Origin of the sequence: Wolbachia endosymbiont of Onchocerca gibsoni (assembly GCF_029169405.1) — a bacterium.
Classification (GTDB): domain Bacteria; phylum Pseudomonadota; class Alphaproteobacteria; order Rickettsiales; family Anaplasmataceae; genus Wolbachia.
On the sequence record NZ_JABUMP010000001.1, the window covers coordinates 919,596 to 977,266 of the forward strand.

Sequence of the window (57,671 nt, forward strand, 5' to 3'; positions counted from 1 at the left end):
CGATGCACCCGGCCTTCGTTGCAACTGGTACGTACTTTTCAGAAACATAATATCCAGCGCAAAAAATAGCTATATTAACCCCAGCAAAGTCATAGCCTTCAAGGCATGAAACAGTCAATTCTTCATCACAAAAACTTACCTTTTTTCCTTCTGATTTCTTAGACGCAAATGCAATAACAAAATCTATTGAAAATTTTTTTTTGTCCTGAAACTCAGCTAGTATACTTAGTACCTCACGTCCTACTCTTCCGGTTGCTCCAACAACAGCAATCTTATGTTTCATACAGATAAACCTCTAACTTTAAATGCATATTACATTCTTACTAATAAAGTTTACAATCATTTTAATACCTTTACCTTGAAACTAATTGTAACTTAGTTATTATTACACAATAAAGCAAGAGATGAGTAAAGGATATAATGAAACTAAGGTAAAATCTGTATCAGCTATATCTCAAAAAACTAAAAAAATTAATGAATCAACAATCCAAAACGCTCTTTAAAAATTATTAAAACACAGCTTGCAAAAATAGAACAACAACCTTCAAAAACCAAGAGGCTTCTCAAAATCAATACCAGCAATAAGAAAGTTTTTAGCAAAAATTTCTACACCTAAAAGAAAAACATATAAACTAAGATTACAAACAGATCACTTCAGTAAAGCAAAAAATGAGACTCACATAAATAATAAATATATAGAAGAAGCAGGCAGAACAAGCTTAAGAAGAGTAATGCCAAACAAGTGGACAAAGAAGAAAAAAACATGAATATCGATCATTTAAAGTTCTAGCTATCAAATTGTGCAGAAACTTTGCGATACCAAAATAAGTAAAGAGGTATACCACTTACAGTAAATAAGCTTGAGATTAGCAAAGTGTTCACAGGAATCTCATGTATCACCCAACAACAAAAAGTTGTTGCTACAATGCCGATTAAAAGTTTGTAATAATTTCTTTTCTCTATAATAATCTTTAGAAAAGCAAGGCTGCATGTAAGGTAAACAAGTAAAAACAAAACTACAAAAAAATCAATAATTGATGTAATTTGCTTAGCAAAATCGTTGCTTAAAGTAAGAATTAGCAAAATTGCAGTTCCAACTGAACTAATTATTACTGCCAAAAAAGGAGAACCATGCTTATTCTTTTTAGCAAAAAACTGTGGCATAAGTTTATCTTCTGCAAGACCAAAAGCAACTTGTCCACTGGATAAAACCCATGCGTTTAAACTGCCGACACAGAAAATAAATGCAATTACAGAAATAATCAAATGCCAATTACCAGAAAACATAATTTTTATTGCATCAGCATACGGTACTTTTGAATTTGCTAAATCATTGCCATTAATTAATCCCATAATTGTAAAACAATTAATAAAATATATAATAGCAACACAGATTATACCAAGTACTACAGCTTTTGGTATGGTTTTAGCTGGATTATCTACTGATCCTGCAGTGCTGTTGCCAATTCAACTCCAATAAAACACCATAAAGTCAGGAGTGTAGAACGTATAAGAATTCGTGATATCGTAAGATTTGAGATTTTTTCACTTATTATAAAGTTGTTTCTATCGAAAAAAAACAACGCTACCACAGGTATTGCAAGCAACACAGAAACTTTTATAACTGTAATCAGGAGCTCAACACATCCAGCAGTAGTTATTTCCCTTAAGTTCACTAACGTAATAATTGCAAGTAATAGTAACTCTAAAAGCAAACGTATATTTTGAATATCCTCATAAAAAAGTGGTATAAGATAACCGACACCTACAATTACTAGAGCTGTTATACTAACCCAGGAGATTAACCAATAAGTCCAACCAACAAAAAATGCTACTGTGGGACTAAAAACATGTTTTGCATAAACGTGAGGACCTCCAGTCTCTGGAAACTTTGTACATAGTGTAGTAAAAATACTAAAGCGAGAGAGACAGCACCAGCTCATGATATTAGCCAACTTATGAGGCTATAAATACCGTATGGTGGAATGCTAATCGGAAGAATAAAAACTCCAGAACCAATCTGGCTACTAATAACTAAAGCAAAAACAGTTAAGAAACCTATTTTATTTGACACAATACTTCTTCGTTCCATTAGAAAAAATGGTCACCTTATAGACTTGCGGTACCAAAATAAATAAATAAGTGTGCCACTTAAGGGGAATAAATTTGACATTAACAATGTACTGATAGGAATTTCATATATTATCCAACAACAAAAAAGTATAGTCACGCCTCCAATCAGTAACTTGTAATATATTTTCTCTTGCATAGCAACCTTAAGAAAGGCAAAACTAGATATCAAGTAGATAAATAAGAACGAAACCATAGAGATATCAATTATTGAAGTTACTTGCTCAGCAAAATTTTTGTTTGATGTTAGAACAAGCAAAACTAGTACTCCTAAAGTACTGAGTATTATTCCATAAAAAGGAGCATTGTGCTTGTTTCTTTTAGCAAAGAGCTTTGGCATTAACTTATCTTTTGCAAGACCTAAGACAACTTGTCCATCAGTCAAGAACGAAGCATTTAAGTTACTTACAGAAACAATAAAAGCAACAACAGAAGCTATTACATGCCAATTACCTGGAAACATAATTTTTACTGCATCAACGTATGGTGCCCTTGAATCAGCTAGTTCACTACCACTTATTAGTCCCATAATTGCAAAATTATTAATAAAATATATAATAGCAACACAGATTGTACCAAGTACTATGGCTCTTGGTATCGTCTTAGCTGGATTATCAACAGATCCTGCAGATGCTGTTGCTGATTCAAGTCCAATGAAACACCAGAGAGCAAGAAGTGTAGAATGAGCAAGAATCTGCGATGTTGTAAAATTTGATATCTCCTCACTTATTATAAAGTTATTTCTATCAAAAAAAAACAACGCTACCACAGGTATTACAAGCAGCGCAACAATTTTAATGACGGTTAATAAAAGTTCAACACGTCTAGCAGTATTTACCCCTCTCAAGTTTATTAGCATAATAGCTAAAACTAATGCCATCTCTAAAAGCAAACGTATATTTTGTATATTATTATGAAAAAGAGGAGCTAGATAACCGACACTTGCAATTGTTACAGCTGTTGAACTCATCCATAAGCTTATCCAATACGTCCAACCAACAAAAAAAGCCACTGTAGAACCAAAGGCATGTTTTACATAAACGTGAGGACCACCAGTTCTTGGAAATTTTGCACAGAGCAAAGCAAAAACCAAAGCAAGAGATATAGCGCCAAATCCTGATATCATCAAGCTTATAGGACTATACATGCCATATGGAGCTAGGCTAATTGGAAGCATGAAAATTCCCGAGCCAATTTGACTACTGACGACTAAGGCAAAAACAGCCAAAAAACCCATTTTATCTGACACAATGTTTTCTGATTTTAGTAAATAGATTAACAATTTCTGCCATTCGTGCAAGTCATTCTGTTGCTCAGTAGCTGGTTCATGTTTAGGCTTTTTTATCAAAAAATCAAACTCAGCAAAAAATTTATTTGCAAGCAGCGCAAAAGTGCACACTTAATTTCATCTTCATACAGGAAATCTTATTGTTTAGGATTCTAGATACTTAACTTTTGCTCTTCAACTAAGAACACCTGACTATCAATAACTTTTACACTTATCACAATAATCAGAGTTTAGTAAGCAAGATGTACTTTATATTAAATCTAATATTTTAAACTAAACACTTTCAGTAATACCACCTGACATAATTGAAACCTTCAAACAAACTCTCCTCCCTCTCGCAGTACACAGATCTAACAAGAGGTTTGTGTGACGTAAGATAAATTATCTAGATCATTAACCTTTAAATCGGGTACATCTTCTATGGTTTGCACTAAAGCAATAGGATTTTTACTCTTCCTCTAATTTCCTTAGCCTTTGGGTAAGTTTCATGCCTAATCAGAATTAATTCTTTACATTATCCTCATACCTTTTTGCCTCTTTGTGCATTTTATTAACTAGGAGACATGTTGCATCAATCACTTAAATACCCTTTTTTTTCGCCTCCTCTTCTACATTTTTTGCACTCAGTATGCACTGAAAATCAATATTCTACTATATTTATCAATATCCTCAACACTATTTACAAAAACTACTGTCTCTTAAAAAGTTCTTCACTATATATTTGTTTAAACAATTTAATGTAGAACATAAACTCGGCGCTCATTTTTATTTTTTTTAAAAACAATAGCCTAATATAGCTACAGCTCTTTTAACTTCTGCATAAAACCCGCGCGGTTCAGATAAAATAATTTTCACTTTTTCCAAATTAGATTGGTATGCAAGCAAACATTGCTTAAAAATAAGCTTCGCTCATCATATCTTATAGTACCATTATTTATATTTTATATAATAGTCATTTTTCACATATTTTCTTTGACGTTTAATCAGTTTGACACTACAGAAGATTTAAGAAAGAGCACTCCCCAAAACGAACAGATAGACCAACATTCTGGATAGAAATAGAGTAGTAATAACAACAACCATATCAACAACGTCATTCATTATATATACCANAGTAAAAAAGAAAACCAGAGATTATAATAATACAACTGTATTCTATTTTAAATGGCCTTGAATATGAAAGTTTGTACAAAATACTTACTTCGAAAAAAAATTTACCTAGATAAAAAGGTACTTAATCTCAAAGAAGGTATTGATAACAAAAAATACCGGTGTGCACTGAATAAATTTTTATGAGAACGTAAAACGTATATACCCTCATAGTAAATTTGTTTTCACACGTGCTTGACTATACTAAACATAGATGATAAAAACATTGCCAGAATTAAAGCATATGTAAATAAAGCTAGATCGCAGTGCCTACCAGAGTTATAAAATAGCTGTAACCCCTACGCATATTGTATAAACTGTAGCTACAGTAGAGATAACAATGGGATATTTCACAACGTAATTTTAATATTGAATAAAGGAAAAGTATTAGAGAACAGACTATTACGAGAAGCTACTTCTAGTAGTAAGATAAGAAAATTACTAAGTACAACAGTAACAGATTAGAACAGACAGAAAAGCAAACATAAAAGTATATTTGATAAAAGGTAAGATTGATCAGCAGAAAAACAAAGTAAACATAACAAAGATGCAAATATAGCATCATCTATAAAAGAGTTAACTATACTTGACTCAAGGTACACAGTACCAATTTTCATTAATGAGCTTCATAATATACACACATCGGAGTAATGACCGCTTGCACATGTAGCTAAAAATACTATAAATAAAATAGCACCTATATTTAAATGTCACACCTGAGATGTAAACTGTATTTTCTTTATCAAAAAATTAAGTCTATAATCTTGTTTATCCTTATCGATACAAAGAAATCCATCCTCTGTTATTTTGCAGTTTTCAGGAGCAATATCTAAATTGATTTTTTTACCACTTTCGTCCATACTAAAACGAACTCTTGGCTCAGAAAAGTTAATTACATCAACTCCAACTTTCCTTGTTGCCTTTCCATCTAGAGAAATCAAATCAAACTCCCAAATATTATTTGGGTCTATATTTCCCGTATAATAATTACACTTACCGCTCGTACAGTATGAACTTTCAACTACATAACCTTCACTAGGAACATCCACAAGAAAATCCCACAAATCACCTGACATATAGACCACCTTTACACTTACTATTTAAAAAAACTATGCATATTTTAATTACATTTAGCTATAATACACCCCAAAGCACAAAATTCAACAACTAGTTGTTGCGTAAGAAATCTAAGCAGCTACTTAATTCCTTTTGTTAACTTTTTTACCATACCATCAATCATGTGCTTTATTCCTTGATATACAGAATACGTACCTTCGTCACTACGTATATAAGCAGAGCAGGAAAATACATTATGCTCTTCATCTTCTATTGATAATTCTGTATCACACTTTATATGCTCCCCACCTAGCTTTTCTATCAATTTCTCCCTGTCATCTCCTATTGTTACCTTAATTCTATTCTTTTCCTTACCAATCCTACTACTTAAAATAAAAACAATTATTGCTGGAGATATACATATTGCTCCTATTGGTTTTTTTGCAATAAAAAACTCAGAAACTAATCTTTCAAATTCAGGTAGTACTGTTACCGCATCTCTGTTTTCACCCAAATTAGACAAATTCCTCGCAACCCCATATCCACCAGGTACAACTAACATGTCAAAATCTTCAGCTTTTGCTTCTTTTAGGTCATATATTTCACCTCTCGTGATTCTTGCTGCTTCTACAAGTACATTCCTTTTTTCTTTCACTGCTTCTTTTGCTTTATGGTCCATGACCTGTGTAACATCAATATCAGGCGCAAAACATTTAACCTCAACTTCCTGTTGATCAAGAACCAGCAGACTTAAGACACCTTCCCTTATTTCAGTGCCGTCAAGGTGACCACACCCTGACAAAATTACAGCAGCTTTTAATTTTTTCTCACTCATAGAATACCTTATCTCTATATAATCTATGGTATTGTAATACAAATTCTATATTTGGAAAGAGGTAATTATTTTATATTAACTCAAATATAATTGATAATCATTATGTATAATTAGTTATATTTATAACTAACAGAAACTAAATACGGTACAAGGTGGCATAACAGATACTGGCAACAATAAGTACTTTACCCAAGATTTAATTAAACTTATTTAAGAAAATAACAATTTAAAAGAAGCAACAAAAAAACTTCTGAATAGAATACAGACCTAAAAGATTTAGCTTTAACTAAAGCGAAAGATATAATTAATTTATTAAGCAATAATAAAAGTGATGGGTTCTTAAAAACTATATTAGAAGAACCATCAGAAAAAGAAAAACTCAAAAAACTAGCTAAATAAGTTGATAAAGATTGGACAATGATAGAAAAATTCAAAATTTTAAAGTATAACCGATGATTGTTAATTCAAAAAAACTATGGAGAAAGCAGCATGAAGCAGCATTTATAACACTAATAAGTACATTAATAGTTTATTAGCAATAAGAAAAAAATAACTGATGTATTACTTAGATAGTGAAGCATACAGTATTTAGCAAGATTGTTTTAACAATAGCACTATAGAACTGTATTGGGTTAGTTACATATAAACATAAAGACGAAATAAAAGAAGAAGCAATTAACAGAGGAAAAGAAACTAAACATTTTATAGAGAAAATATACTTGATAAAATCCCTAAAGCTGAAACTTAAAAAAGAAAGAATTATTTTGATCAATTATATAAAAATGCGTAATCAGAATGGTAAGAATAATAGACATGTTTCAAATAAAAAGCAACAGTTAATTATAAAATGGGCTAACAAAGGATGAAACTATTCAAAGTTCTTCAGAAAAGCTCATGAAAAAGAACACTAGTACTCACAGAAAAGATATAGAAATACTCAAGAAGTCTATGAACAAATTTTAATCTGCAATTATGCCACTGATAAAAATAAACCAAAAAAGTAGAAGAAAAGGCTAACGAAAAAGTGAAATAAAGTGCATCGAAATTTTCTTAAGTAGGTATCCAAGTTCCGAGAAAGTATAGAGATATAGCGAAAAGCATCAGCCTTAAATAACCTTGTTACGTAAGCTATTAAAATGCAATTTTTTTGAAAAAAGTTGCTCTATTTCCTACCTAGCATGTCTATTAAATCAGATTCTTTGAGTTTACTGTGATCAATTTTACCAAATTTATTAACTATTGCGTTTATTTGATCATATTGCTTAATCAAAAGATTGATGTCCATTACATTCGTTCCAGAACCTTTGGCAATTCTAAGTCTTCTCTTACCATTTAAAATATCTGGATCTCGCTTTTCTTTTTTAGTCATCGAATTTATAATAGCTATGTATTTTTTCACTCTGCCATCATCTGGTATTCCACTGCCTAATTTTTTTGTGAACGAGCTTGGGATGAATCTCATTATATTGCTGATACCATCCATTTTTTTTAGGGTTTTTAGCATCCTTATTAAGTCATTTAAGTCAAATCTACCTTTTTTTATTTTCTCTTGCAGTTTATTAATTTCTTCTTGACCAACTATCTCAGCAGCTCTTTCAACCAACGAAACAACGTCACCCATGTCAAGTATTCTTCTTGCTATTCTATCGGGATAAAAGTCGTCAAGGTCGCTTAATTTTTCACCACAAGCAATAAACTTAATTGGGCAATTAGTTATCATTCTCATAGAAAGGGCGGCACCACCACGAGCATCACCATCAACACGTGTAAGAACAATACCAGTTACACCTATTTTTTCATTGAATGATTTGACAATATTCACTGCATCTTGGCCAATCATTGCGTCAGCTACTAAAATAACTTCTGTAGGTGAAGTTATTTCCTTTATAGCTTTCAACTCATTCATCATACTGTTGTCGATATGAAGCCTACCTGCAGTGTCTAGTATCAACACATCATAATTATCGTTTTTTGCCGCCGCCAGTGCTCTTTTTGTAATTGCAATAGGCCCCTCACCCACTACTATAGGTAAAGTTTGTACGTCTATTTGTTTTCCAAGCACTTCAAGCTGTTTCTGAGCAGCAGGCCTGTAAACATCTAAAGAAACAAGCATTATTTTTTTCTTCTGTCTTTTTAGCTTTAAAGCGAGCTTTCCTGAAGTAGTTGTCTTACCTGCACCCTGTAAACCTACTATCATGATCACAGCAGGAGGCTTAACTGCTAGATTTAATTCGCTTTTCTTTGATCCAAGAATTGCAACCAAATTATCTTTCACAATTTTAATTATCATTTGCACTGGAGAAATACTTTTTATGACTTGCTCCCCTACTACTTTATCTTTAATATCACTAATAAATCTTTTGACAACTTCAAGAGAAACATCAGCTTCAATTAGGGCTATGCGTACCTCACGCATAGCAAGATTAAAATCATCCTCAGAAATGATTGATTTCCCTTTAAGCTTGTTAAATACAGAATTCAAATTTTCAGTTAATGATTTAAACATAATAGCATTAGTAGAACACTCATTAAAAAAAGAGAAAAAGCAGAAACAAAACTCACTGAGTTATAATTTAGCACTTCTTCGAGTTTAGTAGCACTATTAAAGCATAAACCAATAAGTGAATCAGTCAAGTTTTGCAGCATGCTAGCAGATGTTTTCTTTACTTTAAAAACTAATTTATTAAGCAATAGAACAATATAGGGCATAAGAGCTCTGAAAGTCCAATCAACATCCATTTTAAAATTCATTCTTGGCAAAAAGAACTTATGCAAAGGAATAAACAACAAGGTGGTATATAATAGCAAATTAAATTGCGACCAAATATTCTCTGTGTTATATACAAAGTTAAAGATCAAAGATTTATTGTAAATAGGTAAGTAAGGATTACCAGTGATTACACACATAANCGCTAAAACAGTCATTGCTATTTTACTATCCCTTTTCCCCGAAAGTTTCAACTTGCTTTTAGCAATAAATGTATAATAGAGAAACTTGAGTCCTACACTTAAATAAAGTGATAAATTTAGAGCTTTGTACAAATTTTTGTACAACTCTAAACCAGTACCATTCATTTCAATTTCAGCTACAATACATGACTTACTAATAAACCCAGCAGTTCCAGGAAATCCAGCCATTGTAAGTACCGCAATTAAAGAACACATACTTTCGGCTGATATAAGTCTGCTCAACCCACTGAAACTAACCATTTTTGTTTGTGAAATAACTGAATTAGCAACTACAAATAGTAATGACTGGTAACCAAGAGAGAAGATTATGTGCAGCGTTAAAATTGGTACTGCTTTTTCCGAAGAGCTAAGCAAGCTTCCTGCAATAATAAGCAAACCCATCTGCCCTATAACACCGTAACATAAAAATCTACGGATATTTTGTTCGAGAGAGGCAAATATAATGCTATAAATTACAGTTATAGAACCCAAAAACGCTAAAGTTTCAGTATGCATGATACAAGTGTGTAAAAGCATAGTTAAAAAAGAAACTTTAGTGGTAAATAAAGAAAGATATGCAGTACCATGTAACGATGCAGCAGGGTATGCATCAACAACCCAAAACGAGAAAGGGAAACAAGCACAATTTATTAGTAAACCTATTATTACTAGATTAGAATTTTGAATTGCCAATCCTGCTGTTAACATAACTCCAGCAAAAAAGTGTATACAAGCATATCTTACCGCAGGCCCATTATCTTTACTACCAGCAATAATAAAAGATCCACTAATGGCCATTAATTCACAAAATATGATAACCAATATTACCTGCTTAGATAATATTACACACAATGAACTAACAGTGTAAGCAAATGAAGATAGCATCTCTGAAAAGCTCAAGTTATTTGCTGGTAGAACAACTAGAAATGCAGTTAACAAAAAAGATATTAATATGACGCGAAAAGATAAATTAAAATTCAGAACTGGATGAGACCAGTTTAATGTTGCACCCAACCTTTCAGGTAGCATTAATACTATACTTATTAATATAGCTAGAAGAAGTAACAGTGAAAGTTTATAAAACTGCACAATGATCTAAGCTAACATGGTTTATTATATCTAAATGAATAGACAAAAATCAATCTTTATGCAATCGCCTTTTAACTATTAATTAAACTAACTATCATATAATCATATTAGAGTTATGGAAAAACCGGTCAGATTAGATCTAATCTGACCGGCAGTTTTAACAGTGAGGTAAGCTTCACTATAACATGTTCACTCTATAGTACTATACTCATGCGTAATTCATTTTAAATTTATGCACGAGAATTAGTAAATTATTTACTTTTTAAAACAAAGTTTAGTATTACCCTTTTATCACTAGCGTAAAGTCAACTATTTTCTTAATTTTACGTTATCTATATTAAAATGGTTATTGCAACATAAAGTTGCTAATAATACACGTATGCTAGAATAATAGGTGAAGAAGTACTGAGTAATAGCAGTCTGATAATTGTGCATTCTAACTAGCACTAGAATGAAGAAAACTGCACAGCAATGTTGATATTCTTCTATGTCATGTTCTAAGGGACCATACAGAATACTGACGGTTTCCTTACATTTTCACCGTCAACCCAAACAGATAATCACATTACACTCATCTAGCACACTTAATACCCTACTATGAAAAAATAGCCTTACTATAAGTCTTCCACATAACAACGTTTACGCAGTCAACATTTATCAACGCCAGAAAGAAAATTTCCTTTTTTGCACTACTCTCAGCTATGAGATCTATTCTATTACCTTCTTTATCTTTTGCTAAAAACGCACTATTACCCTTGCTTAGTAATATTGTTACTTTAGAAAGATAAGTACTAAGTAATATGCCACAATATTATCTTAATAAAAAGATTATCATAACATAAATTTATTAATAAATAACACACATCACAGTACAATTAATGTTAGATAGATCTAATAAATTTCAGTAGGACACCCAGTTGGACCCATAAGAACTATTTGTTCACCTTCTTTGAGATATTTACATAAACTAGTGGAACCACCGATTTCATGAACAATCGTAGAAATAATTCCCTTTTTCTTATCTACTTCAGTGCCAGTTACAGCTATGCCTTCCATAGCAAGGTTAGTTTTCCTACTATTGGTTTCAAAGTTCTGCAACCTAAAGAACTGTCCAGGTTGAAAATTTTTTGCAGCAAGAGGTGCTTTGATCACTATTTCCAGCACTTTATTAGTTAAATATTGAACTTTTATAACCCTTGCAGTAAATTGCTCTTTGATCTTGTTGAAAAATTCTTCGTGAGCTTGGTCTCCAAATTTTTTCTGAATCTCAGTACCTGTCATTTGGATGATACCTTTTTTTGTAAGAGTTACTCTTACATTACAACATTCATACAATCGTGTACACGAAGCTGAAACCTGAGTTAAAGGAGCATCAACTCCACTCAAAAGATGAGAAATAATAGGATAACCGTTCTTAACACTTGCCATAGCTTTTACAACACTACCTCTATACGAAGGGTGAAGATCACCAAAGAAACTAATCGTTTTACCACCTTGATTATATACTAATATTCTATCTTTATCTTGCATCTTAGGAGAAAATATTTGATCTACTTCTTTCCCTGATGAATTTAGATGAGTAAAATACCCATTGCTCAATTTAAAGTTTTTTTTATCTTCTTCTGCAAGAACTATATTTGGTTCAGTACCTGCTGCTATAAAGATAGAGCGCGCTTTTATATGCTTAATTTCTCCAGATTTTATATCTCTCAGTCTTATCGACTCTGCATGATTATATTTATCTGTTACAATTTCAACCGGCTCTAGATTCTCAACAAAGTAAACCCCTTCTAATAATGCATTTTGCACTTCCTTACTATTTAGTCGATAACTTGGCGAATCTTTCAGATGTTTTCTATATATAATTTTTACTCCCCCAAAGTTCTGCATTAACTCTAATATTTTTGCTTCCCTATTTTCTTTTTTTGCTAATTTTTGCTCTTTTCGAATCAATTGTGCATGCGATATAAACTCATCTGCGATTTCATATTCCTCTTCTGTCCAGTCCCTTTCAATGTAGTTTTTTCCGTATTTATCAACCAATGTTTCATAGCGAAGAAGAAACTTTTCTATTTGAACTGGATAATATGATAAAGCTTCAGTGGCAGTATCAATTGCAGTGAGTCCTGCACCTATAACAACTATCGGCATACGAACTTGCAGGTTCGCTATAGAATCAAATTTAAGGGCACCAGTAAGCTGTAATGACATTAGAAAATCTGATGCCATGCGTACTCCACGAGCTAATACATTTTTTACTTTAATCATTCTTGGCTTACCAGAGCCAAGCGCTAGTGCAATGTGATCAAACCCTAAATTGAATGCGTCATCAACAGTTACTGTACCACCAAAGCGAATACCTCCATAAATGGCAAAATTCTTATGTCTTTCCAACAATAGTCTGATAACCTTTAAGTAATTCTTATTCCACCGAGAAGTAATACCATATTCTGCTACTCCACCAAACCCACCGGCAGAACGCTTACTTAATTTTTCATGTTTAAAATCTTTAATCAGCTCAAAACTATCCATCAAAGGTTCAATCTTTAATCCATCAATAGCAATAACGTTATGCCCATCGTTTAACAAATGATGAGCTAAACTAAATCCTGCAGGACCAAGACCCACAACTAGAATGTTTTTGCTAGTGTTTTCTTTTGGTAGTGGCCGCTGAAAATTTAAAGGATTCCAACGACTAAATAAAGAATATATTTCAAAACCAAATGTTAAACTAAGCACGTCATCCAAAATTTTCGTCTCGATCATCGGTACGTCTACAGGTTCTTGCTTTTCTTGATATATGCATGAATTTGTACAGTCATTGCATATTCTATATCCAGTAGCCGCACATAGTGGATTATCTATCATTACAATTGCAAGGCTAGCTATACTGTACCCCTTGCTTTTTACCAGATTCATTTCTGATATTTTCTGCTCCAGTGGACAACCGTGTAGTTCGACTTTAAGTGGAGAAGCTTTGAATGTCTTATCATCATTAGTTAACCCCTTAGAGCAGCTATCTTTATTCTGCTTATGACAAAATATGCAATAGTGAGCATTATCTAATCCCTTGCTCAAGTCTACCTTTTCACTTGTTAGGTCAAAACCATATCGTCTTTTTATTTTTTTTGAATACAGCACCTCAACTTCTTCTACTTTCTTTTTAGAAAATGATACAAGATTTTCGTAGTCAGTTTTTCTATGAATACTAAAAAGTATACTCTGTTTATTTTTCACTCTCCACGCTGCATATTGTGCCGCAAGTTCTATTTCTTTTTCATGATTTTCTCTATCTTTTAACCAGAATATCACCTGTTCGGCAAAGTTTTTCTCTGTTATCGGTAAAGTGAAAAAGCGATTTAGTTCACTAGTAACATAATCAATGTCAATACTCGCTATATCAGCATATCTATTCAATGCATAACGCTGAACAAATGATCTTTTACATTTATATATTACATTAAAGTCATCATGCTTTTTTCTCAGCTCTTCTATTTCTTTCTCGATGTTAAAAAGCTTTGTGATAAATTCATCAAGTAAATATGAAAGGTCTATAATTAGTTGACTATCAGTCATTTGTATAGTTGATACTAGTTGTCTCTTAGCTTCTAGTGTCAAGGAACACTGGGATGACACTGGAGAGTTAGCTGAAATCAATCTGAGTGACTTCGAAGAAGAAGCTATTTTTTTTCTCGCTTCAATCAATGAAAAAAATAAATTTTCATTGCATGATTTGATGTAATCTAAAAATGTTTTATCTAATTTTATTAATCCATCGCGGGTATATAAATTTGAAAACGAAATGTTAAAATTTAGCTGCATTGCTATATTATGCAGTGTATACACTGTTTTTTACAGACGAAAATTTTATATACTCTGCAACATAGCTAAAATTATTGCTTCTGCAACCTTTTTTTCACTAACATATGCAGCACACTCAAATTTACACGCATTTAAACGTGCATTTTTAATAGTAGCCTGAAGAATCAATATATCTCCTGGAGTAACTGGCTTCCTAAATTTTGCATTTTCAATGGACATAAAGTAAACAACTTTATTTTTCACTGTGCTTCGACTTTCTTTACTCAAAACACATATTGCAGATGCTTGAGCTAGAGATTCAACTATCAAGACTCCTGGCATTATTGGATAACCAGGAAAGTGACCAACAAAAAATGGCTCATTGAAAGTTACATTTTTGATCGCTTTTATACTTTTACCAGGATTACACTCTATCACCTTATCTACTAAGAGAAATGGATAAGAATGTGGCAGTATTTTTATAATATCACTAATATTAAACTGCATGGTACCTGAAAGCAAGCTTAGTTAACGCCTTTCAAAGTAAACTCGCGCATTTCCTTGTTTATGTTTTTTAATAATACATCTGATAAATCAACTCTATCCATAGAGTATAAAATTTGGTTTTTCTTTGGGAGAAAGAATACCAAATCTATGCTGTTTTTTTCTGCAGTTTTTCTAGCAACTTCTTTCATCTTATTAAAAATATCCTCTACTGCATCTCTATAGCTCTCTTCTAAATGTGACATTTTTTTAGCGTAATTATCTCTAGCGCTTACAGCATGCTTGTTAAATTGATCGGCTTTTTCCTTTCTTGCTTCCTCTGATAGAAGTTCAAATTCTTCTTTTGAGGATTTAAATTTTTCTAGCTCACTCTCAAACTCTTGCTGCAGTTTAGAGCTTTGCTTTTTTATTTGTTGTTGTATATTTTGTAGAGCAAGAGATTCATTGATAACTTTATCACTATCAACAATCACAATTTTTGCATTGAATGCATTCTGAGGTTGCTGTTTCACAGCTTTATAACTTGCAAACAATGAAATAACTAAGGCAATAACTGATATAAGCAATTGTGTGTACTTCACTTAAACTCCCGCTTCAATAGAAAACTTAATATTTGACGATGGTATTATATCATATGGCTCTTTAACTAGAGGAAAACCAAAATCTAATCTAAATCTACCACCAAAAGGAGAAGGCATTGAAAAACCAAAACCAGGTGATATCCTCACAAGCTTGCTGTCATAATAGTCCTTCTCATACCCAGATTCCTTACTTTTATCATCTAGGCCAAAAAGCGTTGCGTAGTCAACAAATAATGACCCTTTAATAGCAATATAATTATATAATTTTAGTAGTGGAAAATCCACTTGCTGTGTTAAATTGAAATAAGTTTTACCTCCTAAGCTTTCATTTTTATCTTTTGTCCTTGGTCCAATACCAGAAAGGTCAAATCCTCTAATTTCATTACCACCTTTAAAAAAGTGCTGGCCAATACTTAGCTTTTTAGCAGCATAAGAAAAAACATGACCTGCAGCCATTTTAAAGCGTAGTATTGTATCATCATCAATATTCCTTAATATAGGATGTATATAAAAAGACAAAAACTCAGATTTGAGGAAATTTACATTCCCTCCTAGCCCTGAAATATCCTGGCTTAAGCTTAATAAATACCCATCTCTTGGAGAGTAGAGGTTATCCAGCTTACTATAAGCTAATGTGTACCCCAATGATGAAATGTGATGCTCGCCTTCTCGGTCCAGTATTATTTTAGAAATACCGCTATTATCTTTTCCACCCTTATTATTCATCCGTATATGGTTATATTTATAATAATAGCGGAGGAAATTAGTTAAGTTTTCTGTGACTTTATATGATAACTTTGCAAAAAAACCCATATCACAACTATTGAAAGTAGTGTTTGGTTTATCTTGCTTTTCATAAAATATACCTACACCCAGTGATGTATCAGAGTCGTTAAAGTTGCTTTCGATAACTTCTAAATCAGTTGAAAATAAATATTGGCCTTTCTCAAGGGCAAAAGAGAGTTCTTTTCCACCACCAAACAAATTACGGTCTTTAAAATCAGTTTTTAAAAATGCTCCGCCAGGGAAAGACATTCCTCCTCCTAAGTATAACAAAGTAGTATTTTTTTCTTTAACATTTAAGTCGAGATTCACCGCATTATCGTTAATCGCGTAGCTATCTATTTTTACTGTCTCAAAAAAATCACTACTAACCAGTTTTCTATATGACTTTTGAATTTCAGATGTATTATATGCATCACCTTCCGCTATACTAAGCTTACTTCTGATTACTTGATCTAAAGTGCGGTCATTACCACTAATTATGATTCGATTCACATAAATCTTTTTACCTGGCAGCACTTTGTAAGTTACATCTATAACATTACCACGCTGTGTATATTCTGGATTAACCTCTGCAAATATGTACCCTCTCTCACTTAAGTATTTGTTTATCTTCTCTACTACACTATTAACTTTAATCTTATCAAAGACTTTGTTATCTTCTTTAGTTATCAGCCCTAATAGTTCCTCTTTTATGATCGAGTCTTGGATTCTAGCTTTAATATTAATTTTGTTGCTTCCAAACAAGTACTGCTCTCCTTCATCGATCAAAAAAGTTAAAACAACTTGATCATTGTTATCGATCTCAATAATTGGCTGTATATTATTTTTAATATAGCCTTTAGAGGAATAAAAACTATTGAGCAACTCTTCATTGATCAGCAAATATTGTGGTGAATAATGATTTTTACCTTTAAAAAAGACCATAAATAACTTACTAAATACATCATCACTTTGCATTTTAACAGCTTGCTTCAATTCATTCTCAGAGAAGTTTTTATTACCTATAAATCTTATATCCCTAATTCTAGATGTTTTACCCTCTTTTATTTTAAAAACTAAACTCACTCTATTACCATCAAGCTTGTTTAGTTCATACTCAATTTTAGCACCAATCTTACCACTATTTCTATAAGTTGTGGCTAAGTTCAATAGATCATTTTGTAGCTTTGTTTCAGCAAAAATGGTCAAAGGTTTTGACTGAATTACATTATTTAGCAGTTCTTTGCTTTTAAATAGCTTATTACCCTTTAATGTTATCCTATTGATCAGTGGATTTTCTTGGACTTTTATTACTAAATTCTTTTCATCATCAATGTAAGCGTTAACACCAGCGAACAACTTTGTTCTATATAAATCTTTTATAATTGAGTCTAAGCTATTATCATTCACATAACTACCAGGCTCTAATTTTGTATAAAACCTTATTGTTTGATTACCAACTCGCTTATTACCAATACATTTGATATCATTTATTTTAGTTTTGTTATCGTTTTCTAAAGCAACGAGCAGAACAGGAACAAAAATAAAAATTACTATTAGCATGCAAAACAGCCTTTTCATGTTTATCTTAAAAAAGATGCCTTATATCATTCGATATTGCAATTACCATCAGCAAAAATAATATGGTAGCACCAAAAGTAGCTGCATATTTGTGATACCTCGGACTTAAATCTCTACGTATAATTGCCTCTATAATATAATTAAATAAGTGTCCACCATCCAGTAGTGGAATTGGTAGCAAATTAACTGCAGCTAAAGTAGCTGAAAGGACCGCCATAAAATATAAAACCATAACAAACCCCTTTTTAGTTGATTGTACTGAGTACTTCGCAATTTTTATTGGTCCACCTATTTCATTTATACTTCTCTTACCAATAACAATTTGAAAAAGAGCTTTAATTGTCAAGTACATAACGTGGTAAGTTTCACTTACTGATAGACTCACAGCTCCAAGAAAAGATGACCGTTTTAGCCCAGCTATGTTAACTGAAGTAATTCCTATAGTCTTTCTTTTTATTTCATCACCAAAAACATCTTTATCCTCAGTTATTAATGGAGTTAGGGTAGTTTTATGTCCCTTGTTGTTTCGACTATATCTAATTTCCACTTTGGCTTCTGGGCTTAACATCATCACACGTGAAATATCCTCAAAATACTTTATTCCATATTCATTAATCTGTGTAATAATATCACCTGGCAATAAACCAGCTTGATCTGCTACGCTACCCTCGATTATACTCCCAATCACTGGTGGAGTGCGATAATAGCCTGTTACACTAAAAAATATCGTAAAAGCTATAACAGCTAGTATCATGTTTGCAAGTGGCCCTGCAAAAACTATTGCTGTTTTCTTATATCGTGGTTTTGTATGAAGCGAATATAACCTTTCTTCCTCAGTTAGCTCTTGTTGACTAACTGGAACGCTTGCTGTATTATTATCTCCTAGCATTTTAACATACCCACCCAGTGGGATGGCACTTAATTTCCATCTAGTTCCAAACTTATTATAAAAACCAAAAACTTCAGGGCCAAAGCCTATGGAAAAAGATTCAACCTTAACTTTACACGCTTTAGCGATAATATAGTGCCCATACTCATGCACAAATATTATAACAGAGATAATTAAAGAAAATGACACAAAATAATATATTACATCACTAAATTGATGAATAAGATTAGAAACTAACTCCACTTGTATCTCAAATCTTGAACAAAACATTAAGTATATTAAAACGTGCTCGCTTGACAAGCATTTAATTTTACCTTTAAATCAAGGAAAGTTTAATACCAATGACGGATATCTCTTTATTAAGAAGAAAATTGATGTATAGAAGCTGGCACAGAGGGTGCAAAGAAACTGATATACTCTTGGGGTATTTTGCACTGAAGCATCTTGATAAATTTTCCCTAAACGAACTCATTGAATATGAGAAGATAGTTGATCTTGATGACTATGAATTATATTATTGTATGACTCGTAAAGTAGACTTCCCTTCTAATGTAAGCAGTAAGATAATGAATTTAATTATTTATTTTATTGAAGCTAATCCCCTATGCGTTTAATGATCTTATCTAACCTATTTAATACTTCAGTATATCCTGTTTTTTTTTCATTTTTGTGCTTTTCACGCTATCGATTCTTCTCTTCACTTCATAAGATCATAAGATATTTTGTATGTACTATTCGTATAACTACTCCTAATACTTACATATAATACTAAAAATCTCTAGCAATAACTTAATCATCATTTTTATTCTATTAACAATAGAAACTCTTCTCACTTATCAAGTTAAACAACTTTTTACTGCTAAGAAAATATATTTTGAGATATTGATTTTTTGTAAACTTCTATGCACCAAATGGTTTACCTTTTTTGACTTATAACTCCTAATTAAAAAAATAAATACCATAATTTCAATTCTACTATGGAACTTAAAAGTACCTCAAAAATCTATTAACTGTGTAAGCCTTGATGACTATCTCATCCAGGAAAGAATATATCTTTGCCATCTTTATTATTAGATTAGATTTCGTTACCATTTATATAAAGCTAAAACTCTAATTACTTAGCAGATAGTATTATATTATAGGCTTCAACGCCCAACACTTCCACTTCTATTTCTTCTGACATAGAAAATTTTTTATTTTCTGGTAGATGCTCTTGATTTATTAAGAGAGTTACATCATTCTCAACTTTAACAACTAGCCCGCTATCTTCCCTCTTACTCACAATAGCCTGCATTTTGCCACCTACCTTTACTTTTTTTATTAATTCTATAAGAGGATCATGCTCTATTTGCTTTATACCAAGGTAAATTCTTGCTCGATTTACATTAGCCCTTATTACTTTTGCTTCTATTATATCACCAACACTATACTTTTTTATTTGATCTAAACCATTCTTAGACCAACTTATATCCTGTGCATAAATTGTCCCTTCCACATTTTCATCTATTTCATAATCATCAAAGGTAATAGATATATACAATCCAGTATTATTCTTAATCTTACCAGAAACAATAGAGCCAGGAGGGTATTTGTCAATAAATACTTGCCAAGGGTTACTTACACACCTTTTAATACTCAAACTCATTCTATTTTTAACAGTGTCAATACTGAGAATCTTAACAAACACTTCCTGTCCTCTGGCTACAAGATTACTAACTGGTAAATTATTCTTAACCCAAGTTATTTCTGACGAGTGTACTAAACCTTCAATTCCAGGCTTAAGTTCAACAAATATTCCATAATCTTCTATACTTGTTATATGACCTTTATACACACTACCAACTGGATATCTTAACTCTATATCATGCCAAGGGTTATCCTCTAATTGCTTTATACCTAGAGAAACTTTCGCATTTTCTTTATCTATTTTTATAACTTTGACTTTTATAGTCTGACCACAGGTAAAAACTGCAGATGGATGGCTCACTCTGCTCCAAGAAATATCTGTAATATGTAATAACCCATCCACAACCCCAACTACGTCTGACTCATGAATACCAACAAATACACCGTAATGAGTAATGCTTTTTATTTTTCCTTCTATTATATCACCTTCGTTTAAGGATTCTAAAAATTTAATTTTTTCACCAGCATGCAATTTTTCTAATACCAGCTTTCTTGACACTACAATGTTACCCTGTTTCTTATCAACTTTAAGCACAATAAATTTTTGTTCAGTATCAATAAGATGCTTAACATCTTTCGTTTGCTTTAAGTCCACATGGCTCATCGGTAAAAAAGCACTTATTCCATCGCCAAGATCAACAATAAAGCCGCATTTAATTGAACGTTTAATAATTCCACTTACCTCAGTTTGTGTAGCTGCATCTTCTTCCAATTTATGCCATTTTTCATCTCTAATTGCTTTCTCACGACTAAGAGCTACGTTACCATAATAATCTTCGATTCTTTCTACATACACCCTAATTTTAGAACCAACACCAACCTCATCCCTACAACCGAGTTCTTTAATTGAAATTCTCCCATCAGACTTTAAGCCAACGTCAACTACAACGTCGTTAGGATTTATTTGTGTAACTACACCTTCTACTACATCTCCTTCTTTAACTTTCTTGACAAAAAAATCTTCAAATAAAATATTACCTTGATCTTCAAACTGACTTTGACACACCTCTTCTACGAACCTGTTTGACGATAGTTTTTTAATACTAGTTAATAGATTTATAGCTGGATCATTATTATTCATACCTTTTCATTTAAATTTAATTAGAAATAATATACTATATAATATTAATAATTAGTTACAAGCAGTTTTTTATTAACTCATTAATGTATTGTAAAGGATTACCTGAGCTATACAAGATACAACTAGTTAAATAAGATACTACAGTAGCTTGCGATACACCCAAATAATATTTTGATGTGGAGGCAAGCGGGATTGAACCGCTGACCTTCTGCGTGCAAAACAGACGCTCTACCCAGCTGAGCTATGCCCCCAGTTGTCTATGAGAATAAACTAACCTATACTCTAGAGTACAAGAAGTGCTAAGCTATTGTCAAGAAGCTACATTATAGTACATGTATTATGTATGAAAATTTTAGTTTGATTAAAATAGACAAAAGATGTATTGATGTTTGGTATAGCTAAAAAATGAAGCGATCCCGTAGCTCAGACGGTAGAGCAACTGACTTTTAATCAGTAGGTCGCGCGTTCAATCCGCGCCGGGATCATCAGATATATCTTATAGGCTTTCTTCTATGGAAGTTTTAGTATAACTAGCATATATAAATTACTTATAATCATTAGCTTTGCTTTTAATTATTTATCTTAAAATTTTCACTTTCTTCTTAGGAATCTGTTAATTTTGAGTATTTTTCTCAAAAAGGTGAATATTTTTTTATAATTTTGAAAAAGTAAATAAGTTAATAAAATGAATTTTTGTAGCGCCAAAGAGGACCTATTTCCTGCATGATATAATTGACTTAACTAAGTTAGTAACGCAACAATATGTTATTTTCTTATAGAACTAATATTTTTATTACAGTATGACAAAAATCACCGAATATAAACAGTTATCAGAAACTTTACATACAACAAGCACTAAAAATTATCTAAACAAAAGCAACATGATTGAAAAATTAGAAGTTAAAAATAGAATGCTAAAACATATATGAGAAATTAGAGAAGAGCAAATTTGATAATCAATACATATGGTCTTCCGATATATCTGACTTAACAGATGATCAAAAGGAGTTGAGTAAGGAATTACTAGGGATTTTTAGAAATCTAAAGATCTTGCCTACAGAGATCATGAAGGCCACATTTTAAAAATTGAATAATTCTTTATGTGAGAACAAAAATAATTAAGATCTGTAAAATCCTTAAATTTCAAAGAGAAGAATCTAAGTTAATAATACTATATGTAATACCAGGTATAGATTAGTTTATGAAGTAAGAGAATGTACAAGTTCACCTATGGAAACATGTGCTAATCCTAACATAGAGGAAGAGATTGATACAGGAAAAACACCTTTGCGTCATGCTGTTCGTTCCGGTTGTGATAATATTATAGATTACTCTTCTAAGTAAAGAGTTTTTAATACATCTGACAGAAACAGGAAAATTTACTAGATGTTATAAATTCACCAACCATAACTACTACACGTTGAAGTGCACTTTTCAAGTAAGGAGCAAGAGAATTTAATGGAAGAATTATGTAATACATTAACAGATTCTAATAAATTGAAAGAGTTGTTGAACAAAAATAAGAATAATCAGGATCCTAAAAAAGGGTTTAGCTTTTTAGAGCATAAAGAAAAATCAAAGGTTCGTTAACATTCTATAGAAGTTTTGTGCAATAATCGAACCATTTGCAAAAGAACAGAGAGCTTATTATTAGATGTTGGATCAACATAATAAAAAGGATTAGATAAAAGAGATTATTCACCAAATTTGAAGTTCTGTAGACTAATTTAGTACTAAACCAAGAAAAAATACTGAAGAAAAGTATTTAGGTAAAATTAATAAAGTTAAAATATAAATAAAGTTAGAATAGATTATAAATAAAATTATAGAATATAGAACAAGATTTAATTTTTCTAACTTACGACCATTTACATGGAGTAGTATATAGAAGTAGATATAGCTTCATGGATTATGTAGTAAAAAACAAAAAAAATTAGCAAATTCAAATCAGAAAAAATCCTAAAATTATTAGTAAAATAATATATAAATTAGTACTAAGAGGAGTAATCTTTTATAGATTAAATAGTATAAATGTAATCAATGAACTAGAATTAAAGTTTAAGGGCAACAAAGACAATATGAAGAAAGTTCATTCAGAAGAGTATATTAATTATATTAAAGAGTTTGCAAAAGCTATAAAAAATGTAGTTACTGCAGGGATAAAAAATGCAGAATATGATATTTTACTATCTACTCAGAAATACTCATGAGGTAGTACAATACATATTATAAAGATAATTAATGGAGTAAAAGAGATCAACTCAAGAAGAAACATAACCATAGTAGAAGCATAATAAAGATAGACAAGAGTAAAATGGAAATTACAATAGCAGTGGCATAAGCCACTATACTGACCTTATACAAATGGTAGTGATATAACATTAACTTCCTCCTCCACCCTAATTTAAGAAATGAAAGACAAAATTATATCCCAGCAGATTAAATAAAGACCAAATAATAGTAGAAGTAAAAAATCAAGAAAAGTTAAAAAATTAGAAAATAGGAAAAATTACATTAACCTTCTGAAAAAATTATCCTACCTAAACAAGATTCAAAAAAGTCAAAACAATAGTGAAAGTTTAAATTTTACTAATATAGTGAGCCTTGTGTAAAGCAATACATCCACTACAGAAAAGGTAAGCCAGNATAGGAGGCTAAAGTACTGTTAAGGTAAATCCAAAGTTACTCAAAGTAAAGCTTCTAGTAAGTCTTTAAAGACATAACATTATATTCCATTTAAAGCAAAACATACACCTAATGTTCTATCAAGCAGTCTTCTTACTCATTTGAAAACTTTTATTTGTGAGTGTACTAACACAATTTTTTTTGTGCCACAGTAAAAATATTACTTGATTTCAGGTTTTTTAAGGTGTTGTACTAAGTAGTAGAGCAACAAAACCTAATAATATATTAGCTACATCAGTAGGCAAAGTATCAAAACGTTAGAAAATATAAAAGCTATATTATCAACATAGCCAAAACTAGTAAATACAATAATAACATCAAAAAAAGTAAGTAGAAGTAGAACTAATAACGTTACTACCATTCAGAAAAGTGATATAAAAAGCAACAACAAGGTAAAAGAAAAAAGTAGCAAAATTTATTAATTGAGTAGAAAAGTTGTCACAAGAAAAAGATAAAGAAATTCAATAGTTATATAAGGAAGTAAAACTAAATATCGTATACCAGAAAAATTAAAAAATTCTAAAACAAAACAAAAAGACAAAATTAATAAGTAAAGTTGCAAGGCAATATTAAACAACCATCAGTAAAGTAATTTAAATCCGATAAATAAGCATACAAAATCGATAAGAAAATAAATCTTATAGATTAATGCACGAAAATGCTAATCTTACAAAAGTAAAAAAAAACAAAAAATTTACTGAAAAGATGATCCACTAAAAGAACATTAACACTGTACACTGCTATTATTTGTGCTGGTCTTGCTAGTAAGTTGACACAACTAGTACTTGTGTTCAATTTCACAACTAGGTTAGCTATCTTAGAGAATAATTAGTATAACGATAACATCTCTGCATTGACAGTTATAGTATAATATAATAACATTAAAACCTAGTACTTAATTGTAATAAAGCAAAAAAGGATAAGTACAAACAGAAACTTAGATCAGTTAAAAATAGAAAAAAAGGAGTTTTTTCAGATAAAGTCATTTACCCATTTTATATTTATCTCCCTTTATCTTCGCGCTTTTTTGTTGCTTTTGTAAACCCACTTACTTCTGTAAATAGGTAAAACTAGAATACTAATTTTCTAAAATTTGCTCGCTTTACTCTTTTACCATAACAGAGTCACCCTAAATTTCTAAATAAATCCCTAATTTTGATTTCTATTTCATTTACAACTCCTTTATTCATTTTAAGGTAATTTTTTATATTTCCCTTCCTTTGCCAAGGCATGTATTATTGTATGAATAATAAGTATCAGTTTTTTGAGCACACCAAGGTTTCACTCCTACATCTAGTATTTCCCTAAGTCTTAATATGCTATCATCATATATTATGTAAAACTTTGCTTCTCTAAATAGAGGAGCAACTTTATCTTTATAATTTTAACTCTCGTTTCCTACCTGTAACACTTTCCTTATCCTTTATTACACCAACCTTTCTGATATCAAGCATTACAGAAANATAAAACTTCAATACATTTCCGCCTATGTAGTTTCATGATTCCCATATACTACTCCTATTTTCATACAAATTTGATTAATAAATATTAATATGCGGTTTACTTTTGAAACTGTAGAGGTAAGTTTTTGCAGACCATGACTTTAAAACTCTTGTTTGTAGCCCTATACGTTAATCACCAATATCTCTTTTAATTTCACTTCTTAAAGTAAATGCTGCAACAGAACACACCAAACATTCAACAACATATAGAGCTTGTTCTCCAGTTTTTAGTTGTAAAATCACTAAACTACCAGTGTTTACTCCAAGTTTACAAGCACATATGACATTCAATACATGCTCCGCATCAACAAACTTACATAACCACCCTTTCTTCTTGAATCCAGCAATTACATGCAAAGCAAGAGTGGTCTTACCGGAACTCTTAGGACAAAGTATCTAAATCATACTTCCCTTTAGTAAACCTAATACCAAAGAGCTAAATCAAGTGAAATTGATCCTATATAACACTGATCTATTTCCCCTACAGGGGTTTTGCTTCAGTTTCATTATTACACCCCTACTAAATACTTTTTCAATTTGACTTATAGCATTGTCTAATACTCTTTGCTTATCATTATTTCTTTCTCATGAGTTGCTTATCATAGAGTATTTATTAATTTATATAATTCTTATATTAATTAAATAATAATGATCTACCAAGTGTTTTTTAATAACGAAAAACATTATCATAGAAAAATTAGCTACCTTAAATTATATTAAAATAGAAAATCAGATAGACTTTATAGTGCGATACAAAATAACAACAGAATACAACGGTAGCAGTTTCTCTGGCTGGCAGAAACAACAGCACTCTTCTAACTCAATTCAAGAAACCATAGAAAACGCAATATTTAATTTCAGTGGCGAAAAAATCACCTTACATTGCGGTGGAAGAACTGATGCAGGAGTTCATGCTTTAGAGCAAGTTGCTCATTTTGATATGGAAAGAGAATTCAAGCTCCATAGAATAAGGACTGCAATAAATTATCATCTAAAATCGGTTCCTGTAGTTGTTCTTAATGTAGAAACTGTAGATGATGCATTTCATTCACGATTTTCAGCAAAAAAAAGACATTATGAGTACAGAATAATTAATCGCTATGCCCCTGCAGCTTTAGAAGCTGGTTATGTGTGGCAAGTGTTTAATCCACTCGACGTAGACATTATGCGTAAGGCCGCTAAACACCTGCTCGGAAAGCATAACCTTTCAAGTTTTCGCTCAAAAGATTGTCAAGCCAAAAATCCGATAAGAACAATTGATGATATCGAGATAATCCAAAATGGAAGTCATATATACGTTAAAATATCTGCTATTTCGTTCTTACATAAACAAGTGAGGATCATTGTCGGCACTTTAGTCGAATTTGGAAAAAATAAAACTAATCCACAAGAAATGTTAAATATATTAAACCAACACAAAAGAAAAGCTGCTGGCGTTACTGCACCGCCTTGCGGTTTATACTTGGTGAAGATAGATTACTAGCTTAAGTCCTTATTGGCATTACTATATATAATGCATTTGGATCATTTTCATCAGTAATAATTGCAGCATTGTTACCATCAGCTAAGCTAAATTTACATTTATTTTTTATACAAGATAAAGCATCAAGCAAATAACGCGAATTAAATCCTATTTCTACAGGAGTTCCATTATAATCCACCTCTATAGATTCAGTTGCATCATTACATTCTTGAGAATTTGAGTGCAACGTTAATAGTTTTTCTTGTAACAAGAATTTAATAAACTTTATTTTATCAGATACTACAACAGAAATTCGATCTATGACACTAGCTAACCTACTGCTTTCAACGATCATTTGTTTATCTTGAGATACCGGAATAACAGCCTTATAATCTGGAAAAGTTCCATCTATCAATTTTGATATTAGAATATACTCACCACACGTAAATTTAATTTTTCTGTCTGAAAGCTTTATGTTAACTTCATTGCAATCATCTAATACTTTCAGCAGCTCCATAACAGCCTTACGTGGAATGATTACACCAAGTTCGCTATTAATATTTTCAGGTTTTGGTTTTCTCACACATGACAATCGATGCCCATCAGTTCCAACACAGTATAAAAATTGCTTATCTGTATGCAGATATACTCCATTTAAATTGTACCTTGTATCATCTAGTGATACTGCAAACTTTGTTTTAGTTAATAGATCTACTAGATCCGTATTTAGTAGAGTAAAATCATGTTTATGACTGCCTTCCTCAAGGATAGGAAAGTCGTTTGAAATTATATTCGGTAAGGAAAAGTTTGCATTTCCACAAGATATCAATAATTTCTCCTGATCATTCATTTCAAAATGAACATCTAAATTAGATGGTAGCTTTTTTACTATATTATGTAAAGTATGCGCTGAGATTTTTACTTCTCCTTCCGTTAACACATCTGCAGCAAGTGAGGCAAATATTGAAATATCAAGATCAGTGGCCTTTAATTTTATGCTGCTATGTTGCGCTTTGATATTTATACACGCCAAAACATCTATTGCATTGCGCTTTTCAACCACTCCACTCATTCTGGATAACGTATTTAAAAGGTCTGTGCGACCCACGCTAAAACGTATTTGCCCACAGACAAAACTCTGCTCTTTGATTTCTACATTTATACCTGCAACCTCTGACATACTAATTCCCAAAAATATGTTCTAAATGATATTCACATTCTACTTAAAGTAAAGTTCTATTTATCAAGACTTACGGCAAGATGGTAAACTAGAACTCTGCTACTCATTAGTGAAAAAACCTACTTTAAATACTATATACAACTGTATGAACGTTTTTAAGTATAAAACTATGGCGAATTTGTTATATAACAGATTATAATATACCAAAGATAAAAGCAACGAAAACAAAATTTTGAGTTTAGAAAGGGGATTGATTTAGAATCCATAAATATTTATCTTCATATGTAATTCTTGTGTGATAGGCGGTGTATGCATCCAATTATATATTTACTTAACTTGCTACTTGATCTTTACAGTCTTACTCTGATATGCTGGGTTATCTTGAACTGGTTGATTAAGTTTAATATAGTCAACATGTATAATGAGACCATAAGCAGCATGATGCAAACTTTAAACCGATTCACCCACACACCATTAAAGATTATTAGAAGATACATACGGCCGTTTAACGGATTAGATTTATCTGTAATGATATTGCTGTTAACAATTCACTTTGTAAAATATACAATAAATTACTACTTTTAAGTAGATGCTAAAAAAATGCCTGAAGTCAGTAATATACCTATTGTTGCTAATATATATATACATATCAGTTCTTAGCTATAATTATAAAGACTCATCTTTAAACACAGTCACAGATGAAAGAGTAACAAATTTGGGTGGGGTAGTGGGTTCATATTCAGCTGATATATTAGTTCAATTTCTTGGATTAGCTAGTATTACAGTAGTTACAACTGTAGTTTATTTTTTGATCTTTAGGCCATCAAAAAAGTTATCAAAAATTCTCTACTTAACATTAATCAATCTAGGAATATGCGCTACATTATCACAACTTTCACTCAGCATTACTGCAAAGTACATGCACAGTGGGATAGTGGGAAATGCTTTAATTAGTAGTTATCCGTTTTATATATTTACAATAACAGCATCAATAGGTATAATAGGGTTAATTGGCTGGAAGAGAATGACTAACTTTCTATTCTTCTTATATAAAAAAGTAGCATATCTCTCTGCAAAGGTTTTATTTTTCAGATTACATAAAATTATTGAATATTTAATTATTCCATCAGTAATAGAAGAAAAACACAGATCTCAAATTACTGCTAAACAACAACTAAAAGGAAGACAGAACAAAGCCACCAAAAAGATTTTTATACCCCTCAGTAAATTTGAATTTCCAAGCATTCATTTACTTTCCAAAGCAGAGAAATCTTTACAGAGAAATCAGCCGAATGAAACGGAGAGCAATAAGAACTTATCTTTATTGAAACAAGTTCTTAATGATTTTGGTGTACAAGGGAAAATTATCAATGTGTGTTATGGACCGGTTGTAACTTTATATAAACTTGAACCACGAGCTGGTACAAAATCTGCAAGAGTAATTGGNCTTGCAGATGATATTGCACGCTCAATGAGTGCAGTCTCTGCACGAATTTCAATAGTTCGTGGACAAAATGCCATGGGAATAGAATTACCAAACAAGGAACGAGAGATTGTGATGCTACGTGACTTACTCGAATCGCCAGAGTATCAAAATGCAAACTTAAATCTTCCAATTGCACTCGGTAAAGAAATAAGCGGGAAACCAATTATTGTCGATTTAGCAAAAATGCCACACTTGCTTGTTGCTGGAACCACAGGATCAGGTAAGTCAGTTGCGATTAATACTATGGTTCTTTCACTCGTTTATCGATTAAATCCTAATGAGTGTAAGATGATAATGATTGACCCTAAAATGCTTGAACTTTCAATATATGATAAAATACCGCATCTAATAACACCAGTAGTAACAGAGCCAAAAAAAGCTGTGATTGCTCTTAAGTGGATAATAAAAGAAATGGAAAATCGCTATCGCATGATGTCATATTTAAGCGTGCGTAATATAATAAGCTATAACAAAAAGATTACAGAAGCAATGAATAGTGGAACAGAACTAGAACGTGTTGTACAAATTGGCTTCAACTCAACAACAGGTAAGCCTCTATTTGAAAAAATGCCAATTAAAATGGAAACATTTCCATACATTGTAGTGATTGTAGATGAAATGGCAGACTTAATGCTTGTTGCTGGTAAGGATATAGAACGCTCTATTCAACGCTTAGCTCAGATGGCTCGTGCTGCAGGAATACATATTATAATGGCAACACAACGTCCATCTGTAGATGTAATAACAGGTGTGATAAAAGCAAACTTTCCAACGAGAATCAGTTTTGCTGTTACCTCTAAAATAGATAGTCGTACAATACTTGGTGAACAAGGAGCTGAACAATTGCTCGGTATGGGTGATATGCTTTATATGGCCTCTGGTGGTAAGATTATTCGAGTTCACGGCCCATTTGTAAGCGATGATGAAGTGCAAAATATAGTCAACCATCTAAAAAAGCAAGGTGAACCAAATTACATGAAAGAAATCATAAAAGAAGATGAAAATTCTTCTGCAGAGTTTGATGGTGAAACAGATAATGAAGAAAATGATCTATACAAACAAGCAGTGGCTATCATCCAGAGGGATCGAAAAGTCTCAACTAGTTACATTCAGAGACAGCTTAAAATAGGATATAATAGAGCTGCAAGTATTGTTGAAAGAATGGAAAAAGAGGGCGTTGTCAGCGCTCCAAATTACTTAGGAAAAAGAGAAATATTAACNGAATGACTCCTTTCAAACCATCCGCACTATGGTACCTATAAGTAGCTGATATAATACCTAATTGAAGCAAAATAAAATGGGTTTGCCTACAAAAATATTTTTCAACTCGTTCATTTTTGGGTTCATTTTCTACCCTTACTTTATAAAGTTTCTAAAAAAAATTAGCAAAGGTGGACAACCGATTAGGTCATGCGGACCAGAAAGCCATTTAATCACAAAGAGAAACACTCCTACTATAGGTGGGATAATAATACTGATCTCTACTTCATTACCAGTTTTACTTTGGACTCAATTAACGCCAGAAACTCTATTGCTGGTATTTATGATTTTCTTTTTTGCTCTGATCGGATTTATTGACGATTATTTAAAATTAAAAGCATACACCCATCAAGGTTTAAGAGCGAAAACTAAAATATTTATCCAATTTATAGTTGTTCTTGTTATTATGTTTATATTTAAGCCATATCTTGCTGAAGGTTCTACAAAAACGTTTTTATTTAGGGAAATAACAATTGACTTTGGCTATCTATATGTCCCATTCGCTACATTTGTAATTGTCGGTTCTGCTAACGCTGTAAATCTCACAGATGGCCTTGATGGCCTTGCTGCAACTCAATCTATCACTTCTTTTGTTTCTTTGGGATTAATCGCGCACGTAACTCAAGCAAGTATGAGCATCATTTTATTCTGTATTGCTTTTATAGGAGCAATTTTAAGTTTCTTGTGGTTTAATACCCACCCAGCAAAAATATTTATGGGTGACGTTGGCAGCTTATCAATCGGTGCAGCCTTAGGATTGATTAGTGTTCTAATTAAAAGGGAAGTGCTTTTCGCTATTATCGGAGCAATCTTTGTTATGGAAACTTTGTCTGTTATCATTCAGATATCATACTTTAAATATACAAAGTTTAAACATGGAAAAGGGAAAAGAATTTTTCTCATGACACCAATACACCACCATTTTGAAGAGAATGGGTGGTTAGAAAATGAAATAGTTGTAAAATTCTGGATAATTACTATTACTTGTTCAACCTTTACTGTAGCTTTCTTGTTATAGAAACTTATGACATACCCGGACTTTACATTAGAAAATGAGTTATCAGGAATAGTAGCAGGAGTAGATGAAGTTGGAAGAGGATCACTAGCTGGTCCAGTAATATCCGCAGCAGTAGTATTCACCAACAGAAATACAACCATTAAAGGAATTAACGACTCAAAAAAATTAACTGCTAAAAGTAGGCAAGTTCTGTATGAAAAAATAATATCTACTGCAAAATTTGGTATAGGGATAGCAAGTGTGAAGGAAATAAATTCATATAATATTTTGCAAGCAACAAAACTTTCAATGCAACGTGCGTTGATAGACTTAAGATTAGAATTAGATTACGTGCTAGTTGACGGTAACCAACCACCTAAAATAAAATGGCAAACAAAGTCTATAGTAAACGGTGATAGTTTGAGTATATCAATTGCGGCAGCATCGATCATTGCAAAAATTACAAGAGATCAACTGATGCAAGAATTGCATCATCAGTACCCAGAATATAATTGGTATAAAAATAAAGGATATGGAACAAAAGAGCACATAGAAACCATCGAGATATATGGTATTACAGAACATCATAGAGAAAGCTTTATGCCCATTTTAAAACTGCGCTAAACTAATATGCGTTCACCTCATATTTATAACCATCAACAATAAATTTAAATGGGATTATACCATCTAGAGTTGCTTTTATGTTGGACAAAGTAAAGTTGATATCAACAATTTGATTTCTCGCCTTTTTATTTTGCTCAATTACAAAAACCACAGTAGCATTTCCTGAAAATGCTATTAGATCTTCAACTGATCGGTTAATAGATAATTTTATCACATTTATATTAGTAATTTTTCTTTTAGACAAAGACAAATCACTAGCTTCATTATTCACTTTTTCTTGAAAACTTTGATAGATTCTATGTGTAGAATTGTTTTTTATAAAATTTTTTTGGTATTCTGGTTCAACATCTTTATTAGATTCATATACCTTAATATACTTACTTATTAAGTACTTAGCCGTAGAAATATATTCATCTTTCCTCTTATTGGAATTCAGCTTATGCATTACAGAAAACTCACCTTCTGTGTGAGTTGCATATCTAACAAAGTTTAAATCTTTTTTAACAGGAAACAACAAGTATATATTCAGCAGTAATAAACATAAGCATACCAAAAGAAATAATACCATAACCGTCATCCAAGACCTTTCTACTACACAAAACAGATATCTATGACAATACCATTCAACCGCTTTATTAAAATAACTCTTGTTTTTTACTGATTTAAACAGTCTGTCTTCCATAACAAAGAACTAAGCTTAATTACTACAATAATAAAATTCAAAAAATTTGAATTATATCTAAATTTTTTAAAAAATAAATGATTATATTACCTCGTTCTGCAATAAGGTAAAATTTATCAATTCTGCTAATATCTATATTTATCATTTTTGCATCAAAACTTCTAAGATCAGAGATATTATCATCTAAACTTTTTTGTGGTAATTATAATAACGTAACTTATTTCGATGATCAAAATAACAAACTCATTAGCAAGGATCCCAGCTTTTCTTACTAATCTATTTTTGATTAACTCAAATAAAACCAATAATATAATCTTGTAACCTAAGTTTGATAAGCCTCTATGTAGCAAAAACTTAAGTACATAACCAAAATATTCCTTAAATTTAAATCACAATCTTTTTTACATTACCAAAATCTACAAATTTATATTCATCTGAAAAATTGAAACATTGTGGACCATACTTTTTATATTCAAAAAACTCATAACTTATAATATAATAAAACATTAATTAACAATTACTATCATTTAACTTAATAATCTTTAAATAATGGAAACCACCAGGAATTTTTATCTTTTCTTTATAATATGATTGCGTATAACAAACCTATCACCGAGTATATAACAACCAACACCATTCGGACAAGATAAATACACTAATTACAGTATTAGCTCAAAGCTAACTTCGTAAATATACCATTTAACAACTACTTCCCCTTTTCNATTTAATGTTACTCCTTAACCTACAACTATATTTTTAACCAAGTTTGATTCTTTTTACATATACCCCAACATAGCACCCGCTAAAAACTCTACTGATTACCATATACTTAACTATTCCCAATTAAATTGGGCACCTCAAACACCAAATTAATAGGATTTAACCATAAATTCAAATTAAAAGTACTATACTATATTTTCATAAAATTGATGCAATGATATTAATTGCATTAGCTAAAACATGCTTTCTATCTAAGTGTAGTTGTTCAGCAGCAACAAAAAGCTCATCTATTTTTCTCCATTGACTTAGCAGAACTCTAACATCACTCACACCTTTCTTTATACTTTCTAAAATGAAGGTTTGAATCATATATGATACTAATTCCAGCTCAATTTTGCTATTAATTACTTTATGAATCAATTCAGGATTATTTAAATTAGGAAGGAATTTATAAAAGGACCTACACGATTCATAATTATCGCTACTTATTGCACTTATTATCATTCCCGGTATCCCAGGAAATAAAGTAATAATTTCATTAAACGTTTGATCATCAAATTTACATTGAGATGAAACAATTTGCTTTGTTTCATCGTAGGTCAGTGGCAGTAAATTTAGCTGAAAGCATCTATACTTAATAGTAGTTTGTATATTGTATGGCTTATGGCTCACTATAAATATCTTAGAGTTTTCTGGCGGTTCTTCTAGAATTTTTAATATTGCATTTCTAGCATTCCTTGTCATCACCTCTAAACCATCTATTATAGCAACCTTGTATTTCGATTGAATAGGGCTTAAGTGCAGAAAATTTTTCATTTCTCTCACCATTTCTACTCCTATTATATCACCCTCAACAACGTGCAAATCTAACGCTACCTCATTGCAATCTCCCACAAGAAACCAATTAGAAAAAGATTTTGCTAGTGTTGCTTTTCCTATACCTTTTTTACCGCAGATTAACCAAGATTGAACAGATAAGTTATTCATTAACTTCTTCTTAGCTTGATCGTGCCCTATTACCTTTTTCATTCTTCTTTCAAGATACTTCTATTCAAAAGTATATCTCACTTATCATTTGAAGCGAAATCATACCCTCCCTTATAACCTCAATCTTATCTTGAGTTAAGTCAATAATAGTAGACTCTATACCAGAAACTAATTTATCATCTTCAGCTACTGCTGATAAATGCTGTTTGATAGATTTAGGTATACCGCTAGCTTTATATGCACCTTGTTCTCCTGAAATATTTACACTAGTTGCAACTAGTGGAGTTTTCAGTTCATTCAATATTGAAATTACAATAGGATGATCAGGAATTCTTATACCTACGCTACCTTTAAAGAATTCATTTGGTAATATGTTGTTATTTTTAAGCGGTAAAATATAGGTAATTGGCCCAGGAGAAAAGTGATTTACTAAACTAGTATACTTTTCCTCTAGCTTTGCTATTCTCGCCAAACTGGAAATATCATTAACGAATATAGATAGTGGTTTATTTCGAGAACGCTTCTTCACTTGGTATATTTTTTTTATAGCTCTGCTATCTAGTGCATTGCAAGCAAGAGCATAAATCGTTTCTGTTGGAAAACATACCAACAAGTTATTCCGTATAGCATTCACTATTCTAGGTATCATATAGTTAAAACTTACATTCACAGTAATTATTTTTTATATGAAGTAAATAATTTTACGTAACTTTTACAATATTACTTTCTTCTACCAAACTTGACATGAAATGATATTATAGTTAATACTCAAGCAGGTTTACTTAAATTTACCACTAATAAACTAGGTTAAATATGTTCACTTCTAAAGTTCTTGCAGCAGATAAAGCTAGCAATGCATCAAGCATTGGTGCATCTTTTGCTAATCTTATCCCACTGATTTTAATAGTTGTAGTGTTTTATTTTTTTATTATTCGCCCACACTACAAAAAATTAAAAGAACTTAAAAAAATGATAGATCAAGTAAAGCGTGGTGATACTGTTGTTACTTCCGGTGGAATAATAGGCGAAGTCAACAAGCTTGACGAAGCAAATGCACAGTTTGTAATAGAAATAGCGCCAAAGGTCGAAATAAAAGTTCTAAAATCTGCTATATCTGAAGTTTTAAATAAAGAAGTTCGAAAAGTAGTAGTCAAACCAACTGAAAAGAATAAAATCGAGAAGGAAGACAAAAAAATAAAAGTCAGTCAGACAAAAGTAAAAAAGGATAAAACAAAGTAAAAGTAAAAAACACTTTGTAACTCTAAAACTTTGTTGTGTGTGGGATATTTGATGTAGTAAGTGATGACAATTTGATAATACCAACTTTACTAATCGGATTGCGGAGGTTTGAATATGGCAAGTATTATTTTTCAGATATAGTAATATAAACAATAAAGCAAGATGGAAGTCAAAAATCAAAAAACAGAGTTGAAAAGTTATTGAGGTTGTTGATAATAGCAAAATGTCCAGCGGTACACAGTTAGCATAGTACATGCTCGCTGGGCACAGAGTTCAGACCTTAAAAAGGTTCATCCTATCTATACAAATAACATTATTATTTCCATAACGGAATAACTGAGAATTGCAATTTGCTAAAAAATAACTTAGAAAAAAGGAAATACAGTTTCATATTGACACTGATACGGAAGTTATACTAAATATATTAACTATATATCTTAATAATGGGCTTTTGCCTATTGATTCTCTATCTAATAGCTCAAGCAATTTACATAGCTCATTCGCTTTAGTCTTATTATTTGCAGAATACCTAGATGCTTTACTTGTTGCAAAAAGAAATCCACCTTTAACAATAAGCTATAACTATAATACTTTATTTGCTACGTCCGATTCTAATACTTTAAGCACCTAGCAAAAAGAATATCCCATCCGGAAGATGGTGACATTGCAGTAATAAAGTTCAGCATAGTTGTCATATATAATAACGATGTACGGTTTGAACGTAACACAGAAAGTAATAGTCCGAACAATTTTTTAATTAGCAAAAATGGTTACCCCTAGCTTCACGTTAAAAGAAATTTTCAAGCAACCTCACACATTAAATAAAACAACAAAATCAATTTTATAAAAAGTATACAGAATCAATATCTGCTAACGAAAAACTATTTTCTAAGCTAAGTCATATTACTATAGTCGAACGTGAATCATCTTATTTAACTATATTAATAGCGAAGTATTACCTGAAAGGTGTTGCTCAAATCCTGGCATATTTAGAAATTTCATATCAAAATTTAGACATAGCAACATAAGACTAGAAGAAAGAAGTTAAGGTTATTTAGCTCTTAATCTCCAAAACTAGAGATATTATAGAAGCGCTATGCTATGGAAAATTACAGAATAAATAACCATTAGCATAACTAATACATTAAATAGTGACATCAAAAAATGTCAGATGTTGTATTACATACTCGTACTAGACCAGAAATTGATGTCGCTTCAACAAAAACTCTTTCTGCACAACTCACGGTTTTGGTTTTAGCATGCTTTGTTTTAGAGTTTACAAAAATAAAAGGTACATTTAAGTAAGAAAAGAATAAAGTAGTTAAGTAATACTATTAACTCTATCCCTAAATATATTAAGCATGTTTTAAACATAGCAAAAGTACAACCTGTATCAGGCAGTATACTAGAACACAGCAGCACTATTTCAATCTACAGAGAAGCTCATATGGAGTTACAATGGAAGATATGTTAAAGATAAAAGATCTTTCACATATTAATATCACCTGCATCACAACAGGAAAGATAAACACAGTTCAATTGCTTTAATAGATTCATCTGTATTTGTTATAATAAGCATCCCACACGATAATTTATTTTTTAAGATATTATCCAATACACAAGAAATTATTATAATAAAAAGTAAAGTGCTTGCTTAAGCGATAAGCAAAAAGTCTCATTTTAAAGAGAAGCTTGTATAGATAGTTGTGCAAACTCCTAGGTACTGATAGTTATTTTATCCCTAAGTAATCTATATAGTATAGCTATATAATTCCTTGCTTATACTCAACTGCAATAAAAAAAGTATTAGATGCTGATGTATTCAAGAAATTTAACTAAGTCTGTTATTGCCGAACAATTCATCCAGTGTTAGCTATAATACAATACTTTCATATCCATCAAATTATTCTGTCATAAATAAACTCTTCTGAGTTATACCTTTATAACTAAGTCAAAAGGTTCTAATAAACAAAAAATAATACTGCTTAAGTCAGTTAGTGAGCCCCATTCATTCCATGGTCAACTCCTTATAGAAAATCTATACTGTTGTATGCTTGACACTAAACTTCAGTTTTCTTTACAATCTATTTCGTGAAANNAAACAAAAATGTTTATTTGTTACTATAGCCGGGTTACCCAATGCTGGAAAGTCTACACTAATTAATAGCATTGTAGGTAGAAAGATCGCAATTGTTACTCCAAAAGCACAAACAACCAGGACACAAATAAAGGGTATTACAATATTTAATGAAACACAAATTATCTTTACTGATTCTCCAGGAATCTTTTTAGCAGGAACAAAACTTGAAAAAGCTCTAGTTAAATCTGCATGGTCAGCAATCAAAAGTGATGATATTACTTTGTTACTCATTGATGTAAGCAATTACTTTAAAAATATGAAGAGAATCAAAATCATATTCACACAATTACAGCACACAAAAGCAAGATGCATTTTGGTTATCAATAAGGTTGATCTGGTAAAAAAGCCTGAGATAAAAATGGCCTGCAAAGATTTGAGTTTGCTTTATAGATTTGAAAAGATTTTTGTAATATCAGCACTAAAAAGTAATGGACTTTCTAATTTGATGAATTACTTATCCGAAATTGCACCAGTGAGCCCTTGGTTTTATAGGAAAGATCAAGTAACTGATTCTTCTGCAAATTTCTTATCAGCAGAAACCACAAGAGAAAAATTATCCTTGAATTTACGTGAGGAATTACCATATTCTATAGCTATCATAACTGAACAATTTCAAGAAAAAAAAGATAAGAGTTTAGTCATAAAACAGATCATATTTGTGCTAAAAAAGAGTCATAAAAAAATAGTGCTAGGAAAGAATGGTAGCTGCATTAAAAAAATTGGTATCGATGCACGCGCTGAACTAGAAAAATTATTTAAGCGCAAAGTCCATCTATTTTTATTTGTAAAAGTACGGTCTTGGATTGACCACCCTGAGGAATATATAAGTAATGCTTAATTCCTTACTGGTGTTTGACATTGAAACTATACCAGATGTAAGCTCCTGCAAGAATCTCCTTAATATCAGTGATAGTAGTAGTATGAAAGAGAAAAGAGATGCATTGACAAAGTATCATCTCGAAATAACAAATGGATACAATCCTTTCCTTCATCAGCTTCTCCATCATATTGTAGTTATCAGTTTTTTATCCTGCAGTATAAGCTACAGGAATGGTTATGAGACATTCAAACTACAAGAAATTAGTTCTGGTGGTACACTAAATTCTAGTGAAAAAGAACTAGTGAAGGGATTTTTCAGTTACATATCAGAGAAAAGACCGAGATTGATCTCATTTAATGGGCGTACTTTTGATATGCCGGTGCTAAAATACCGTGCCATGGTCCATGGCATTCAAGCAGAATACTTTTATAAAGCTGGCGACAAGTGGAATAGCTACAATCAAAGATATAGTAGTGATTGGCATTGTGATCTACTTGAGTCTCTCTCTGATTTCGGAGCCTCTGCGAAAGTAAAAATGAATGAAGTTTGTGCAGTACTTAATCTCCCTGGTAAAACTGGAGTTGATGGGTCACAAGTTATGGACTTATATGACAGTGGTAAGATACAAGAAATTCGAAATTATTGTGAAACAGATGTAGTTAACACTTACCTGATTTACCTACGATTTATGCATCATCAAGGAAGAATAACTACTGAAAGTTATAACAAAAATGTAGAAGAGCTTCTCTCGGAATGTGAAAAAAAGGCACATTTAAAAAAATTTAAAGAAGAATGGGAAATGATCTGTGATGGAAAGTTTTATATTAAATTCTAAAGCAACTAGTAGATTCAAATTATATGCTATTCTTACTATAGCTTTATTCTATACACAAAAACTACAATTGTACTAATACCATAATTTAAGTCTACCAGGAGAGTATAGTCCAAGTACTAACACTTTTTACGCTGGCATAATGAAAGTAGCCACCTATAATGACGTCCTAGTACGTGATGCTGGAAATTTAATGTCACTTTATAATAGCATCTCCAAGTCCTTCCTTGTTCCCAGAACTTAGGAAAACTCACTTTCAATTAAGTGGTTGTATAATAAAAATCAGATTTCAGTGCTACGCGTCAAAATAGCATCTTCTATTATAAATAGCAAATGTTCATTTATAATTGAAATTAACTTATAAACACCCAAGAAATTTATCAAATAGAGAAAAAGGAAAAAGAAACCCTAATTGCTATACAATAGTCACTTCACTGAATTCTGCACAGATTGAAGAAAAATGAATATTTTTTATCATTAGAGCAAATTTTGTTAAGAGGATTTTACACTTAATCCATATTTCCATTATCTTACAATTTTTGTATAATCTATAAGTTCGATCGGCAAATTATGAAGATAATAATAGGTAGTGCTAGTAAAGAATTAGGAAAATCAATAGTTAACAAGCTAAATATTCAATCATCCATTGTTCAGGTATCAAGATTTGCAGATGGTGAGATGAACGTACACGTAAAAGACGATGTCTATGATCAAGAGGTATATATAATACAGTCAATTTCTTCTCCTGCAAATGATAATCTTATGGAGCTTCTGCTTACAATTGATACAGTAAAAAGATTAGGAGCTAAAAGAATAACAACAATCATTCCTTATTATGGATATAGTAGACAAGATAGGACTATTAAAAATAATAATATGCAATCTGCTTTAGGTGCTAAATTAGCCGCAAATCTCATTCAAACTGCAGGTACAAGCAGTGTCGCAGTCATCGATTTGCATTCAAATCAAATCGAAGGGTTTTTCGATGTACCAATAACCAATTTGAGCTGCTTTGAAGTATTTGTTGAATCTACACACACAGAAAATTTAGCAATAGTTGCACCTGATGTTGGAGCAATCGGTAGAGCGCGTGCTTTTGCAAAGACTTTAGAGAAAGAGCATAAGATAAAATTGAGTGATGAGATCATTATAATAGATAAATATAGAGAAAAAGCAGGCACATCTCAAGTAATGAACATAGTAGGAGAGGTGACAAGTAAAAATTGTGTTATTGTTGACGATATAGTTGATTCTGGTGGAACATTATGTAATGCAGCTTCTGCTTTAAAAAGTTACGGAGCAAGATCTGTAATTTCATGCGTAACACATAGCGTCCTTTCAGGAAATGCAGTTGAAAAAATCTGTTCCTCTTCTCTAGATAAATTAGTAATTACAGATACTATACTTCATAAACTCGAAAAAACTGGTAAAATAAAAGTTGTTTCGATCGCAAATATTTTAACTCGTTTCATTCAAGGAGATAAAGATGCCAATTAAGTCAACAGAGGATGTAATCACTTCACTAATAGAATTTGTAAATAAGAGAAAAGTAACAATTACAAAAGAAGAAATGCTTAAAATTGCACAACTTGTAAGAATTAAATTATCAAATGATGAAATTGAGCATTACTCCAAGGAGTTAACAATGTTGGATTGGATACATGATACTTTATTGCAAGTTAATACTGAAGGTGTTTCCCCTGTACGCTATGGTGCTATAGACAAGGTCATTCACGTGCACGATGATGTTGTCGATTCTCAAAATATTAAAGAAGAAATATTATCCAACACAAAATCTGAACATGGATATTTTGTAGTGCCAAAGGCTATAAGCGATTAAAGTAAAGCTGGCACTAAACTTTCTAAAAAAAACAGTAAAAAATCTATACGGCCTTGAATATAATCTCACCCAAAAGTATAACTTAGTCAATGAAAATATAGAGTTGTTTATTATAATTGAAAGGTTCAATGACTTTGCTTGAACATTTGATATAATAAAATTATAAAGTCTATTAAAGTCTAGCATGAATGAGGTAATAACGTTTGGTTGTCGTCTAAATTTTTATGAAAGCGAACTAATCAAAGAAGAACTAAGAAAAGCAAAAAGAGAAAATATCATTGTAGTACATAGCTGTGCAGTAACAAATGAAGCAGAACGTCAGGTAAAGCAAAAAATACGTAAGATTCATAAAAATAATCCAAACAAAGAGATTATTGTAGTTGGTTGTGCCGTTCAATTAGATCCTGAATCGTACAGTAACATCCCTGGTGTAAGCAAAGTATTGAATAATCAAGATAAGCTAAAGGCTTCAAGTTATTTGCTAAATAATGATAAGATATTAGTCAATGGTAACCAACCAAGTACTCTTTTAATTAATAAATTTGAAGATAAGTCAAGAGCATTTATTAAAATCCAAAACGGCTGTAATCATAGTTGCACATTTTGCTCAATCACTAAAGCAAGAGGAAATAACCGATCCACGCCAGTAAGCAGTATTATTGAGCAAATCAAGATTTTTGTAGCAAATGATTATCAGGAAGTAGTGTTTACAGGAGTTGATATCACTGATTTTGGTACAGATCTATTTGGCAAACCTTCGCTTGGTTCAATGATCAAGAGAGTTTTAAAGGATGTTCCAGAATTAAGAAGGCTTAGACTTTCTTCTATTGATGTTGCTGAAGTCGACAATGAATTAATGGACTTAATAGTCAACGAGCCAAGGTTTACACCACATTTGCACTTAAGCTTACAATCTGGCAATAATTTAATCCTAAAAAGAATGAAACGTCGTCATAGCAGGGAACAAGTGATAGAATTTTGCCATAAAGTAAAAAACTTAAGATCTGATATGGCATTTGGTGCTGATATTATCGCTGGGTTCCCAACAGAAACTGATGAAATGTTTCAGGATACGGTGAATCTCTTAAAGGAAGCAAACATAGTTTACTTGCATGCTTTTCCATATTCAAAGCGGAAAAACACACCTGCAGCACGGATGCCACAAGTGCCAGAGAATGTGCGTAAAGAGCGGATAAAGAACTTGAGAAGAATGAATAAAGAAATGATAGATAATTTTTATCAATCTTTGATAGGTACTAAACAAAGTGTTCTGGTTGAACAAAATAATATTGGCAGAGCAGAAAATTTTGCACCAGTAAAGCTCTTATCAAAGGCTCAGGTCAAAAGTATTGTGGAAGCTAATGTTATAGGAATAGAAAAAAATCATTTAATCGGAAGTATTCTTTCCTGACTTTTTAATACAAGAGAAATGTATAGTAATATCAAAAATTATAAGCTTATTCATGATTAGAAAATCTGTTGTTCTTGATGTATTGCTAATCTTATGTACTGGCCTTTTTTCTGCTCAGGCTAATAAAAGTTGTTCAAATAATGAACAATTCATAGAAAATTTAATTCTTATAGAAAAATCTATATGCCATGAATCGAGAAAATATAATGAAAAAGAGCCTACATTAATTAAAGACAGAAAACTTAATTTTTATGTCAGCGCTAATAGCGGCAAGATATATTCTGATAATTCAAAGCCATTTGTGAACGGCATAAAAGCAATTGGAGAGAGAGTCTCCACATTAGTTGAAAGCCGTTATGATGCTATAATAAAAAATATAGTTGCAGATGAAATTGAAAGTGTAAAAAAATTTAATGGTGAAATTGATTTTCAGTGGTTACACAGCCTATCTTTAGGTTACTATGCTGGAAAAAACGGCCGAGTTGATTTTGAAGCTACATACTCTAAGTTTGATATTAAAAATGGTAATTCTCCTCCAATATTTTATAGATCGGCTGGTATATTTGCATTTCTGTTAAATGTTTATTATAACCCCAGTATTCAAGATACACAAATCGCTCCATACATTGGTCTTGGTATAGGACCAGCAGTTTTTAAGCTAAGAAAGATTAATGGATTGTCACAAAATTCAATGCCACTGAATGTTCCTTGGTTTGCTTATCAAGTAAAACTTGGTGTTGATTATTCAATAGTCCCAGAAATTAAGTCCTTCCTTGGCTATCGTTACTTCAGCATCCCAATGCCTATTGCAGATGACATATCAACCCATAGTATTGAGGTCGGCCTGATATTCAATTTTTAATAATAATTTAACATATACACATATTTACCTTTTTTACCCAATAAACCAAACAGTGACACAATTGTTTCTTTTAGAAAGATGACAGCTTCTGTCACCTTCATGTTATCCGCTACTCTTTTTGATTTTTGATAAATATATCCTTAAAATCATTAAAGCTCTGCTTATCTTCTCTATACTCTATGAGTTGACTTAATTACTATAACCTCACCGCTTTTAACCTTTAATATAGAGTTCATTCTCCCGATTTCAATAATTAACATCACTTTTAATTTTATTTACTCTGCTGTATTATATACTTTATACTTGAATTTTTGGTGTAACTATTAACTCTTAATAAAGTTGGAATATATCCATAAATATTTCACTAGCATCAACATTGATGCTTGAACTATTAACACAACATCTATTGGAACACTGTTTATTTCAATAACTAAGGCATAATTAAATTTATAGTATCTTTTTATACATCAGAAATAAAATAAACACGATTTTCAGTGAAAGAAATCATTGCTTATTGATTATTTGTAACATATATTCTAGAATATGAGAAATATACTTGGAGATCAAGTTTATNNCNNNNCTAAACTCTTTACTAAATTAATAATAGAGTTTATCCTGATCCATTACAGGTTTGGTTCTATTAAGCAAATCACTTAAGTGAATACCAGAAAGGTATTTATCGTTTAGTATAAATTCAACTATTTTTACTTCTATCACTACCTAAAAATACTAACTTCTTAACCTTATTAAGGTACTCTTCAACAATTTTATGTCTACTTTTCTAACATTCAAAATAATACTACCGGTTTCTTCTCTATTGAACAAAGTAATTTTCCATCATCTACGCCATTGACATTTATTATTGTATTCAAATCATTTTCCAATGAATTCTACAAATCACTGCTATATTGAGAGATTTCAATAACACTATTGTAATCCTCATCAACGTTGCTCTCCCATCACTATTAGTAATGCTGCTATCAACAATAAAGCTACTTCGAGCAAAGTGTTGAATATTAACAAAGTTAGCACAATAATTCTGTGCATATAGTGAGTCTGCTCAATTTTAACTGAACTATTATTCTTTGACAGCTCAGTTTATTGCTGTCAACTACATTTACTTCATTTATATTTTTATCTTCTAGTTTTAAAACAATATTACCTGACATTTTCAGACCTACATTCAAGTTAAATGTCAGAAAATTTCCTATCTCAATCAGCAAACCCTTACCAGGGNTTTTTTACTAACGTTGATCTAAATAAGCTGACTACTAGCTGTAAGATCAGGAAATTTTATTGGCAAAGGCACAACTTCTAGTACTGCTAGTTTAACATTCTCCAAAATAGGCATTTTGTCTTTGCTTAGCCTCATTAAGTGGCCATGCTTACTTGCATATCATAATAATCTTTCTTTGTAGTTTATCTTGGTAAGGTCTTCTCTTAATTACGTCCCTGAGCATGTACAAGAAACGATAAAAAGAAGCACTAAATACCAAGAAATAACCACTAGAAAAAAGCATACAAAAGCCACTCTAATGGATTTCTATAAAAATATTAAAAATGATTTAACTTTGTTTCCATTTGACAGAATCATAAGAAAAGCTTTGCTAAGCCTTTGATCTAATATTAACTCAACTATTGATTCTGTTTTCAGTACTTGAAAAACCTTTCTTGAGAAGTTACATAAACCTTTTTTGCTTTGAGCTTTACAGGTGATATCAGCAGCATATCAAACTACATCTTTAATATCTTGTCATCCGCACATTCATCATACTCGATCTCAACTGTAGAATGTGCAATTTCGAACTCACTTAATAGTATTTTTTTTATTCCATACAAAATATCAGTATGATGTGCATCTTGCCTTACCTTAGCATGCATAGTAATTATAAAATAATTATCAGACAGTGACCATGTATGTATGTGATGCACATCAACAACTTCAGGTAGCTTAGACACAATCCCGCTCTTTATCCCTTCAGCAGATACCCCTTCAGGGGTACCTTCAAGAAGGATATGACAAGAATTTTTGAGAATCTTATAGCCACTATTTAAGATTACTATGCTAACAAATATCGATAAAATAGGATCTACTACTTGCCATTTAGTTAGCATAATGATTATAGATGCAAATATAGCACCTACAGAGCCTAAAATATCTCCTATAACGTGCAATACGGCACTTTTTATATTTATATTGCTTTCACATTTACTATGTAATATAAAAAAGACTATAACATTAGCAATCAACCCAAGTGTAGCAATAATTAACATTATTCTCCATTCAATGTTGACTGGGAAAATAAATCTCTTTATTGATTCAATAATAATAATTACTGAAATAAAGAATAAAGTTAAACCATTGATGAATGCTGCAATTATCTGTAACCTGTGATATCCGTATGATCTTTGCAGATCAGATTTTTTAGCTGAAAATTTGTGTGCTATCCAACTTAAAATTAAGGCAAAGAAATCAATAAACATATGCCCTGCATCTGATAATAGAGCAAGCGAATGTGAAATTATTCCACCTACTATCTCTATAAACATGGTTATTGCTACTATTATTATGGAATGAATTAAACGCCTGGATTCTGCTGCTGAATGTTTACCGTTGTGCACCGCTGTCATATAAAACCTTCCCATGGATAAAAGTAGGTAACACTGGACTCGAACCAGTGACCTTTTGCACGTCAAGCAAATGCTCTACCAACTGAGCTAGTTACCCATTGTTGCTTCAGTATAGTGCTTCAGCAAAATGAAAGTCAATTTGCTTTTAAATTATTGTGCTCTACTTAACATGATTCAGAAATCTAGCCGTATAGGACTTTAACTATACTCTATAATTTTACAGAGTAAATTAATTATTTATATCTTTTTTTTTTCCAAAATAGAGATTCATTCTTTTTTTAGGAAGATTACACTAAGATCTAAATATATATTTGAAAATTAAATATGAAACGGATAATAAAATGTTTAATACATATCAAAGTAAAATAGTTGAACTAGAGTCATAAAAAACAAATTATAGATAATAAGTAAAGTTAAAGCAAACAACTATCAGCTTCTAAAAATGTAAAGATCATAAATGACCATGCTTTTTACAAACCAATCTGCGTAAATAAGCTTACATTGATTTTTTAACAAAGCAGTTTGAATTATTATATAAATACATCTCTAAAGAGATGATAAAAAACTTTTACTACTAAGAAAGTAAATAACTTTCACAAAGAGAGAGGTATTCCTTTACCTACAACAAATGTAGTTACTTCCTTTTGACCAAAGGACAATACAAAATGTTATGTGAATTATGAATAAACTTAGTAAGGAACTATAATTATAAATATACGTCTGATAAAATTAATATTACAGCTTCATATATGAAGGCGCTCTCAGTCAACTACCAAAGTTATCAAGACTACATAGTAGACTCTGACGCATATTATAGATTCATATATAAGAAACTTATTATATTGCATGCTTTTCAAAGGCTTGAGAGAGGTCAAACTAAAAAACAGGCAAGAAAAAGTCTGAGTAATATTAATAGAAAAGAAATTAAGGAATTCTTTAAGAAGCTTCTCAAGAAGAATGAAAAAGTGATTTAGTGATCCGGGCAAATAAAAGAGTATCTAGATGTAGATGTAGATGTAGAATATAATGTATTATACGAAAAGATCTCCGAAAAACTTGTCTATACAGCATGAATATTGACAAAATTAAGAGAACATATAACTAATATGATATAATATTTTCAACAGAAAGTGAATTTGGAAAAATGAGAAAAGCTCAGAAAAAAACTAAATTCAGCAAGTATCATGAACAAAAAATATGGTTAACATTTCAGGGTAGAATAAATCTAAAAGTTACTGAGAGCAATATTGACACTGAGTTTAATCTGAACATTGATTTACTCTAGAACAAAAGTTTTGAAGGTCCTACTGATCAAAATAATGATGGCATTATCAATAACAAAGATCTTCTCAAGGTATTAGAGGATACTATAAAAACTTTCAATGAAATCTTTAGAATAAAGAAGAAAGATAACAATCCATTTTTAGTACATAAGAACGTTGCTAACTTCATATTATCCCTGTTTGAGATAAGGAAAGCTACTAAAAGTATTCAAGTGCTAGTATGATGTTCATATATTAGGTGGTGGTATCACACAATCTTCTAATAACGAATTATATTAGTAGCATATATTCCTACGCTGAAAACGGCAGAAATAATAGCGATTTTATTCCATGATGGAGGAGTTAACCATTATATTATAATTATGTTATTAAGTATCAATTTATCCATCTGTTGACATCCTGCTTGACTTCTAACTTAGGTCTCGGTAAAATATTAATGGAAGCTGTTTAGCAGAGTATGCTGCACAACTAACAGAAGGGAAAGAACTTACTGATTTTGCAAAATTAGCTAGTGATAAATAAGTACAAAAGTCTTACTCTAGAGGAGATAATTAAAAAACTATTAATCACTACAATAAGTGTAGCAGTTTTGTATATATCGAAAAAGTTTATTTAAATTTCATTGATAGTTTGCTTTGTGCGGTAGCGAAAGATAAGAAAACTCTGAATGGTCATTTTTATTTTGAGAAAATGATACAAAAGGTTTATCAAAGTAAAGTAGAGAAAAACTAAAAAGGAAAAGGTAATTCTAACATAGCCAAAACCAACTTAAACGCTGAAGATAAGTCTGTCAGACTAAACTATGCTTAACTTGAGCAATAGAAGTAGTTAATGAAGAGGACAAAGTGCAGTTTTATATTTTAAAATGGTAAGTTGAAGATAGAGCTAAAGTTTATTTACTGATTTAGTTCATGGTTTAGAATCACTTAAAAACCAGTAATATTAAAACAAAATGAAGAGCAAAAATAAGTAGTGTTAAAAGACACAATCTTGAAGAGAGAAAAAAATGCTGATTAAGTCTTAGAAGGAAAGTATAAGGTAAGTGTTGTAATAGATTTTATAATGATACAAAAGCCTTGTATGATGAGCTAAAGAAGTGAGAAGCAGTTTGTGTTAAAGTTTTGGTATAAGCTTGCTGTATGTAACAAATTATAGATTGGTACTTTGTCGGAGGACAAGTATTGTTCTGAAAACAGTAAATTTATAATCTATAATGATGAATGTAAAAAGTTTATAGTGTCATTTGAAGATAAAGCGTTTATTAAGATAATGATGAGTAATAACAACTATAGCTTATGCTATATACTAATGATAATAGCAAAATAGTAAGTAGTATTAGTAAAATAGATAATCTAAATCATGAATTGTTATTAGTTAAGTTATTTTAATTTAGAAGAGAATAATATTGCGTTATCGAACTAATATTTGGGGAATGTAACCTTTATCTGAAGAATGACTTAGTAAAAATGTTTGATTGTATAAGTAGCTTGATTTATCATGAGTATAGTTTAATCTAATAAATGTATAAAGGGTTGCTGCATTGAAGCAGCAACCCTTTATACATTNATTAGATTAAACCAAGCATAAGTTCCATAGAAACAAACATTTCTTTGCTATTAGCAAGAACTATAATGATGTAACACTGCCTTACGTATTGCTAATCCAAACTCTACCTGCTGCAAAATAACATAATCTACTATATCACTACTAATTTCAACCCCTCTATTTATCGGTCCTGGATGCATAATAATCGCATCTGGTTTTGCATACAATAATTTCTGTGAATCAAGGCCATATAAATAAAAATACTCTCTCTCTGAAGAAATAAAACAACCATTACCCATACGTTCCTTCTGCAACCTTAAAAGCATAATCACATCAGCATCTTTTATACCTTCAATCAATGAATAATAGATTGAATCTACCTCAGGGAAATATCTACAAATTAAAGTTGGCGGTGCAATCAAGCATATTTTCGCCCCAAACATTTTTAGCAATCTTATATTCGATCTTGCAACTCTACTATGCAAAATATCTCCACATATTATAATTTTAAGGCCTCTTATCTGATTTTTATGACTGCTAATAACAAAACAATCAGCAAGAGCCTGAGTTGGGTGTTCACCACTCCCATTACCAGCATTAATTAGTGAACAGTTAATGTACTGAGCTAGCACATTAATAATACCACTATTTTTCTGTCTGATTATTACATAATCAGGATTCATTGCATTTAATGTTTTCACCATATCCTTTAAATCTTCTCCCTTATTAATAGAAGAAGACTTTATTGGTAAGGTCACAACATTTGCCCCAAGGCTTTTTGCTGCTATTTCAAAGGATGCAAGTGTACGTGTTGAGTCTTCAAAGAATAAATTTATTACTATTTTATTTTGTAAAATATGGCAACCTGCAGCTTTATTTTTCAGGTATTGATCGGCTAACTTAAATATATTTTCTACATCACTGATTGTAAGATCCCGTACACTCAGCAAATTCTTTTTATTGACCATAGTTTCTTCTTAAGACACAATTTTAATCAAACCTATTTTACTTTCTCATTACTTATTTTCAACAAGCCTCTTCACAAAAACTACAGCTTAATTCACAGTCATTGTACTAAAATAAAAACTAGTATTAACTGATAATCAGTACTCTAATTTTATTAGAGTTAACATATTAATAATAAAATAAGATTAAGAATTGTTACTGAAGCTGAAGAAAAAGGTGGTAAAGCCGAGATTAAAGGACAAAACTCTAGATTACTACCATAAAGAACAGCGTTCATAGTTGCTGCTTTGCTAGCCCCAAGTATTACTGCTATTGTACAGCTACTAAAGTTTTAGGATATAATAATTATAAAAAGAATAATAGAATCAAAAACTCTACCTTTAATAATAAACCTGACATATTTAATAACAAGAAAACAAAAAATAAAACCAAATGTTTAGAAAAGCTCTTACCTTAAGCTAGCTTTCTTGCAAAGAAAATTGGCGTTATTGCAATTAGCTCCTAACTTAGGTAACCAATTAGTGATATGACTCTGATTTGCCTCATTATACTTGTCAGCGGCATAAAACACTAGATGTAGGAAAATAGGTAATAGATAAGATAAAAACCTTTAAGAAAGAAGTGAAAATAGAAAAGCCAACTAGCGAAAGAGGAATTCCAAACTAAAGAAGCTGTAGAAGAAAACACCGGTCAAATGTTAAACCCAGAGAAAAACAAAAATTTTCCCTGTAACCGAAAGACTTGTACAAGAAAACTCAATGGACAAGAAACAAAATATTCAAAGAGAAATTAATAATGCAGATTCTCACTCCAGAGGGTTACCAAACGCTAAGTATTACTTCCATTTACACTCGTCAGCTATCATGACAGCTTCAAGCAGATGTTCCTCAAGTTTACTGAGAGGTAGGTTACTTTGTAAATAAGTTCCCCAAGATTGCAATATATCAGAANTTTCAACATCTTCAACAATAGGATACTCTTGATTTTTTTTAGCGTATAGTTCTTGAGCTTGCTTGCTTATCAAAAATTCCAGTAAAGCTATAGCATTTTCCCTGTTTTTTGCATTTTTTGTTACTGCTGCACCACTAATATTTACCATCACACCATTATTATCTTGATTAGGAAAAAAAACCCCTAATTTATCTGCGATATTCTTTTCATGCGTATCTTTAGATGAAAAGATTCTTGCAAAGTAATAGCTATTTACTATTGCAACATCTCCTTCACCAGCAGCTACAGCATAAATCTGATCAGTATCACCACCACTTGGTTTTCTTGCCATATTACTCACAATTCCATTAACCCATTTTTTTGTTCTCTCAAAACCATCGTTTGCAATCATAAAAGCAATCAATGACCTATTATATGGACTTGTGGAAGAGCGTACTAATATTTTCCCTTTCCATTTTTCATTCGCTAAATCTTCATAAGTACTTAATTCTCTAGGATCTACTAATGCTTTGTTATAAACTAATATTCTAGTTCTTTTTGTAAGACCAAACCAATAATTTTCACTATCTCTAAATTTTGCGGGTATAGCACTTTTTAAAATTTCTGAATCTACTTGAGATAAAAGCCCTCCTTTTTTTGTTAAAATCAAATTTACCGCATCTGCAGTTAAAAGTAAATCAGCTTCACCACCATTCTCCATGCGCGAAAGCAGCTGAGAATAATCAGCTATAACATAACGCACCTTAATACCTGTGTTCTTTGTGAACTCATCAAATAAAGTACGTACCAATTCCTCTTTACGTGATGAATAAACGTTTACTACTTGTGAGTCGTCATTTCCACCATTTTTATATAAAAAAGTAACAACTATTAACATAACTGCCACTAAGGATGTCAATACTAAAGCTTTTTTCATATTGAATGCACGATCATTTCCTACAACTAAAGGTACCTAAAGAGCAAAACCTTAGCAAGCGTAAAATTTATTCAGCAACAACAATATTGATATTCCTTAATTTTAGGGCATCAATATTATACAGAGAATTTATCTTATCCACCAATACTATAAATAGTATCCGGATAATTGTGAGACTGAACTACAAATTACTTAAGTATTAAGCTGCTGCTACATTTAGCGTCTCTACTGTAAATCTCTCCAAGAACTTTTGTTCTTTTCTTGCTTGACTTTCTTAATGAATTTCTCACTATCCTTTTTAAGATCAATCTTTTCCTGAGAACATATAAAGTTAGTACAATTTGCTTTGTTATAGCAATGTACGCCAAGGCACATAATTAATAATGCAAGTACACCCAAGCTTATAAAGTAATGATAACTACACACTACAATTCGAATAATCCTGACAAAATTTTTATACATTATTAACACCATTTATTACAAGCAGCTCCTAAAAAAAGCACTATATTTACAGCAACTACATTAGTTACAATACAATAAATAGTAGTTCATCATTGACTACTAATCCTGCTTTGTTAGTTCTGTAATCATTTTTTCATCAATGTTAATGAAACCACTTTTAGCTTTCTAAGTGCAAAATTTGAATGAGTACCATTGCTATATTCCAGTCTCACAGATTTCATATCTTTACCTTCCGACTAATATTTTAATACTCTAGCTAAAATCTCATCCGCACTTTTTCCTTATGACTGACATTCGTGTTTCTAAATTGTTTTATTACACAAAATATTGAAATAATTGTAAGCAATAAAGCAAACACAATAACTGATATAGTAATATATTTTTGGCTATTCATAAAAAACACAATAAATTTTGCTTTATCTTTCATATACACTAAAGCTGTAGGTATACCAAATATAGTAACTCTTGTCTAGAAATTATAAATCCCTTCTGCTGAATAGAATATTTCACTCTTGAACAGATTTTGTTTGTTTTCTTGCTTGAGTTGATTAAAAGAGTTGTTTAGTCTGCTTTACTACTTCCAATATCAAAGTTGTCTTTCAATGCAAAAAGAGTTGGAAGTTTTGGATTACCGAACTTGTTATTAAGCAATCTTCTGATGCTTTATTGCCATTTTAAGGTGAGCTATATATTCTCCTTCAGAAGCACACTTTTCCAAGATATAACATACTTACCTATCAGATATCTTGATATTTTTTGCCCTTCATCCTCAGAGCTTGATTCATCAAACGGATTTACAAATTGTAGATTTCACTTCCATCACCTTTTTGGAAAACTCTCGTTAGATGCTGATTTAGTTCATTGTGTTATCTTGCATCTTTGCCTACTTGCTTGTAAGAAGTTGATATCATTATTGGTCCTTTTTGCATACTACTCTCCGAAATTAATTACACTGCTGTATTAACTATATTATATCTATTAAAATATAATAGATACTAATTTAAACTTAAATATAAAAAATTTAGTATAAGAACTGCTTATTAAAGATCCTTTCATCTAATGAATAATCCTCGTCAAAAAGTAGAGTGATCGTGTTTTCATGGTCTTTCTGCATTTTTATTTGTGATACATTATGAAACTCCTTATAATCTGACACTACAAGTACCGGACGATTTTCTACATCGTTAACGTCAACTTGTACTATTGCATCATTTGAAATTAATGCCCCGTTCCAATGTCTTGGATAGTAACTATTGATAGAAGTTAATGCAAGTAAATTTGAGTTTAGTGGTAAAATTGGTCCGCCGGCAGAGAAATTATATGCAGTGCTACCTGTTGGAGTAGACAATATTATTCCATCACCTCTAAATTTTTCTATTTTTAGCTTACCATTTATAGTAATATTCATTTCTACCATTTGGTTTGCTTTTCTAAAGACATATACTTCATTCACTGCTATACAACGGTAACTATTACCGCTTATATCTATGGCTTCCATTTTTAGCAAAGTTAATTGAGCTGAAGTTGCGTACTCTATATGACCAATTAAATCTTCAATGTAACCAAAACACTTATTCATTAAAAACCCGACATTGCCAGTATTTGTCCCGTACACATGCACACTCTTATTTTCTATAACGTAATTATGTAAGGTACGTAGCATAAAACCATCACCACCAACAACTATCAGTAAATCAACTTCAAACTTACTTTTTTCTGTTATATTAACAAAATCAAGCTTCTGTAATAGTTTAGATACTTTTTGTGATTTTGGTGATAGAGAAGCAATATAGCCTATATTTTTGTATCTATGCATGCTTCAGTCAATCCTCCAAAACAGGAGAAAATTAAAAAATATCTCCATATTTATCGTTAAACTTAGCTATTTTGCTAGTTTTGCTTGCCGATCCGCTTGCTAAACTTCTAGTCCATGCAGGGTGGGTTAGAGGATCTCTATCGAGTCTTATCTTATCACCTTCCTTACCATAAGTGGAACGAGTTTCAAATTCTTGACCGTCTGTTGTAACTATAGTAACTTTATGATAATCAATTTCCATCATTGTGCTTACAAGCTTTCAGTTTGTTAATATTCTAGTGAATTAAATTCACTAAGTCAATTATTATTTTAATAATATTGACAAAAACCAAACAATATAGTCTTCTTGATGAAGAATAAATAATAATTACTATGATTTTTGCCTTCCCCGGTCAGGGCTCTCAATTTATAGGAATGGGAAAGAGCTTATATAGTCGATTTCCCGTTGCAAGACAGGTATTTAATGAAGTAGATAATATACTAAACAAAAAGTTATCCAATTTAATTTTTAACGGCCCTATTGAAGAATTAACCATTACAGAAAATGCTCAACCAGCTATAATGGCAGTGTCAATTGCAACATTACGTACTATGGAATACGTTCTTGGTAAGTCCCTCTTCTCTAGTCACGATGCTAAATATATTTGTGGACATTCAGTCGGCGAGTATACAGCATTGTGTGCTGCAGGTGCATTAACTCTCGAGTCTGCAATCAAGTTGCTTAAAGTCCGTAGCAAAGCAATGCACAATGCTTCATTGAAATGCCAAGGAGGAATGGTCGCATTATTAGGTGCAGAAATAAATGAAATAGAAGATATATTAAAATCAGCCCAAATTGACGGAATCTGTGAAATTGCTAATGATAATGGTGGTAGACAAGTAGTAGTGAGTGGCACTACAGAAGCTCTTGAAATATTACCTGATTTATTTAAAAATACAAGTGTAAAAAAATTAATTAAGTTACAAGTTAGTGGGCCTTTTCATTCATCTCTTATGAAACCTGCTAATGAAAAATTTTTAAAATTCTTAAAGAACGTCAAAATAACTCGGCCTTTAATTCCCTTTGTATCAAATGTTACAGCCAAAGAAGAGAGTAATCCCAAAGATATAAAAGTTTTACTTGCTAAACAAATAATAAGTAAAGTGAGATGGAAAGAGATGATTTTATACATGTCAAGCCAAGGCATCAACAAATTCATTGAAATTGGACCCAATAAGGTTTTATCTAATTTAGTGAAAAGGATTGATCAATCTATCAACACAAAAAATATAAATAGTATTGATGATATTAACAATTTTTTCGATAGGTCATTATTAACAGATGAAAATTTAGAAGTTAGTTTAAGTCAAACCTCATCTTAGTTAAAATAACAGAGAATGATATAAAAATTATACAATCAACGAATTTCCTGTCATTTTATCTGTTTTTTTTATCCCAAGTAGCTGTAAAACAGTAGGAGCGACATCAGATAATCGACCATCTTTCAGCATTAGGTTGCTGCGAGAATCAGAGCATACAATAAATGGAACTCTATTTAGAGTGTGTGCTGTATGAGGTGTATTGTTCTTTTCATCAAATATACACTCAACATTACCGTGATCTGCTGTAATAATAAGCACAGTATTACCTACTTTTTTAACAGCATTGAGTACTCTTGCGAGGCAATTGTCTACTGCTAGGACAGCTTTCTCAGCTGCCTTCATATTGCCTGTATGTCCTATCATATCAGGATTAGCATAATTTGCAACTATTAGTGCAAATTCTTGAGAATGAATTTTTTCTACAAGTTTTTCTGTAAGCTGAAAAGCTGACATTTCAGGCTGCAAATCATAAGTTCTAACTTTTGGTGAAGGGATGAGAATTCTTTCTTCACCAGGAAAAGGTTTTTCTTTCCTACAATTGAAGAAGAAAGTTACATGAGCATACTTCTCAGTTTCGGCAATACGCAATTGCCGCAATTTATTATCTTCTATTATTTGTCCTAAAGTATCAGTAAAAGATGTAGCAGGAAAAAGACAAGGAATCTGAAAATCTTCTTTATATTCCATCATACTTAAAATAGGAGAGAATTTTGCTACTTTGCTGTAACCCGTTTTACCAAGTAAAATACTTGCTAACTGTATCATTCGATCAGCACGAAAGTTAGCCATTAACACTCCATCCTCTAGCTTTATACCTTGATAACCACCTATCACTGTAGGTTTAATAAACTCATCAGCTATGCTGCTTCGGTAGTTATTATCAATCAACGATATCACATCATTATGACGCGGTGCCTTTGTAAATGCGATAGCTTCATAAGCTTCAACTGTCCTTTCCCACCTATTGTCACGGTCCATAGCATAATAACGCCCAGAGATAGTAGCAATTTCTATATCATAGCCTTTTACACTTTCTTCAAATTCTTGAATGCATTTTTTTCCTGAATTTGGCAGCGTATCTCTGCCATCTAGAAATGCATGTATCATCACTTTGATACTATACTGCGATATTTTACTGGCTAAAGCTGCAATGTGTTTTTGATGTGAATGGACACCACCATCTGACACCAATCCCATTATATGACACACACCATTCTTATCTTTTAGGCTATTAATAAAGTTTTGCAGATTTACATTGCTTTCTATTGTCCCAATTTCTTGATTAATACGCTGTAGGCTTTGTATCTCCATTCTGCCACCGCCAATGTTTATATGGCCAACTTCTGAGTTACCTATTTGGCCATCTGGTAACCCAACATCAATGCCACAGGCAGATAAACTGCATTTCGGATAATTAGAGCTAATATGTTGCCAACAGGGTGGATCAGCATTGCTAATAGCATTGTGTTTGCTATTCTCTATTCCATTCCCCCAGCCATCCAATATACATAAAACGACTGATTTAAAGTTCATACAAAATTATCACATTAATAACGTGAATCCTNNATAAATATAACGTTCTCTAATAATACTAAAAACAAATTCTCCTAACAACCTCTACATTTA

The 57,671-nt window shown here is 31.4% G+C and carries 39 protein-coding genes, 3 tRNA genes and 4 pseudogenes; 17 read left to right on the forward strand and 29 right to left on the reverse strand.

Annotation, left to right across the window (positions count from 1 at the left end; translation table 11 throughout):
* The 13 genes and pseudogenes from HSX44_RS03590 to rseP all read right to left on the reverse strand — a co-directional run.
* Nucleotides 1-283: pseudogene (locus tag HSX44_RS03590) on the reverse strand (aspartate-semialdehyde dehydrogenase); the annotation flags it as partial.
* A 503-nt stretch (nucleotides 284-786) separates the two neighbouring features.
* Nucleotides 787-2,074: pseudogene (locus HSX44_RS03595) on the reverse strand (APC family permease).
* A gap of 30 nt (nucleotides 2,075-2,104) precedes the next feature.
* Nucleotides 2,105-3,379 (reverse strand): APC family permease, encoded by a 1,275-nt coding sequence (locus HSX44_RS03600; RefSeq protein WP_275602436.1) that lies wholly within the window; start codon nucleotides 3,377-3,379, stop codon nucleotides 2,105-2,107.
* 395 nt (nucleotides 3,380-3,774) lie between these two features.
* Nucleotides 3,775-4,273 (reverse strand): annotated as a pseudogene (locus HSX44_RS03605) (4-hydroxy-3-methylbut-2-enyl diphosphate reductase); the annotation flags it as partial.
* Nucleotides 4,274-5,277: 1,004 nt separating this feature from the next.
* Entirely contained in the window at nucleotides 5,278-5,643 is a 366-nt protein-coding gene (locus tag HSX44_RS03610; protein ID WP_275602339.1) for a hypothetical protein, read from the reverse strand.
* Between the two features lie 119 nt (nucleotides 5,644-5,762).
* On the reverse strand, nucleotides 5,763-6,458 hold the full coding sequence (gene elbB / locus HSX44_RS03615; RefSeq protein ID WP_275602340.1) for an isoprenoid biosynthesis glyoxalase ElbB: 696 nt from the start codon (nucleotides 6,456-6,458) through the stop codon (nucleotides 5,763-5,765).
* Between the two features lie 1,162 nt (nucleotides 6,459-7,620).
* Complete coding sequence (gene ffh / locus HSX44_RS03620; protein WP_275602341.1) at nucleotides 7,621-8,964, reverse strand: signal recognition particle protein; 1,344 nt, start codon at nucleotides 8,962-8,964, stop codon at nucleotides 7,621-7,623.
* A complete protein-coding gene (locus HSX44_RS03625) occupies nucleotides 8,949-10,496 on the reverse strand; it encodes a proton-conducting transporter transmembrane domain-containing protein (RefSeq protein WP_275602342.1) in 1,548 nt (515 codons plus the stop codon). The genes ffh and HSX44_RS03625 overlap by 16 nt, the downstream gene beginning before the upstream one ends.
* Before the next feature lie 891 nt (nucleotides 10,497-11,387).
* Nucleotides 11,388-14,318 carry an FAD-dependent oxidoreductase gene (locus HSX44_RS03630; RefSeq protein ID WP_275602343.1) on the reverse strand — a complete coding sequence of 977 codons (2,931 nt, stop codon included), beginning with the start codon at nucleotides 14,316-14,318 and terminating at the stop codon, nucleotides 11,388-11,390.
* A gap of 45 nt (nucleotides 14,319-14,363) precedes the next feature.
* Nucleotides 14,364-14,804: a 3-hydroxyacyl-ACP dehydratase FabZ gene (fabZ, locus tag HSX44_RS03635; RefSeq protein WP_275602344.1), complete on the reverse strand. Its 441-nt coding sequence runs from the start codon at nucleotides 14,802-14,804 to the stop codon at nucleotides 14,364-14,366.
* Nucleotides 14,805-14,821: 17 nt separating this feature from the next.
* Nucleotides 14,822-15,382: an OmpH/Skp family outer membrane protein gene (locus HSX44_RS03640; RefSeq protein ID WP_275602345.1), complete on the reverse strand. Its 561-nt coding sequence runs from the start codon at nucleotides 15,380-15,382 to the stop codon at nucleotides 14,822-14,824.
* Nucleotides 15,383-17,728: an outer membrane protein assembly factor BamA gene (bamA, locus tag HSX44_RS03645; RefSeq protein ID WP_338063358.1), complete on the reverse strand. Its 2,346-nt coding sequence runs from the start codon at nucleotides 17,726-17,728 to the stop codon at nucleotides 15,383-15,385.
* 7 nt (nucleotides 17,729-17,735) lie between these two features.
* Complete coding sequence (gene rseP, locus HSX44_RS03650; protein WP_275602347.1) at nucleotides 17,736-18,860, reverse strand: RIP metalloprotease RseP; 1,125 nt, start codon at nucleotides 18,858-18,860, stop codon at nucleotides 17,736-17,738.
* 98 nt (nucleotides 18,861-18,958) lie between these two features.
* Here rseP and HSX44_RS03655 point away from each other — a divergent pair, with 98 nt between their 5' ends.
* Nucleotides 18,959-19,231, forward strand: a complete 273-nt coding sequence (locus tag HSX44_RS03655; protein ID WP_275602348.1) for a succinate dehydrogenase assembly factor 2 — start codon at nucleotides 18,959-18,961, stop codon at nucleotides 19,229-19,231.
* 500 nt (nucleotides 19,232-19,731) lie between these two features.
* Here the strand turns inward: HSX44_RS03655 and HSX44_RS03660 are convergent, their stop codons facing one another.
* Nucleotides 19,732-21,384, reverse strand: a complete 1,653-nt coding sequence (locus HSX44_RS03660; protein ID WP_275602349.1) for a 30S ribosomal protein S1 — start codon at nucleotides 21,382-21,384, stop codon at nucleotides 19,732-19,734.
* Nucleotides 21,385-21,561: 177 nt separating this feature from the next.
* Nucleotides 21,562-21,635 (reverse strand) — tRNA-Ala (locus HSX44_RS03665).
* Nucleotides 21,636-21,796: 161 nt separating this feature from the next.
* On the opposite strand from HSX44_RS03665, the gene HSX44_RS03670 reads away from it, so the two are divergent.
* Both HSX44_RS03670 and HSX44_RS03675 read left to right on the forward strand, forming a co-directional pair.
* Nucleotides 21,797-21,869 (forward strand) — tRNA-Lys (locus HSX44_RS03670).
* 1,593 nt (nucleotides 21,870-23,462) lie between these two features.
* Nucleotides 23,463-23,594, forward strand: a complete 132-nt coding sequence (locus HSX44_RS03675; RefSeq protein WP_275602350.1) for a hypothetical protein — start codon at nucleotides 23,463-23,465, stop codon at nucleotides 23,592-23,594.
* 1,599 nt (nucleotides 23,595-25,193) lie between these two features.
* Here the strand turns inward: HSX44_RS03675 and HSX44_RS03680 are convergent.
* Nucleotides 25,194-26,117: pseudogene (locus tag HSX44_RS03680) on the reverse strand (recombinase RecA).
* A gap of 199 nt (nucleotides 26,118-26,316) precedes the next feature.
* Between HSX44_RS03680 and truA the strand changes: the two are divergent.
* Nucleotides 26,317-27,054: a tRNA pseudouridine(38-40) synthase TruA gene (truA, locus tag HSX44_RS03685; protein WP_275602351.1), complete on the forward strand. Its 738-nt coding sequence runs from the start codon at nucleotides 26,317-26,319 to the stop codon at nucleotides 27,052-27,054.
* 1 nt (nucleotide 27,055) lies between these two features.
* On the opposite strand, the gene dnaN is transcribed toward truA, so the two are convergent.
* On the reverse strand, nucleotides 27,056-28,213 hold the full coding sequence (dnaN, locus tag HSX44_RS03690) for a DNA polymerase III subunit beta (RefSeq protein WP_275602352.1): 1,158 nt from the start codon (nucleotides 28,211-28,213) through the stop codon (nucleotides 27,056-27,058).
* Between the two features lie 309 nt (nucleotides 28,214-28,522).
* Here dnaN and HSX44_RS03695 point away from each other — a divergent pair, with 309 nt between their 5' ends.
* From HSX44_RS03695 to HSX44_RS03710, 4 genes are all read left to right on the forward strand, one after another.
* Nucleotides 28,523-28,798, forward strand: a complete 276-nt coding sequence (locus HSX44_RS03695; RefSeq protein WP_275602353.1) for a YggT family protein — start codon at nucleotides 28,523-28,525, stop codon at nucleotides 28,796-28,798.
* A 4-nt stretch (nucleotides 28,799-28,802) separates the two neighbouring features.
* Complete coding sequence (locus tag HSX44_RS03700) at nucleotides 28,803-30,926, forward strand: FtsK/SpoIIIE family DNA translocase (RefSeq protein ID WP_275602354.1); 2,124 nt, start codon at nucleotides 28,803-28,805, stop codon at nucleotides 30,924-30,926.
* A 70-nt stretch (nucleotides 30,927-30,996) separates the two neighbouring features.
* Nucleotides 30,997-31,977 (forward strand): phospho-N-acetylmuramoyl-pentapeptide-transferase, encoded by a 981-nt coding sequence (gene mraY / locus HSX44_RS03705; protein WP_275602355.1) that lies wholly within the window; start codon nucleotides 30,997-30,999, stop codon nucleotides 31,975-31,977.
* Nucleotides 31,978-31,983: 6 nt separating this feature from the next.
* Nucleotides 31,984-32,580 (forward strand): ribonuclease HII, encoded by a 597-nt coding sequence (locus HSX44_RS03710; protein WP_275602356.1) that lies wholly within the window; start codon nucleotides 31,984-31,986, stop codon nucleotides 32,578-32,580.
* A 1-nt stretch (nucleotide 32,581) separates the two neighbouring features.
* On the opposite strand, the gene HSX44_RS03715 is transcribed toward HSX44_RS03710, so the two are convergent.
* From HSX44_RS03715 to HSX44_RS03725, 3 genes are all read right to left on the reverse strand, one after another.
* Nucleotides 32,582-33,262: a VirB8/TrbF family protein gene (locus HSX44_RS03715; protein WP_275602357.1), complete on the reverse strand. Its 681-nt coding sequence runs from the start codon at nucleotides 33,260-33,262 to the stop codon at nucleotides 32,582-32,584.
* Between the two features lie 918 nt (nucleotides 33,263-34,180).
* Complete coding sequence (locus tag HSX44_RS03720) at nucleotides 34,181-35,011, reverse strand: DNA polymerase III subunit delta' (RefSeq protein ID WP_275602358.1); 831 nt, start codon at nucleotides 35,009-35,011, stop codon at nucleotides 34,181-34,183.
* A gap of 22 nt (nucleotides 35,012-35,033) precedes the next feature.
* Complete coding sequence (locus tag HSX44_RS03725) at nucleotides 35,034-35,618, reverse strand: L-threonylcarbamoyladenylate synthase (protein ID WP_338063369.1); 585 nt, start codon at nucleotides 35,616-35,618, stop codon at nucleotides 35,034-35,036.
* Between the two features lie 164 nt (nucleotides 35,619-35,782).
* On the opposite strand from HSX44_RS03725, the gene yajC reads away from it, so the two are divergent.
* The 8 genes from yajC to HSX44_RS03765 all read left to right on the forward strand — a co-directional run bounded on the left by yajC (nucleotide 35,783) and on the right by HSX44_RS03765 (nucleotide 44,113).
* A complete protein-coding gene (gene yajC, locus HSX44_RS03730) occupies nucleotides 35,783-36,208 on the forward strand; it encodes a preprotein translocase subunit YajC (protein WP_275602360.1) in 426 nt (141 codons plus the stop codon).
* 1,164 nt (nucleotides 36,209-37,372) lie between these two features.
* The gene (locus HSX44_RS03735; protein ID WP_275602361.1) at nucleotides 37,373-37,513 is read left to right on the forward strand and encodes a hypothetical protein; all 141 of its coding nucleotides are present in this window, start codon (nucleotides 37,373-37,375) and stop codon (nucleotides 37,511-37,513) included.
* Between the two features lie 749 nt (nucleotides 37,514-38,262).
* Nucleotides 38,263-39,186 (forward strand): GTPase Era, encoded by a 924-nt coding sequence (gene era / locus HSX44_RS03740; RefSeq protein WP_275602362.1) that lies wholly within the window; start codon nucleotides 38,263-38,265, stop codon nucleotides 39,184-39,186.
* Nucleotides 39,179-40,003, forward strand: a complete 825-nt coding sequence (locus HSX44_RS03745; protein ID WP_275602363.1) for a 3'-5' exonuclease — start codon at nucleotides 39,179-39,181, stop codon at nucleotides 40,001-40,003. Before era ends, HSX44_RS03745 begins: the two co-directional genes overlap by 8 nt.
* A gap of 567 nt (nucleotides 40,004-40,570) precedes the next feature.
* On the forward strand, nucleotides 40,571-41,497 hold the full coding sequence (locus HSX44_RS03750) for a ribose-phosphate diphosphokinase (protein ID WP_275602364.1): 927 nt from the start codon (nucleotides 40,571-40,573) through the stop codon (nucleotides 41,495-41,497).
* Nucleotides 41,487-41,840, forward strand: coding sequence for an Asp-tRNA(Asn)/Glu-tRNA(Gln) amidotransferase subunit GatC (locus HSX44_RS03755; RefSeq protein ID WP_275602365.1), 354 nt, complete (start codon nucleotides 41,487-41,489; stop codon nucleotides 41,838-41,840). Before HSX44_RS03750 ends, HSX44_RS03755 begins: the two co-directional genes overlap by 11 nt.
* A gap of 184 nt (nucleotides 41,841-42,024) precedes the next feature.
* Nucleotides 42,025-43,251, forward strand: a complete 1,227-nt coding sequence (gene mtaB / locus HSX44_RS03760; protein ID WP_275602366.1) for a tRNA (N(6)-L-threonylcarbamoyladenosine(37)-C(2))-methylthiotransferase MtaB — start codon at nucleotides 42,025-42,027, stop codon at nucleotides 43,249-43,251.
* A gap of 52 nt (nucleotides 43,252-43,303) precedes the next feature.
* Nucleotides 43,304-44,113 (forward strand): P44/Msp2 family outer membrane protein, encoded by an 810-nt coding sequence (locus HSX44_RS03765; protein WP_275602367.1) that lies wholly within the window; start codon nucleotides 43,304-43,306, stop codon nucleotides 44,111-44,113.
* A gap of 1,025 nt (nucleotides 44,114-45,138) precedes the next feature.
* Here the strand turns inward: HSX44_RS03765 and HSX44_RS03770 are convergent.
* From HSX44_RS03770 to rpmE, 8 genes are all read right to left on the reverse strand, one after another.
* A complete protein-coding gene (locus HSX44_RS03770; protein ID WP_275602368.1) occupies nucleotides 45,139-45,282 on the reverse strand; it encodes a hypothetical protein in 144 nt (47 codons plus the stop codon).
* Nucleotides 45,283-45,847: 565 nt separating this feature from the next.
* Entirely contained in the window at nucleotides 45,848-46,744 is an 897-nt protein-coding gene (locus HSX44_RS03775) for a cation diffusion facilitator family transporter (RefSeq protein ID WP_275602437.1), read from the reverse strand.
* Between the two features lie 24 nt (nucleotides 46,745-46,768).
* Nucleotides 46,769-46,841 (reverse strand) — tRNA-Val (locus tag HSX44_RS03780).
* Between the two features lie 2,802 nt (nucleotides 46,842-49,643).
* Nucleotides 49,644-50,540 (reverse strand): aspartate carbamoyltransferase catalytic subunit, encoded by an 897-nt coding sequence (locus HSX44_RS03785; protein WP_275602369.1) that lies wholly within the window; start codon nucleotides 50,538-50,540, stop codon nucleotides 49,644-49,646.
* Nucleotides 50,541-51,373: 833 nt separating this feature from the next.
* Nucleotides 51,374-52,405, reverse strand: coding sequence for an extracellular solute-binding protein (locus HSX44_RS03790; protein ID WP_275602370.1), 1,032 nt, complete (start codon nucleotides 52,403-52,405; stop codon nucleotides 51,374-51,376).
* A 718-nt stretch (nucleotides 52,406-53,123) separates the two neighbouring features.
* Entirely contained in the window at nucleotides 53,124-53,294 is a 171-nt protein-coding gene (locus tag HSX44_RS03795) for a hypothetical protein (protein WP_275602371.1), read from the reverse strand.
* 594 nt (nucleotides 53,295-53,888) lie between these two features.
* A complete protein-coding gene (locus tag HSX44_RS03800) occupies nucleotides 53,889-54,683 on the reverse strand; it encodes an NAD kinase (RefSeq protein ID WP_275602372.1) in 795 nt (264 codons plus the stop codon).
* Nucleotides 54,684-54,714: 31 nt separating this feature from the next.
* A complete protein-coding gene (rpmE, locus tag HSX44_RS03805) occupies nucleotides 54,715-54,927 on the reverse strand; it encodes a 50S ribosomal protein L31 (protein WP_275602373.1) in 213 nt (70 codons plus the stop codon).
* Between the two features lie 128 nt (nucleotides 54,928-55,055).
* Here rpmE and fabD point away from each other — a divergent pair, with 128 nt between their 5' ends.
* The gene (fabD, locus tag HSX44_RS03810; RefSeq protein WP_275602374.1) at nucleotides 55,056-56,045 is read left to right on the forward strand and encodes an ACP S-malonyltransferase; all 990 of its coding nucleotides are present in this window, start codon (nucleotides 55,056-55,058) and stop codon (nucleotides 56,043-56,045) included.
* 27 nt (nucleotides 56,046-56,072) lie between these two features.
* On the opposite strand, the gene gpmI is transcribed toward fabD, so the two are convergent.
* Nucleotides 56,073-57,578 carry a 2,3-bisphosphoglycerate-independent phosphoglycerate mutase gene (gene gpmI, locus HSX44_RS03815; protein WP_275602375.1) on the reverse strand — a complete coding sequence of 502 codons (1,506 nt, stop codon included), beginning with the start codon at nucleotides 57,576-57,578 and terminating at the stop codon, nucleotides 56,073-56,075.
* Nucleotides 57,579-57,671: the final 93 nt, after the last annotated feature.

What these genes read in the sequence shown, in the direction of transcription:
- HSX44_RS03610 (WP_275602339.1), bottom strand. Translation starts at nt 5,643, where the DNA reads ATGTCAGGTGATTTGTGGGATTTTCTTGTGGATGTTCCTAGTGAAGGT.
- elbB (WP_275602340.1), bottom strand. Translation starts at nt 6,458, where the DNA reads ATGAGTGAGAAAAAATTAAAAGCTGCTGTAATTTTGTCAGGGTGTGGT.
- ffh (WP_275602341.1), bottom strand. Translation starts at nt 8,964, where the DNA reads ATGTTTAAATCATTAACTGAAAATTTGAATTCTGTATTTAACAAGCTT.
- HSX44_RS03630 (WP_275602343.1), bottom strand. Translation starts at nt 14,318, where the DNA reads ATGCAGCTAAATTTTAACATTTCGTTTTCAAATTTATATACCCGCGAT.
- fabZ (WP_275602344.1), bottom strand. Translation starts at nt 14,804, where the DNA reads ATGCAGTTTAATATTAGTGATATTATAAAAATACTGCCACATTCTTAT.
- bamA (WP_338063358.1), bottom strand. Translation starts at nt 17,728, where the DNA reads ATGAAAAGGCTGTTTTGCATGCTAATAGTAATTTTTATTTTTGTTCCT.
- HSX44_RS03655 (WP_275602348.1), top strand. Translation starts at nt 18,959, where the DNA reads ATGACGGATATCTCTTTATTAAGAAGAAAATTGATGTATAGAAGCTGG.
- HSX44_RS03660 (WP_275602349.1), bottom strand. Translation starts at nt 21,384, where the DNA reads ATGAATAATAATGATCCAGCTATAAATCTATTAACTAGTATTAAAAAA.
- HSX44_RS03675 (WP_275602350.1), top strand. Translation starts at nt 23,463, where the DNA reads ATGAAGAAAGTTCATTCAGAAGAGTATATTAATTATATTAAAGAGTTT.
- dnaN (WP_275602352.1), bottom strand. Translation starts at nt 28,213, where the DNA reads ATGTCAGAGGTTGCAGGTATAAATGTAGAAATCAAAGAGCAGAGTTTT.
- HSX44_RS03695 (WP_275602353.1), top strand. Translation starts at nt 28,523, where the DNA reads ATGCATCCAATTATATATTTACTTAACTTGCTACTTGATCTTTACAGT.
- mraY (WP_275602355.1), top strand. Translation starts at nt 30,997, where the DNA reads ATGGGTTTGCCTACAAAAATATTTTTCAACTCGTTCATTTTTGGGTTC.
- HSX44_RS03710 (WP_275602356.1), top strand. Translation starts at nt 31,984, where the DNA reads ATGACATACCCGGACTTTACATTAGAAAATGAGTTATCAGGAATAGTA.
- HSX44_RS03715 (WP_275602357.1), bottom strand. Translation starts at nt 33,262, where the DNA reads ATGGAAGACAGACTGTTTAAATCAGTAAAAAACAAGAGTTATTTTAAT.
- HSX44_RS03720 (WP_275602358.1), bottom strand. Translation starts at nt 35,011, where the DNA reads ATGAAAAAGGTAATAGGGCACGATCAAGCTAAGAAGAAGTTAATGAAT.
- HSX44_RS03725 (WP_338063369.1), bottom strand. Translation starts at nt 35,618, where the DNA reads ATGATACCTAGAATAGTGAATGCTATACGGAATAACTTGTTGGTATGT.
- yajC (WP_275602360.1), top strand. Translation starts at nt 35,783, where the DNA reads ATGTTCACTTCTAAAGTTCTTGCAGCAGATAAAGCTAGCAATGCATCA.
- HSX44_RS03735 (WP_275602361.1), top strand. Translation starts at nt 37,373, where the DNA reads ATGTCAGATGTTGTATTACATACTCGTACTAGACCAGAAATTGATGTC.
- HSX44_RS03745 (WP_275602363.1), top strand. Translation starts at nt 39,179, where the DNA reads ATGCTTAATTCCTTACTGGTGTTTGACATTGAAACTATACCAGATGTA.
- HSX44_RS03750 (WP_275602364.1), top strand. Translation starts at nt 40,571, where the DNA reads ATGAAGATAATAATAGGTAGTGCTAGTAAAGAATTAGGAAAATCAATA.
- HSX44_RS03755 (WP_275602365.1), top strand. Translation starts at nt 41,487, where the DNA reads ATGCCAATTAAGTCAACAGAGGATGTAATCACTTCACTAATAGAATTT.
- mtaB (WP_275602366.1), top strand. Translation starts at nt 42,025, where the DNA reads ATGAATGAGGTAATAACGTTTGGTTGTCGTCTAAATTTTTATGAAAGC.
- HSX44_RS03765 (WP_275602367.1), top strand. Translation starts at nt 43,304, where the DNA reads ATGATTAGAAAATCTGTTGTTCTTGATGTATTGCTAATCTTATGTACT.
- HSX44_RS03770 (WP_275602368.1), bottom strand. Translation starts at nt 45,282, where the DNA reads ATGTCAGGTAATATTGTTTTAAAACTAGAAGATAAAAATATAAATGAA.
- HSX44_RS03775 (WP_275602437.1), bottom strand. Translation starts at nt 46,744, where the DNA reads ATGACAGCGGTGCACAACGGTAAACATTCAGCAGCAGAATCCAGGCGT.
- HSX44_RS03785 (WP_275602369.1), bottom strand. Translation starts at nt 50,540, where the DNA reads ATGGTCAATAAAAAGAATTTGCTGAGTGTACGGGATCTTACAATCAGT.
- HSX44_RS03795 (WP_275602371.1), bottom strand. Translation starts at nt 53,294, where the DNA reads ATGAAAGATAAAGCAAAATTTATTGTGTTTTTTATGAATAGCCAAAAA.
- HSX44_RS03800 (WP_275602372.1), bottom strand. Translation starts at nt 54,683, where the DNA reads ATGCATAGATACAAAAATATAGGCTATATTGCTTCTCTATCACCAAAA.
- rpmE (WP_275602373.1), bottom strand. Translation starts at nt 54,927, where the DNA reads ATGATGGAAATTGATTATCATAAAGTTACTATAGTTACAACAGACGGT.
- fabD (WP_275602374.1), top strand. Translation starts at nt 55,056, where the DNA reads ATGATTTTTGCCTTCCCCGGTCAGGGCTCTCAATTTATAGGAATGGGA.
- gpmI (WP_275602375.1), bottom strand. Translation starts at nt 57,578, where the DNA reads ATGAACTTTAAATCAGTCGTTTTATGTATATTGGATGGCTGGGGGAAT.